The organism is Pseudomonas sp. NPDC007930, assembly GCF_042958985.1.
Lineage (GTDB): Bacteria > Pseudomonadota > Gammaproteobacteria > Pseudomonadales > Pseudomonadaceae > Aquipseudomonas.
Window position 1 is genome coordinate 1 of the sequence record NZ_JBIBKC010000005.1, and the last position, 55,115, is coordinate 55,115.

Genomic DNA, 55,115 nt, shown 5'->3' on the forward strand with positions numbered 1-55,115 from the left:
TTCACGGCTTTACGGAAGAGATCAATCTGTGAGCTCTGCTGATTTTGTGCATGAGCTTCAGGGCCCATCGCCCGGCACAGCCGGCCTCCCACCAGATTTGTGTTAGTGCTTGATTTACAAGGCAACACAGAACCCGTGGGAGGCCGGCTGTGCCGGGCGATGGGCCCTCAATACCGCCGTGGCAAATCCGGCCAGGCATCGGGCACCACGAACAGCCGCTCGCACTCACTGCCATCTTCACCCAGGCGCACCACCATCTGCGCTTGCATCATCGGCTCCAGCGCCAGCAACGCCAGGTACATCTGCTCGCCACTCAAGCCCGGCTGGGCCGCGGCTGGGGCCAGCCAGCGGGCGCGGGGCAGGGCGGCCCAGCGCGCGCCCGGCAGGCTTTGCGCCAGCGCCGGGCAGGCCTGGCGGTGCAGCCAGGCGCCGCGGCCGTGGGCCGGGTGCGCGCCGGCCGGGCCGGTGCAGCCCTGGGGCCAGGGGTAGAACAGGTAGCCGCCCAGCCACAGGCTCGGGCGGGTGTGCCGCGCGCCCACTTCGGCGAGGATCGCGGCGGCGCCGGGGTGTTCGGCCAGGCGCAGTTGTTGTTCGCCCAAGTGCGCCAGCTTGCGGTCGAGGCGGTCATGGGCGCCGGGGCCCAGCCACTGCGCGGGGCTGTGGCCGCCGCCGGCGGGCGGGCCGAGGTAGTACTTCAGCGCCAGCTCCAAATGGTGCTCGCCCTCAGCGTCGCGCAGCAGCAGGTCGAATTCACCCAGCGTACGGCCGCCGTCACGCACCGGCAGGTTGGCCGCGAGCAGGGTGACCCCGGGCGCGGCCGCCAGGGCAAACTGCCACAGGCGCTCGTAATACAGGCCCAGGCGGCGCACCGAGCTTTGCGCCAAGAACGCCAGTAGCGGCGCCGGTTCTGCGCTCAACTGCCGCAGCCAGGCCTCCAGCGCCGCCGGCGCGCGCGCCCAGTCGCTGCCTTGCAACGGGTGGCGCTGGTACCACGGCGCCGCGCTCAGCAGCGGCGGGCTGGTGAGCGCCCAGGCCAGGTCACGCACACAGTCGGGGCGCAACTGATAGGTGAGGGGCGCGAGGTGGCTGAACGGGTTCATGGCGGGCATTGAACCATTGCCGCTGGGTGTTGGCTATGGTGATACGGCACTGCCGCACAGCGCGGGAACAGCCCCACCCTTGACGCTGTTATAATCCCTCGCAAACGCCAGCCCAGTAGTCGCGGGAGCCCCATGGAGCAATTTCGCAATATCGGTATCATCGGCCGCCTCGGCAGCACCCAGGTGGTCGACACCATACGCCGGCTCAAGCGCTTCCTGCTCGAACGCCACTTGCACGTGATCCTCGACGACAGCATCGCCGAGGTGCTGCCCGGCCACGGGCTGCAGGTCAGCGCGCGCAAGTTGCTCGGCGAAGTCTGCGACCTGGTGATCGTGGTCGGCGGCGACGGCAGCCTGCTCGGCGCCGCCCGCGCGCTGGCGCGCCATCACACCCCGGTGCTGGGCATCAACCGCGGCAGCCTGGGCTTTCTCACCGACATCCGCCCCGACGAGCTCGAAGAAAAGGTCGGCCAGGTGCTCGACGGCCATTACCTGGTCGAAAACCGCTTTTTGCTCGAAGCCGAAGTGCGCCGCCACGGCGAGGCCATCGGCCAGGGCGACGCGCTCAACGACGTGGTGCTGCACCCGGGTAAATCCACGCGGATGATCGAGTTCGAAATCTGGATCGACGGCCAGTTCGTCTGCAGCCAGAAGGCCGACGGCCTGATCATCGCCACCCCCACCGGCTCTACCGCCTACGCGCTGTCGGCCGGCGGGCCGATCATGCACCCCAAGCTCGACGCCGTGGTGATCGTGCCGATGTACCCGCATACGCTGTCGGGCCGGCCGATCGTGGTCGACGGCAACAGCGAGCTGAAGATCGTCGTGGCCAAAGACATGACCATCTACCCGCAGGTGTCGTGCGATGGCCAGAACCATTTCACCTGTGCCCCCGGCGACACCATCACGGTGAAGAAAAAACCGCAGAAGCTGCGCTTGATCCACCCGCTGGACCATAACTATTACGAAGTCTGCCGGACCAAGCTCGGCTGGGGCAGCCGCCTGGGCGGCGGCGGAGGCGACTGATGCTCGACCCTGCGCGAAGTTACGACCTGATCGGCGATGTACACGGTTGCGCGAACACCCTGGAACACCTGCTCGACGTGCTCGGCTACCGCCGCCAGGGCGGGGTTTGGCGCCACCCGCGGCGCCAGGCGCTGTTTCTCGGCGACATCATCGACCGTGGCCCGCGGATCCGCGAGGCCCTGCACACGGTGCACGACATGGTCGACGCCGGCGAGGCGTTCTGCATCATGGGCAACCATGAGTACAACGCCATCGGCTGGAACACCCCGGCCCCGGCCGGCAGCGGCAAGGCCTGGGTGCGTGAGCACACCCCGCGCCACGAACGCCTGCTGGGGGCGACGCTGGAGCAGTTCGCCCATCACCCGGGAGACTGGCAGGCCTTTCAGGGCTGGTTCCTTGAGCTGCCGCTGTTCATCGACGCCGGGCGCTTTCGCGTGGTCCACGCCTGCTGGGACCACGGCCTGATCGGCCCCTTGCGCGAGCGCTTCGCTGAGGGCTGCGTTGACCGCGCCTTCATTCAAGCGTCCGCGTTGCCGGGCAGCTTCGCCTGCCAGGTGTTCGACCGGCTGCTGCGCGGCACCGACATGCGCCTGCCCGGTGGCCTCACGCTCACCGGCGGCGACGGCCTGACCCGGGCGTTCTTCCGCACCAAGTTCTGGGAAGAAGACCCGCAAACCTACGGAGACATCGTGTTCCAGCCCGACGCCCTGCCCGAGGAAGTGGCCAGCCAACGCCTGAGCCAGGACCAGAAACAGGCCCTGCTGCGCTACGGCGCCGATGAGCCACTGCTGTTCGTGGGCCATTACTGGCGCAACGGCCACCCCGCGCCGCTGCGGCCTAACCTTGCCTGCCTGGACTACAGCGCGGTGCTGTACGGCAAGCTGGTGGCCTACCGCCTTGACGGCGAAGCGCAGATCGACCCGCGCAAGTTCGTCTGGGTCGATGTGAAACGCCCGGAGTTGGCGCCATGAGCGCGGTGATCGCGATGCGCCGGCCACTGGCCGACAACCTCGGCGGTTTCGTCGCCCTGCTGCGGCGCCTGCGGGTGCCGCACCGGGTCAGTGAAGAAGGCGGCGAACAGGTGCTGTGGGCCGGCGATGAGCACCAGGCCGAGCAGATCCGCGCGCTGTACGCGCGCTTCGTCGAGGGCGAACTGGACGTCGCTGCGCTGCAGGCGCAGGTGCCGGCGGTCAGCCGCCCGGGCTTCGGCCAGCAGCTCAAGGCCAGCCCGGTCACCGCCATCCTGTTGCTGCTGTGCTTCGCGGTAGGCGGCTACAGCCTGTTGGGCGAGCGCATCGAGCCCTTGCACTGGCTGACCTTCCTCGACTTCCGCGCCCAGGGCGAGATGGCCTACTTCCGCCCCTGGGCCGACTCCATGGCCGCTGGCCAGGTGTGGCGGCTGATCACGCCGATGTTCATCCACTTCGGCATCCTCCACCTGGCGATGAACAGCCTGTGGTTCTGGGAGCTGGGCCGGCGCATCGAATGGCGCCAGGGCAGCGCGCAACTGCTTGGCCTGGTGCTGGGGTTCAGCGCGGTATCGAACGTGATCCAGTACCTGTGGAGCGGGCCGAGCCTGTTCGGCGGGCTGAGCGGGGTGCTGTATGGCCTGCTCGGGCACATCTGGCTGTACCAGTGGCGCGCCCCGGCGCCGCTGTACTACCTGCCGCGCGGGGTGCTGGTGATGATGCTCGTCTGGCTGGGGCTGTGCCTGTCGGGGCTGGTCTCGCTGCTCGGCTTTGGCGAAATCGCCAACGGCGCGCACGTGGGCGGTTTGTTGGTCGGTTGTGCCACCGGGCTGTTGGGCGGCACGCTGGCACGGCGTAAACTAGCCTGAATTAACTTTTTACATGCCCTGGACTCGCCGATGAGCACGTTTACCCAGTTGATCGAAAACATCACCCCGGAAATCTACGAAAGCCTGAAGCTCGCCGTGGAAATCGGCAAATGGTCCGATGGCCGCAAGCTCACCCAGGAACAAAAAGAGCTGTCGCTGCAGGCGGTGATCGCCTGGGAGCTGCAAAACCTCCCCGAAGAGCAGCGCACCGGCTACATGGGCCCGCAGGAGTGCAGCTCGAAGAGCGCGCCGGTGGCGAACATCCTCTTCAAGTCGGACGCCATCCATTGATCGAATTGGGGCGTGGTTCCGTCCGTAAAATGGCCGTGCGCCTGCAGGCGCCGGTGGTGCAATACGGCCTGGGGCTGGGTGACACCACGGTCGAGCTCAACCCGCTGATCGGCCAGCGCCTGCGCCTGGAGTACCTGGGGCAGATCCACTGCGTGAACTGTGGCCGGCGCACCAAGACCAGCTTCAGCCAAGGCTACTGCTACCCGTGCATGCAAAAACTCGCCGCCTGCGACGTGTGCATCATGGCCCCGGAAAAATGCCACTACGAGCACGGCACCTGCCGCGAGCCGGCATGGGGCGAGCAGTTCTGCATGACCGACCACATCGTTTACCTGGCCAACTCCTCGGGCGTGAAGGTGGGCATCACCCGCGCCAGCCAGTTGCCCACCCGCTGGCTCGACCAGGGCGCCAGCCAGGCGCTGCCGATCTTGCGCGTGGCCACCCGCCAGCAATCCGGGCTGGTCGAAGACATTCTCCGCGCCCACGTGCCCGACCGCACCAACTGGCGCGCGCTGCTCAAGGGTGATGCGCCGCCGGTCGACCTGGTCGAGGTGCGCGAGATGCTCTTCGATCGCTGCGCCGAGGGCCTGACGGCACTGCACGCGCGCTTTGGCCTGCAGGCGATCCAGCCGCTGCCGGAGGCCGACGTGGTGAGCATGGTGTACCCGGTGCAGGCCTACCCGGCCAAGATCGCCAGCTTCAACCTTGATAAACAGCCCGTGGCCGAAGGCACGCTGATGGGCATCAAGGGTCAATACCTGATATTCGACACTGGCGTGATCAACATTCGCAAATACACGGCCTACCAGCTCGCCGTGCATCAGTAAGGACAAGGCCCATGCGTACCGAACAGCCGAAGACGATCTACCTGAAGGACTACCAGGCGCCCGATTACCTGATCGACGAAACGCACCTGAGCTTCGAACTGCACGACGACCACACGCTGGTCCACGCGCAACTGGTGATGCGCCGCAACCCCGCCGCCGGCGGCGGCTTGCCGCTGCTGGTGCTCGACGGCCAGCAGCTCGAACTGCTCTCGCTCAAGCTCGATGACGCCGAGCTCGGCGCCAGCGACTACTCGCTGACCGACAGCCACCTGACCCTGCAACCGCGGGCGCAGCAGTTCACCCTCGACAGCACGGTGCGCATCCACCCGGAAACCAACACCGCGCTGGAAGGCCTGTACAAATCCAGCGGTATGTTCTGCACCCAGTGCGAGGCCGAGGGTTTTCGCAAGATCACCTATTACCTCGACCGCCCCGACGTGATGAGTTCGTTCACCACCTCGTTGTCGGCCAACAAGCAGCAGTACCCGATTCTGCTCTCCAACGGTAACCCGATCGCCAGCGGCGAAGACGAAGACGGCCGCCACTGGGCGACCTGGGAAGACCCGTTCAAAAAGCCCGCCTACCTGTTCGCGCTGGTGGCCGGTGACCTCTGGTGCGTCGAAGACACCTTCACCCGCGGCTCGGGCCGCGACGTGACCCTGCGTATCTACGTAGAGCCGGAGAACATCGACAAGTGCCAGCACGCCATGGACAGCCTGAAGAAGTCCATGCGCTGGGACGAAGAGGTCTACGGCCGTGAGTATGACCTCGACATCTTCATGATCGTGGCGGTCAACGACTTCAACATGGGCGCCATGGAAAACAAGGGCCTGAACATCTTCAACTCCAGTTGCGTGCTGGCCCGCGCCGAGACCGCCACCGACGCCGCCCACCAGCGGGTCGAGGCGGTGGTCGCCCACGAGTACTTCCACAACTGGTCGGGCAACCGCGTGACCTGCCGCGACTGGTTCCAACTGTCGCTCAAGGAAGGCTTCACGGTGTTCCGTGACGCGGAGTTTTCCGCCGACGTGAACTCGCGCACCGTCAAGCGGGTGGAGGATGTCGCGTTCTTGCGCACCCACCAGTTCGCCGAAGACGCCGGCCCCATGGCCCACCCGGTGCGCCCGGCGAGCTTTATGGAAATCTCCAACTTCTACACCTTGACCGTGTACGAAAAGGGCTCGGAAGTGGTGCGGATGATCCGCACCCTGCTCGGCGCCGAGGGCTTCCGTAAAGGCAGCGACCTGTACTTCGAGCGCCACGACGGCCAGGCGGTGACCTGCGATGACTTCGTGCAGGCCATGGAAGACGCCAACGGCGCCGACCTCACCCAGTTCAAGCGTTGGTACAGCCAGGCCGGTACGCCGCGGCTGGTGGTCAGCGAGCAGTACGATGAGGCCGCCCACCGCTACACGCTGACCTTCCGCCAGAGCTGCCCGGCCACCCCGGAAAGCGCCGAGAAGCAACCGTTCGTGATCCCGGTGGAGCTGGGCCTGCTCGATGGCCAGGGCCGCGACCTGCCGCTGCGGCTGGACGGCGAGGCCACCGCCCAGGGCAGCACCCGCGTGCTGGCGGTGACCGAAGCCGAGCAGAGCTTTACCTTCCTCGACGTGCCGGCCAAGCCGCTGCCGTCGTTGCTGCGCGGCTTCAGCGCGCCGGTGAAGCTGAGCTTCCCGTACGACCGTGACCAACTGATGTTCCTGATGCAGCACGACAGCGACGGTTTCAACCGCTGGGAAGCCTGCCAGCAGTTGGCGGTGCAGGTGCTCAAGGAAATGATCGGCCAGTACCAGGCTGGCCAGCCGCTGGTGGCCGACGCGCGCCTGATCAAAGCCTTCGAGGCGCTGCTGGCCGACGCCAGCCTCGACCCAGCCATGGTCGCTGAAATGCTCTCGCTGCCGGGCGAGGCTTACCTCACTGAAATCAGCGAGGTGGCCGATGTAGACGCCATCCACGCCGCCCGCGACGTGGCCCGCAAGCAACTCGCGCAGCACCTGCACGCACCGCTGTGGCAGCGCTATTCGGCCAACCGCGAAGCGTCCCGCGCCACGCCGTACCTGGCCAGCGCCGAGCACTTCGCCCGCCGCGCGCTGCAGAACATCACCTTGAGCTACCTGATGCTCAGCGAACAGCCCGAAGTGCTCGCCGCCGCGCAAGAGCAGTTCGAGCAAGCCGACAACATGACCGAACGCCTGACCGCCCTGGCGGTGCTGGTGAACTCGCCGTTCGAGGCCGAGAAAGCCAAGGCGCTGGCAACCTTCGCCGAAGAGTTCAAGGGCAACCCGCTGGTGATGGACCAGTGGTTCACCGTACAGGCCGGCAGCGGCTTGCCGGGCGGCCTGGCGCGGGTGAAGGCGCTGATGCAGCACCCGGCGTTCAACGTGCGTAACCCGAACAAGGTGCGCGCGTTGATTGGCGCGTTCGCCAGCCAGAACCTGGTCAACTTCCACGCCGCCGACGGCAGTGGCTACCGCTTCCTGGCAGACCTGGTGATCGAGCTCAACGGCTTCAACCCGCAGATCGCTTCGCGGCAACTGGCGCCGCTGACCCGCTGGCGCAAATACGACAGCGCCCGCCAGGCGCTGATGAAGGCCGAGCTGGAGCGGATCAAGGCGTCTGGGGAGTTGTCTAGCGATGTGTTTGAGGTGGTGAGCAAGAGCCTGGCCTAGTGGCCAGGCGCTTGAAGAGGCAAGCTAGAAGCAGCAAGGGAAGCCCCAGGCGTTAAGCCTGGGGTTTTTTCTTGCGGGGTACGCCCTGCCGCTTGCGCCCACTGCCGCCCTTGCGCCAGGGCGGCTTCACCCCCACCGGCGGCCCGCTCACGCTGAACTGCAAGCCCCGGCAGCGCTCGACCAGCCGGCCCATCCAGGCCGACTGCTTGGCCACGAATTCCTCCAGTGGCATTTCGCCGCTTTGCACCATGTCTAGCGCCTGCTCCCAGATCGCCGTGGTGCCAGGGTCGGTAATCGCCTTGGGCACCGCGTCGATCAGGCTGAAGGCCGCCGGCGTGGCCGCCAGCGCCTTGCCTTGTTTGGTCAGGTAACCGCGGTCGAGCAGGCCCTGGATGATGCTGGCGCGGGTGGCCTCGGTGCCGATGCCGGTGGTGTCCTTGAGCTTCTGCTTGAGCAGAGGGTCGTCCACCAGTTTGGCGACGTTCTTCATCGCGCTGATCAGGTCGCCTTCGGTAAACGGCTTGGGCGGCTGGGTGAGCAGGCTTTTCAGCGCCACCTTGCCCACCTCGCAGCGTTGGCCCTGGGCCAGCGGCGGCAGCACCTGCGCCGGCGCCGGGCCGTTCGGCGTGGCCAGCGCTTCGGGCAGCGCGCGCTTCCAGCCCGGCTCGGTGACCACCTTGCCGGTGGCCAGCAGGCGCTGGCGGCCGCAGTCGAACTCGGCACGGGTGCGGTCGAAGCTGTGATCAGGCAGAAACTGCGCCAGGTACCGCGCCCGCACCAGGCTGTACACCGCCCGGTGCTTGCCGGGCAGGCGCTGCACCGCGGCGGCCGCCGCGGTGGGGATGATGCCGTGGTGGGCGCTGACCTTGGCGTCGTTCCACGCCCGCGAGCGGCGCGTGGGCAGCAGGTGCGGGGCAAGGGCCGCCAGGGCGGGGTCGGCCCGGGTGAGGGCGGCGAGAATCGCCGGCGCCTCGCCGTGCTGGCTCAGCGGCAGGTAGCCGCAATCGCTGCGTGGGTAGGTGATCAGCTTGTAGGTTTCATACAGCGCCTGGGCGATGTCGAGGGTTTCTTGCGCGCCCAGGCCGAGCTTCTTCGAGCACACCTGCTGCAGGGTGCCGAGGTCGAAGGGCAGGGGGGCGGTTTCCTTCACCTGCTCGAGCTTGACCCGGCGCACCTCGGCCTGCCCGGCGGCTTCGATGGCCTGGGCGGCGGCGTTGGCGGCGGCGGGGTCGAGGCAGCGGCCCTGGTCGTCGGAGAGCGCCGGCGGCGCCTGCCATTGCGCCAGGAAGCGGCCCTCGGCAGTGGCCAGGGGTACGTCTATCGCCCAGAACGGCACCGGCACGAAGGCGGCGATGGCGCGGTCGCGGTCGACCACCAGGCGCAGCGTGGGGGTTTGCACCCGGCCGACGCTGAGCACGCCCTGGTAGCCACCCTGGCGGCCGAGCAGGGTGAACAGCCGGCTCATGTTCATGCCGATCAGCCAGTCGGCGCGCGAGCGCCCGAGTGCCGAGTGATAGAGGTTGAACGTTGCTGCCCCGGGCTTGAGCGCGGCCAGCGCCTTGCGGATCGAGGCGTCGTCCAGCGCCGACAACCACAGCCGCTGCACCGGGCCGCGGTAGCGGCAATGCTCGAGCAGTTCGCGGGCGATCATCTCGCCCTCGCGGTCGGCGTCGGTGGCGATCACCAGTTCGCCGGCCTCGCCGAGCAGGCGCTTGACCACCTTGTACTGCGCCGCGGTTTTGCGCTTGACCTGCATCTTCCATTGGCCCGGGACGATCGGCAGGTCGGCCAGGGCCCATTTTTTGTAGCGGGCGTCGTAGGCATCCGGCGGGGCGGTTTCGAGCAGGTGGCCGATGCACCAGGTGACGCTCAGGCCATCGCCCAGCCAGCAGCCGTCGCCCTTGCGGCGGGCGCCGAGCACCTGGGCGATGTCTTTGGCTTGGGAGGGTTTTTCACACAGGAACAGGCGCATGGGCAGGTTACGCGGCGCGGTTGAACAGGCCGCCAGCATGGGCCAGCGAGGCGGGCGAGGCAAGCTAAAATTGTACGGATATACAGTGTTACCAGGGCGGGCTTTGCAGGGGCCGGGCTTCTCTGGCTAAATGCCCAGCCCTGAGTGAAACGGACCTTCCCCATGGCCACTGCGTCCTCACCCGGCAAACCGCTGGGCGTGTTGAGCTTCTTCCCGCTGTTCACCGTGGTCATCTGGTCCGGCAATACCCTGGTGACCAAGCTCTCGGCCGGGCTGATCGGCCCGGCGTCGATCACCTTCTACCGCTGGCTGCTGGCCTTCGTGCTGCTGCTGCCGTTCACCGCCGCCGGGCTGTGGCGGGCCCGCGCCCAAGTTCGCGAGCACTGGCCGAAGCTGGCCGCGCTGGGCGTGCTCGGCATGGTCATTTACCAAGGCTTGGCGTATTACGCCGCCCATAGCACCAGCGCAACCAACATGGGCATCCTGCTGGCGTTGTCGCCGCTGTGCTCGGCGCTGCTCAGCAGTGTACTGGCCAACGAGCGCCTGACCTGGGGCGCGCTGCTTGGCGGGGTGGTGTCGCTGCTGGGGGTGCTGTGGCTGATCAGCCAGGGCAGCCTGGCCAACATCGCCCATCTGCAACTGGGGGGCGGTGACGCGCTGATGCTGGTGGCGGTATTGGCCAACGCCCTCTACGGCGTGTTGCTGCGGCGCTGGCACCTGCCGTTGAACAGTTGGGCCCAGCTCACCGTGCAGGTCGGCTGCGCGCTGGTGTTCCTGTTGCCGTGGTACCTGGCCGGCGAGCGCTCGCCACTGACCGCGCAAAACCTGCCGCTGGTGCTCTACGCCGGCACCCTGGCCTCGGTGTTGGCGCCGTTCCTGTGGATCAGCGGCGTGCAGGCGGTGGGGCCGAGCCGGGCCAGCCTGTTCCTCAACCTGATCCCGCTGCTGGTGGCGCTGGCAGCGGTGCTGTGGCTGGGCGAGCAGTTGGGCAGCTATCACCTGGTGGGCGGCGCGCTGGCCCTGGCGGGGGTGTGGCTGGGGCAAGCGGTGCGGCGGCCGTTAAGGCGTTAACGCAGCGAGGTTAGCCAAGCGCGAAGGCGGGTTTTTGGTTAACCTTGCGCTTCCCATGGGTTGGCCTTGGCTGGCACGCAAACTGCTGTTGCCAGCCTGCCGCGTGGGCGGTTTAAAAATATTGAGGGGTGTTCAAGCATGAAGGGTTTGTTTTCCTGGGCCGTGCGGGCCGACAACTGCGGGGTGGTGGCCCCCGAAGAGCGCCTGCCGTGGCCACAAACCATCGCCATGGGCATCCAGCACGTGTTCGCCATGTTCGGCTCGACCTTGCTCGCGCCCCTGCTGATGGGCTTCGACACCAACGTGGCGGTGCTGATGAGCGGCATCGGCACGCTGATCTTCTTCATCGTCACCCGCGGCAAGGTGCCCAGTTACCTGGGCTCGAGCTTTGCCTTCATTGGCGTGGTGGCCGCGGCCACCGCCTACGCCGGCAGCGGCCCGAACCCGAACATCCCGTTGGCGCTGGGCGGCATCGTGCTCTGCGGGTTGGTGTACATCGCCGTGGGGCTGGCGGTGCAGGTGGTGGGCTTCCGCTGGATCGAGCGGCTGATGCCGCCGGTGGTCACCGGCACGGTGGTGGCGGCCATTGGCCTGAACCTGGCGGCGATCCCGGTGAAGAACATGGCCGCGTCGAACTTCGACGCCTGGATGCAGCTGGTCACGTTCGTGTGTGTGGCGATGATCGCCGTGTTCGCCCGCGGCCTGCTGCAGCGCATGCTGTTGCTCGCCGGGCTGGTGCTGGCCACGTTGATCTACTTCGTGCTGAGCAACGGCGCCGGGCTGGGCAAGCCGATCGATTTTGCCCAGGTGGCCAGCGCGCCGTGGTTCGGCTTGCCGCACTTTCAGGCGCCCACGTTCTCGCTCAACGCGGCGATGCTGATCGTGCCGGTGGTGGTCATCCTGATTGCCGAGAACCTCGGCCACCTGAAGGCCATCGCCTCGATCGCCAAGCGCGACATGGACGCCTCCATTGGCCGCGCGTTCATCGGTGACGGCATCGCCACGGTGGTCAGCGGCGGCGTGGGCGGCACCGGGGTGACCACCTACGCCGAGAACATCGGGGTGATGGCTGCCACCAAGGTCTATTCCACGGCGCTGTTCATCGTCGCGGCGCTGGTGGCCATCCTGCTGGGCTTCTCGCCCAAGTTCGGCGCCATGGTGCAGGTGATCCCGGTGCCGGTGATGGGCGGGGTGTCGATCGTGGTGTTCGGCTTGATCGCCATCGCCGGGGCGAAAATCTGGGTCGAGAACAAAGTCGATTTCGGCGACAGCCGCAACCTGTTCATCGCGGCCATTCCGATCGTGCTGGGCACCGGTGACTTCACCCTGCACTTCGGTGGCTTTGCCCTGAACGGCCTGGGCACCGCCACCTTCGGTGCGATCCTGCTGAACCTGCTGCTGGGCGCGCGCCACGTGCCCCAACCCGGAGCAAGCGCCCACTAAGGGTGCTTTTTCTCGACCGTTCGGTCGGGTTTTCAGCGGTGGGCGCTGCCTAACCGTTTGAAGGCCCGGCCGTTTTCATTTGTGGCATGGCCTATGCTGCGGCTATTTCCGAGCGTGCCCCGAAAGGGGTCGATGCGAGCGGAGATGCCTATGAAAATTGGAATTTTCATCCCTATCGGCAACAACGGCTGGTTGCTGTCCGAAAACGCCCCGCAGTACCAACCCACTTTCGAACTCAACAAAACCATCACCCAGCGCGCCGAGCACTATGGCGTCGACTTCGTGCTGTCGATGATCAAGTTGCGTGGCTTCGGCGGCAAAACCGAATTCTGGGACCATAACCTGGAATCCTTCACGCTGATGGCGGGCCTGGCGGCGGTGACCAGCAAGATCAAGCTGTTCGCCACCGCCGCTTCGCTGGTGATGCCGCCGGCCATCGTCGCGCGCATGGCCTCGACCATCGATTCGATCTCCGGCGGGCGTTTTGGGGTGAACCTGGTCACCGGCTGGCAACGCCCGGAGTATTCGCAAATGGGCCTGTGGCCAGGGGATGAGTTCTTTGCCACGCGCTACCAGTACCTGGCCGAGTACATCCAGGTGCTGCGCCAGCTGTGGGGCAGCGGCCATTCCGATTTCAAGGGCGAGCACTTCTGCATGGACGATTGCCGCCTCAGCCCGCGCCCGCAGGCGCCGGTCAAGGTGATCTGCGCCGGGCAGAGCGACGCCGGCATGGCGTTTTCCGCGCAGTACGCCGACTACAACTTCTGCTTCGGCAAAGGCGTGAACACCCCCACGGCGTTTGCCCCGGCCGCCGCCAAGCTGATCGCCGCCACCGCCCAAACCGGCCGGCAGGTGAGCACCTACGTGTTGATGATGGTCATCGCCGACGAAACCGACGCCGCTGCCCGGGCCAAATGGGAGCACTACAAGGCGGGCGTCGACGAAGAGGCCGTGGCCTGGCTGGGCGTGCAAAGCCAGGTGGACCAGAAATCCGGTGCCGACACCAACGTGCGGCAGATGGCCGACCCCACCTCGGCGGTGAACATCAACATGGGCACCCTGGTGGGCAGTTATGCCACGGTGGCGCGGCTGCTCGATGAGGTCGCCGAGGTGCCTGGCACCGAGGGCGTGCTGCTGACCTTCGACGACTTTGTGCTGGGGGTGGAGGCCTTCGGCACGCGCATCCAACCGTTGATGCGCAGCCGTGCCGCGGCGGATTCGCCGGTGGCGACCCAGTGGGCCGGCGCGGCCGTGGCGGAGGGCTGAACCATGGCCATCGGGCACAGCGTTACGCTCGCTTCCACCACCCCGGTGGGCATCGCCCAGGTGCCCGGCGGCGCGCCCTGGGTGTTGCCGGCGCGGCCAGAGCCGGTGTTCGTGCACCCGTCGAACACCGCCCTGGTGGTGGTCGACATGCAGAACGCCTACGCCAGCGAAGGCGGTTACGTGCACACCGCCGGCTTTGACATCAGCGGCGCCCAGGGGGTCATTGGCCGCATTGGCCAGGCGCTGGCGGCGGCGCGGCGGGCCGGCATCGTGGTGGTGTACCTGCAAAACGGCTGGGACGCCGCCTATGTAGAGGCCGGCGGCCCGGCTTCGCCGAACTGGTACAAGTCCAACGCGCTGAAAACCATGCGCCAGCGCCCAGAACTGCAGGGGCAGTTCCTCGCCAAGGGCGGCTGGGACTACCAACTGGTCGATGCCCTGCAGCCCCAACCCGGGGACCTGGTGGTGGCGAAAACACGCTACAGCGGGTTCTTCAACAGCGCCTTGGACAGCACCTTGCGCGCCCGCGGCATCCGCAACCTGGTGTTCACCGGCATCGCCACCAACGTGTGCGTGGAGGCCACCCTGCGCGATGGTTTTCACCTGGAGTACTTCGGCATCGTGCTCGAAGACGCCACCCATGAACTGGGCGGCGCGGCCATCCAGGCCGGCGCGCTGTACAACATCGAAACCTTTTTTGGCTGGGTGAGCACGGTCGAGGCGTTCTGCGCCACTACCGCGGCCCAGCCGGTCTTGACCACCTGAGGGAACAGCATGCCTAAACACGCCATCATCCCCGCCGGCACCGGCACCCCGATCGGCCCGTTCGTGCCTGGCACCACCGCCGACGGTATCGTCTACGTGGCCGGCACGCTGCCGTTCGACGCCGACAACAACGTGGTGCACGTGGGCGACGCCGCGGCGCAAACCCGCCATGTACTGAACATTATCCAGGGCGTGATCGAAACCGCCGGTGGCACCATGGACGACGTGACGTTCAACCACGTGTTTCTGAAGAACTGGGAAGACTACCCGGCGATCAACGCGGTGTACGCCGAGTTTTTCCCCGGGGTGAAGCCGGCGCGTTATTGCGTGCAGGTGGGGTTGGTCAAGCCCGAGGCCCTGGTGGAAATCGCTTCGGTGGCCCACCTGGGCAAGGGGGCCTGAGCATGGCGTTGTATCGCGAATGGCATGGCCCGGAGCAGGGGCCGGTGGTGCTGCTCAGCTCAGGCCTGGGTGGCGCTGCCGGCTACTGGGCTGGGCAAATCCCGGCGCTGGTGGCTGCCGGCTACCGGGTGCTGGCCTATGACCAGCGCGGCACCGGCCGCAGCCGCGAGGCGCTGCCGGCGGGCTACAGCATCGCCCACATGGCGATGGACGTTAAGCAGTTGCTCGACGCCGAAGGCGTGAGCCGCTGCCACTTCATCGGCCATGCTTTGGGCGGCCTGGTGGGCCTGCAATTGGCGCTGGAGCAACCACGGGCGGTGGCCAGCCTGGTGCTGATCAACGCCTGGGCCGCGCCCAACCCACACTCGGCGCGGTGCTTCGAGGCGCGCCTGGCCTTGCTCGACCATGTGGGGGCCAAGGCCTACGTGGAGGCCCAGCCGATCTTTCTGTACCCGGCCAGTTGGGCGGCGGCCCACGCCGAGCGGGTGCAGGCCGAGGTGGACCACGCCCTGGCCCACTTCCCCGGGGCCGAGACGATGCACGCGCGCATCAACGCGCTGCGCCAGTTCGACGTGGCCGCGCAGTTGGGGCGGATCGAGGTGCCCACGCTGCTGTCGGTGGCCAAGGACGACGCCCTGGTGCCCTACACCTGCTCCGACCGGTTGCGGGTGGGCATCGCCGGCGCGGTGCAGCACACCCTGGCCCATGGCGGGCATGCTCATAACGTGACCGAAGCCGAGCTGTTCAACGAAGTGTTGCTGGGTTTCCTGGGGCGCTGATGAGGCGGTAGGGCGCCAGGGCGCATGCCCGGCGCAGCGGGCAACCGGGTAAACACCACTAAACCCATGAACTGGCCAGGGGCGGGCCGCTAGCGCTCGACCTGCGACCGCCACGGCTCTTGGTCCACTTCGATGATCCGCCGCGCATAACCGCGCAGTTCGGCGGAAATACTGCTTTGCGTGCCCACCAGGTAGAGGTCGACGTTCTCCCCCTCGACCAGGCTTTGCACTGGCTCGTGAAAATCCCCATCGCCGGCGCACAGCACCAGCTTGCCCCATTTGCGCTGGTAGTAAGAGCGCACCATATGGAACGCCAGGCCCACATCCACGGCTTTTTGTTGGGTCAGCTCGTAATGCACGTTCGGGTCATCGGGGTGCAGCACCGGTTGCCCGCCGAGCTTATAGGGCCAGTACAGCCGGCGTTTCGACAGCCAGTAGATTTTGGTGCGCAGGCCCGGCCCGAGGGGCGGGTGCTGGGACAGGTAATGGTTGAATTTGGTGGAGCGCGGCGGGTCGTCGTCGGAGTTGAAGTAGTAGCCCTCGTCGATGTGGTCGTTGAGCTCCGCTTCGATGCAGTAGCGCAGCTTGGTGTAGTCGAGTTGCCGCGGGTAGCACTTGTACAGGAATGCCCCGTCGATGAACCAACCGATGGCCATGGCCGAACCCCTTGGCGCGGCTGCGCGCAGGCTGAAAGGCCGGCGAGTATGGAACGCGGCCATACCCTCGGCAATGCCTCGCAGGCCGCTTGGGCCGGGGCTTACGGTGATTGCAGGGTTTTCCTACAAGGGCGTCCCGCAGTGTGGGAAGCTCACACCTCAGCCCCTGAAGGCGCGCACATGTTCCACCAGCGCCCGTAGCTTGGGCGCGAGGTTATGCCGGCTGGGGTAGTACAGGTAAAAGCCGGGGAACGCTGGCAGGAATTCATCGAGCAGGGTGACCAGTTCGCCGCGGGCCAGGTAGGGCGCAAAGGTCGCCTCGATGCCGAAGGTGATGCCGCCGCCGGCCAGCGCCGTGCGCACCATCAGCAGCATGTCGTTGCTGGTCACCTGGGGTTGCACGGCCACGTCGAAGGCTTGCCCGTGCTCGCTGAACTCCCAGCGATAGGGCGCCACCTCCGGCGCCGGGCGCCAGCCGATGCAGCGGTGCCGCACCAGCTCGCGCGGGTGCCGCGGCTGGCCGTGGCGGGCCAGGTAAGCGGGGGTAGCCACCGCCACCTGGCGCTGCTCGCCGGTCAGTGGCACGGCGACCATGTCTTGCTCGATCACCTCGCCCAGGCGCACGCCGGCGTCGAAGCCGCGGGCGACGATGTCGAACTCTTCGTCGGTCACAGTCACGTCGAGGGTGACCCCGGGGTAGGCCTCGGCGAAGCGGGCTATTAATGGGCCGTCGAGAAACTGCTCGGCGATCGACGTCACCGCCACCCGCAGCAGCCCCTGTGGCGGCCCCTGGTCGGTGGCGTTGGCCAGGGCCCCAAGCAACCCGGCCAAGTGCCCGCTGGCCTGGGCGTACAGGCGCTCGCCGGCCTCGGTCAGGCGCACGTGGCGGGTGCTGCGCAGTACCAGGCTGATGCCCAGACTGTCTTCAAGGCGGCGGATGCCTTGGCTCACCGCCGAGCGGGTGACCCCCAGGCGCTCGGCGGCGGCGCGGAAGCTGTGCGCCTGGGCGACGGCCACGAACATCTTCAGCAGGTTCAGGTCGGTGAGCATAGGTAAGCGTTGCTAACCAGTTCGGTAAGGAGAAGGGGAGTTCTCTGAACAATGCCCCGGGGGTACCGTGGCGTCAACACCCCGCCTCTTTATCAGGAGCCTTGCATGCCTCTCGACAAAGTTATCCTCATCACTGGCGCCTCCAGCGGCATTGGCGAAGGTATCGCCCGTGAACTGGCCGCCGCTGGCGCGACCCTGCTGCTGGGCGCGCGCCGTACCGAGCGCTTGCGGGCGCTGGCCGCCGAGCTCGACCCCAGCGCCACCCGGGTGGCCTGGCAGCCGCTGGATGTGACCGACAGCGCCGCGGTCAAGGCCTTTGCCCAGTACGCTCGCGAGCGCTGGGGGCGGGTGGATGTGATCATCAACAACGCCGGGATCATGCCGCTGTCGCCGCTGGCGGCGATGAAAACCGAAGAATGGGACCGCATGGTCGATGTGAACATCAAGGGCGTGCTGCATGGCATCGCCGCGGTGCTGCCGGAGTTCACCAGCCGCGGCAGCGGGCATGTGATCAACATCGCCTCGGTGGGCGCGCTGAGCGTGTCGCCCACCGCGGCGGTGTACTGCGCCACCAAGTACGCGGTGCGGGCGATTTCCGATGGCCTGCGCCAAGAGCGCGCCGACCTGCGGGTGACCTGCATTCACCCGGGGGTGGTCGAGAGCGAGCTGGCCTCGACCATCACCGACCCCACCGCCCAGGCGGCGATGAGCACGTACCGCGCCATCGCCCTGCAGCCCGATGCCATCGGCCGGGCGGTGCGCTATGCGATCGAGCAGCCTGAGGAGGTGGACGTCAATGAGCTGGTGGTACGGCCAACCCGGGCGTTTCATTGATCAGGCCTTGGCCCACTCCACCGCGTCGGCCCCGGCCGGCAGGCGCATCGGGCTGGTAGGGTCGGTGGCGGCTTGCCATACCGCTTGGGCGACGTCTTCGGCGTAGGTGACCGGGCCGCCGTCGCTGATGCTGGCGATCATCTGTTCCAGCAGCGCTGCGTAGGGCTCGGGCGCGCCGGCCATGCGCGTGCGGGCGTTTTCGCCGAAGCGGGTGCTCGGCGCCCGCCCGGGCAGCACCAGCCGCACGCGCACGCCAAAGCTGGCCAGCTCCAGCGCCAGCACCTCGGTGAAGGCATTCACCGCTGCCTTGCTGGCGGTGTACACGGCCAGCAGCGGCAGCGCGACCAGTGTCACGGTGGAGGTCACGTTGACGATCACCCCGGCCTTGCGCTGGCGAAATTGCGGCAGCAGCGCCTGGGTCAGGGCGATGGTGCCGAGGGTGTTGGTTTCGAACACCTCGCGCACCGTGGCCATCGGGATGGCTTCCAGCGGGTTGAGCACGCCGATGCCGGCGTTGTTCACCAGCACGTCGATGTCGCCGGCCTGCTCAACCGCCTGGGCGATGCTGGCCGCGTCGGTGACGTCCAGCGCCAGCACCCGCAGGCGGCTGGAGGCCGGCAGCAGGCCGGGTTGCGGGGTGCGCAGGGTGGCGATCACGTTCCAGCCTTGTTCGAGAAAGTGCAGGGCGATGGCGTGGCCGAAGCCGGACGAGCAGCCGGTGATGAGTACGGTTGGCATGGGATACCTCGTGGTGGGGCGGTGGGGTTGCAACCACCATAGGCGGGCAGGGTTGGACTGGCTATCATTGAGCGTCCAGTATGTATGTTCGAGCGTCCATTCCAGGTGGCTGCCGCTGGCGGCCTCCTGTGAGTTCAGCTCACTCCCACACACCCAGAGCCCAGCCCATGACCGACCCCCTCGCCGAAGTCGTCGCCCTGCTACAGCCCACCGCCTGCTACACCAAGCACGTGTTCCAGGCCGGCCGCTGGCGGGTCAGCCGCAGCGAGGTGTGCGAGCCGTTCTACTGCGCGGTGCTCGAAGGCCGGGCCTGGCTGCGGGTCAGCGGCCAGCCGCCGCTGTTGCTGGAGGCCGACGACTTCGTGCTGGTACCCGCCGCCTACGAGTTCTGCATGACCAGCTTCGAGCCGCCGCCAGAGGGGGAAAACAGCCTGCCCGTGGAACTGGGCAATGCCACCTTTCGGGTGGGCGAGCAGGCGGGCCCCGCCGAGGGCCAGGCGTTGATCGGCCACTGTGTGTTCGCTTCGCCCGATGCCGGCCTGCTGGTGCAGTTGCTGCCCCGGGTGATGCGCGTGCGCCAGGAAAAACGCCTGGCCACCCTGGTGCAACTGGTGCGCGATGAATTCCAGGCCGGGCGCCCGGCACGCGAGGTGGTGCTGGCGCGGCTGCTGGAGGTGGTGTTCATCGAGGCCCTGCGTGCCTCGGCGCCCAGCGCGGCGCCTGGGTTGATCCGCGGGCTGGCCGACCCTCGGCTGGCGGTGGCGCTGCGCCACCTACACGAGCGCCCGGCCGAGCGCTGGACGGTGGCGCAACTGGCGCGCGCCGCGGCGTTGTCGCGCTCGGCGTTCTTCGAGCGCTTCAACCGCGAGGTCGGCATGGCGCCGATGGCTTACCTGCTGGCCTGGCGCATGGCCTTGGCCAAGCAGTACCTGCGCGAGCAGGCGAGCAACCTGGGGCAGATCGCCCAACGCCTGGGTTATGGCTCGGCGAGTGCCTTCAGCGTGGCCTTCAGCCGCCAGGTGGGGATGCCGCCGGCGCGCTTTGCCCAGGCCGCCCGGGGCGCCGCCGCCAGCCCCGGATAAGCCTTTGATTCGGCAAGGCTCTACCGTGCGTTGTGCCGGCCGGTAGGCGCGTATAGAATTCGCCATTCACGTTTTCAGGTAACGCCAGCGCGACCGCATGAAACAACCTGTCCAGCTGCCCTTGGGTGTGCGCCTGCGAGACGACGCCACCTTCGCCAACTACTACCCCGGCGCCAACGCCGCGGCGCTCGGCTATGTCGAGCGGTTGTGCGAGGCCGAGGCCGGCTGGACCGAAAGCCTTATCTACCTCTGGGGCAAGCAGGGCGTTGGCCGCTCCCACCTGCTGCAGGCGGCGTGCCTGCGCTTCGAGCAAACCGGGCAGTCGGCGGTGTACCTGCCGCTGGCGCAACTGCTCGACCGCGGCACCGAACTGCTCGATTACCTGGCCCAGTACGACCTGGTGTGCCTCGATGACCTGCACGTGATCGCCGGCAAGCCCGACTGGGAAGAGGCCATGTTCCACCTGTTCAACCGCCTGCGCGACAGTGGCCGGCGCCTGCTGATCGCCGCTTCGGCGTCGCCGCGGGAGCTGCCGATCAAGCTGGCGGACCTCAAGTCGCGGCTGACCCTGGCGCTGATCTTCCAGATGCGCCCGCTGTCGGACGAAGACAAACTCCGCGCCCTGCAACTGCGCGCGTCGCGGCGCGGGCTGCAGCTCAACGATGAAGTCGGGCATTTTATTCTCACCCGCGGCAGCCGCAGCATGAGCTCGCTGTTCGACACCCTCGAGCGCCTTGACCAAGCCTCATTGCAGGCCCAGCGCAAGCTGACCATCCCCTTCCTCAAAGAAACCCTGGGTTGGTGAACCCGGCCCTGCAACCGGCGATCCACGCCCTGCGCCAGGCGCGGCGGGTGCTGGTGATCACCGGGGCGGGCTTGTCGGCGGATTCCGGGCTGCCCACTTACCGTGGCATCGGCGGCCTGTACAACGGCAACACCGCCGACGGGGTGCCAATCGAGCAGGCGCTCTCCGGGCCGATGCTGCGTCAAAATCCTGCCCTGTGCTGGCGGTATCTTGCCGAATTAGGGCGCGCCTGCCTGGGCGCGCACCCAAATGCAGCCCATTTTGCTATCGCGCGCTGGCAGCAGGCCCGCGACGGGGTGTGGGTGCTGACGCAAAATATCGACGGTTATCACCGTGCCGCAGGTAGCCCGCCAGAGCGCCTGATTGAAATCCACGGGCAGCTCTCACCGTTGTTTTGCCAAAGTTGTGGCGCCGAAAGCCCGGAGTTGGCCGCGCATTTGCATAGGCCTTTACCACCACGGTGCAGCCACTGTGAAGGTGTACTTCGGCCGCCTGTGGTGCTTTTCGAGGAGCGTTTGCCGGAAGCGGCCATACACGCACTCTATGAAGAGCTGGCCATCGGCTATGACGCCGTGGTCACCCTGGGGACTACCGCCAGTTTTGCGTACATCGCCGAGCCTGTTCTGCGGGCCCAGGCGCGGGGCGGTTTTACCTTGGATATCAACCCCATGCCGGCCTCGCTCGGGTTTGGCGTGGATTGCCAGTTGGCGATGAGCGCGTTAGATGCAATCCCGGAAATCGTGAGTCACATTTTGTTCGATTGAATTTGCAAATAGTCACGATTGAAGGCATAGTCGCCACTTCATTATTTCTAAATGTCACGGTCGTGCCCATGCTTATTCGCTTAGCACCCCTCGTGCCCCTCGCACTCCTTACCCTGCTGGTTGGTTGCGCCGCCAATTCACCGGTGTCGCAGCAGCAGGAATACACCCAGGCCAGCGCCCCGCGCTCGCAGCCGGCACCGCTCAAGCTGCGCCCGCACGCCAGTGCCTCGCCGTTCGAAAACCTCGACAGCGATTCGGCCAGCGACGACGACGCCATGGCCGCCTTCAGCGGCGACAAGGGCTACCAGTTGCCCATGCTGGCAGACAGCATCCTGGAACGCGGCAAATCCCTGATCGGCACCCGCTACCGCTTTGGTGGCACCACCGAAGCCGGGTTCGATTGCAGTGGTTTCGTCAACTTCCTGTTCCGCGAAGAAGCCGGCATGACCCTGCCGCGCTCCAGCCGCGAACTGATCAACATGCAGGCCCCCGTGGTGGCCCGCAGCAACCTGAAACCGGGCGATGTGCTGTTCTTCGGCACCCGCGGCCGCGGCCGGGTCAGCCACACCGGCATCTACCTGGGCGATGACCAGTTCATCCACTCCAGCAGCCGCCGCAGCGGTGGTGTGCGCATCGACAGCCTCGATGACAGCTACTGGGCCAAGACCTATATCGAGGCCAAGCGCCTGCTGGCCATGGCACCGAGCACCAGCGTTTCAACCAAGTAATCTGCAACAGCTGAAAACACCCCGGCGACGAACGGCAGTTCTTTGCCGGGGTTTTTCATGGAAAACAGGGTCTTAAGAGCTAGTCTTCATCGGCAGTCTAAAGTGAGTATTCTGTCATGGCATTATTTCAAGCTCGGCTAGCGCTGGCCGCCTGCGCGGCGGCCCTGCTGGCAGCCTGTGCCACGCCGCCGCCGCCCCCCGTGGTCGAGGCCCCGGCGCCGCGCCCGTTCGCGGCTGCCCCGGCGGATTTTTCCTCGGCCAAGGCCGATGATGTGCTGTTCCGCGCCATCGGCCTGGTCGGCACGCCCTATCGTTGGGGCGGTAACACGCCGGCCTCGGGCTTCGATTGCAGTGGCTTGATCGACTTCGTCTACCGGGACGCCGCGGGCATCGCCTTGCCGCGCACCACCAACGAGATGATCAACATGCGCGCGCAAAGCATCGACCGCGCCAACCTGCGCTCAGGCGACCTGGTGTTTTTCTCCACCCAGGGCGGCCGGCAGGTCAGCCATGCGGGCATCTATGTGGGCGAAGGGCGCTTTGTGCACGCCCCGCGCACCGGCGGCACGGTGCGCCTCGAATACCTCGACAAACCCTATTGGCAAAAGGCCTACCTGGACGCCAAGCGGGTGATCGAGCCGCAGAGCCTCGCCAACAACCCCTAGCCGTTACAGGCCCACCCGCGGCTGCCCGTTCGAAGCGTGCAGGCCGCCGTCCACCGGCAGGTTCACGCCGTTGACGAAGCGCGCATCGGGGCTGGCCAAAAAGGCAATGACGTCGGCGACTTCTTCGGGTTCGGCGCCGCGGCCCAGGGGGATGCGCTCGGCGAACTGGCTCATCAGCGCGGCGTTGTCGGCCAGGCCGGCGGTCATCTCGCTCATGGTCAGCGCCGGGCACACGGCATTCACACGCACGCCCTGGCCGCCGTATTCCAGCGCCAAGGCGCGGGTGAAGTTGCTCACCGCGCCCTTGGCGGCATTGTAGAAGCTCATGCCCCAGTCGCCGCCCAGGCCCGACACCGAAGACACATTGACAATACAGCCACCGCGCGCCAGCAAGTGCGGCATGGCCGCGCGGCAGCCGTACACCACGCCGTTCACGTCGATGTTCATCACCTTGTGCCATTCTTCCAGCGAAGTGCCGGTCAGGCTGCCCATCACCGCCACCCCGGCGTTGTTCACCAGCACATCGATGCCGCCAAACTGGGCCACGGTCTTATCGATCAGGGCGCGCACCTGGTCCCAGTCGCTGACGTCGGTAGGCACCACCAGGGTGTGGCCACCTTGGCAGCGCGCGGCAACCTCCTCGAGCTTGTTGGCGCGGCGCCCGGCCAGTACCACGCTGGCGCCTTCGGCGGCGAACCGCAGCGCGGTGGCGGCGCCCATGCCAGAGCCTGCGCCGGTGACAATCACAACTTTGCCGTCGAAACGATTCATCTAGAGCCTCCAGAGGGAACGGGTGCGGATGAGTTTTGGAAGCGGCGCGGTGCCGCAAGGTTCAGTCAAACTGCGCCGAGCGCCCCGTACATACCTGATTGCGACGCGCGCCTAGCTTTTTGCCATTATTGCGACGCGCTGCGCTTGCCCGGGCTAAAGCCTGGCCGCAACCTTTCGATACGGTGGTATTGAAGGTTCGGGGGAGATGGGCTGATGAGTACGACCCATGGCGGGCTGCTGAGCAATTGGGGCATGGCCAAGAAGCTCGGAACGGGTTTTTTCCTGGTGCTGTTGCTGACCGCCTGCGTGGCGGCGTTGGGCGTGTGGTCGTTGAGCACGATCGGCAAGCGCTTCGACGGCCTGCAGCAGATGAGCGAGTTCAACAGCCGGCTGCTGAGCCTGCGCCAGGTGGAAAAAGACTACGCCCTGCACGGCAAGAGCGACGAAGCCGATGCCCTTCGCAAGGGCCTGGACGCCTTGCTGGCCAGCTCTGCCCAACTGCGCGCGCTGTCGCCGGCCAACGATGCGCCGATGCAGGCGGTAGACCAAGCGCTGAAGGCCTACCGCCAGGCCTTCGACCAGTTCGTTGACATCAACCAGTCGAAAGACCTCGCCCTGGAAATGGCCAGTTGGTCGGTGTCGAGCGTGGCGAATAACCTCGATGTGTTGCAGTCGGGGTTGTCCGACGACGGCGCCTATTACCTCAAGGACTCCAAAGGCGAGAACGGCGCGCAGTTCATCCAGCAAGCCGGCCAGGTGACCCAGGTGTCGCGCCTGATGCTGCAGGCCATGGAGCAGGCGCGGGTGCGCCTGGAGCAGGCCCGCAAAGGGGATGACGCCGCCGCCGGCGGGCGCATCGAAGAAGCCGCCCAGGCCTTGAAAACCGTGCGTGAACTGCGCGAGCAGGTACAGGACGCCGGCTACCAGACGGTGCTCGACGAGGTGATCAACCACATCAGTGCGTTCACCGACAAGCTCGGTGAGTACACCGACCTGCTGGCCAAGGAGCGCCAGGTGTACCAGCAGCTCAGTGACCGCGCCAGCCAGGCCATGGCCCTGGTAGACAAAGCCTACGCCGACCATTACAGCGCCATGCAGGCCGACATCCGCAACAACGTGGTGCTGATCATCGCCGCCTCGGCCCTGGCGCTGCTGGTGGGGGTGCTGGCCTCGTGGTTGATCACCCGGCTGGTGGTCGGCCCGCTGCGGCAAGTGATTGCCCGCGCCCAGGCCATCGCCCAGGGCGACCTCAGCAGTGGCGGCGCGGTGACCCGCCGCGACGAGATCGGCCAGTTGATGCAGGCCATGCAGCAGATGGGCACGGCGCTGGCGCAGATCGTCAGCGGCTTGCAGGCGGGTATCGTGCAGTTGGCGGGCAACGCCGAATCGCTCTCAACGGTGGCGGAGCAAACCCATCAGGAAGTCAACGTGGCCCAGGCCGAAACCGAGCAGGTGGCCACCGCGATGAACCAGATGGCCGCCACCGTGCATGACGTTGCGCGCAACGCCGAGCAGGCGGCGCAGGCCGCCGAGGCCGCCGACGCGCGGGTCGACAGCGGCCAGCAGGTGCTGCGCCAGAGCCTGGCGCGCATCGACCAGTTGGCCAATTCGTCCCAAGCCGCCAGCGATGGCATCCAGAGCCTGAGCGCGGAAATCCAGAACATCGGGCAAATGCTCGATGTGATCAAGAGCGTGGCCGAGCAAACCAACCTGCTGGCGCTCAACGCCGCCATCGAGGCAGCGCGGGCCGGTGAGCAGGGCCGCGGCTTTGCCGTGGTGGCCGATGAGGTGCGCGCGCTGGCCCGGCGCACCCAGCAATCGACCGAGGAAATCGAACGGTTGGTGGCGGCCTTGCGCCAAGCCGCCAACGCCTCGGTGCGGCAGATTCAGGGCAGTGGCGAGCTGGTGCGGCTGGCGGTGGGCGATGCCCGGCAAACCGAAACCGCCCTGGCCGGGATTGCCGAGGCGGTGTCGATGATCCAACAGATGAACCAGCAGATCGCCGCCGCGGCCCAGCAGCAAACCTCGGTGGCGGAAGAGATCAACCGCAGCGTCACCAGCATCCGCGCCAGCGCCGACCAGTCGGCCCAGGCCATGCAGGGCAACCTGGCCTCCAGCGTGGAGCTGGCGCAGTTGGGGGCTAATTTGAAGGGGATGGTCGGGCACTTCAGGGTCTAGGCGCGCGCCCGGCATTCGCTTAGGCAATCAGAGCGCTAGGTTGAGGGTGAAAAGCCCTGTTCTCTCCTGTGGTTTTACCGAGCGCATGGCCTGGCTGGCCCATCGCCCGGCACAGCCGGCCTCCCACTAGGTCTATGTTGTGCTTGATTCACGGGGCAACACAGAACACGTGGGAGGCCGGCTGTGCCGGGCGATGGGCCCTGAAGCTCAAGCACGGCAGCAGCAGCGCTCACAGATTGATCCGCTCCATGAATCCCTGAACAGCATCCGGCGCAGCCGTGTGTTAGCCCCGCTTGCTCAACAGCAGCGTCAGCAACCCCGCGATAATCCCCCAGAACGCCGACCCCACGGAAAACAGCGTCATCCCCGAGGCAGTGACCATGAAGGTCACCAGCGCCGCTTCGCGCTCGGCCGGCTGCGCCATGGCCAGGGTCAGCCCGTTGATGATCGAACCAAACAGCGCCAGCGCGGCGATCGACAGCACCAGCTCTTGCGGCAGCGCTGCGAACAGCCCGGCCAGGGTGGCGCCAAACAGCCCCGCCAGCGCGCACAGCAGGCCGTACACCAGCGCCGCCACATAGCGCTTGGCCGGGTTTTCGTGGGCGTTGGGGCCGGTGCAGATCGCCGCGCTGATAGCCGCCAGGTTGATCCCGTGGGCGCCAAACGGCGCCAGCAGCAGCGAGGCGATACCGGTGGCGCTGACCAGCGGGCTGGCCGCGGTGGTGTAGCCATCGGCCCGCAACACGGCCACCCCGGGCATGTTCTGCGAGGCCATCGCCACCACGAACAGCGGGATGCCGATGCTGATGGTCGCGCCCAGCGAGAAGCTCGGGGTGGTCCACTGCGGCAGGGCCAGTTCCAGCGCAAAGCCCTGGAAGTTCAGCAAGCCCAGGCCGCCGGCCACGGCGCTGCCGACCAGCAGCGCGGCCAGCACGGCGTAGCGCGGCGCGGCGCGTTTGACCAGCAGGTAGGCCAGGAACATCGCCAGCACCAGCCCCAGCCGATGTTGCGCGGCGATGAAAATCTCGCTGCCGATGCGGAACAGAATACCCGCCAGCAAGGCCGCCGCCAGCGAGGCGGGCAGGCGCTTGAGGAGTTTCTCGAAGCTGCCGGTCAGCCCGCACAGGGCCACCAGGGCCGAGCAGGTGATGAACGCGCCGATCGCCTCGGGGTAGCTCACCTGCGGCAGGCTGGTGATCAACAGCGCCGCGCCTGGGGTCGACCAGGCAATGGTGATCGGCGCCCGGTAGCGCAGCGACAGGCCAATGCTGCACACCGCCATGCCGATCGACAGCGCCCAGATCCACGAGCTGATCTGCCCGTCGGCCAACCCTGCCGCCTTGCCGGCCTGGAAGATCAGCACCAGCGAGCTGGTGTAGGCCGTGAGCATGGCGATAAAGCCAGCCACCACGGCACTGGGGGCGGCGTCGGCCAGGGGGCGCAGTGGCGCCTGGGCGGAGGAGGGCATCGGGGCGGTCCTAACGGGGTGAGCAGGGGGCGCAAGGGTAAACCGCCTGTGCATCAGGATGCTATCGCTGCGGCGTAAACATTTGGCAATATGTTCCCTTGGCCGCCGCTATCGGTGGCCCCGCTCCGGGAGGGTGATGCGATGTACACGGTCTATGGTGATGTGCGTTCGGGCAACTGCTACAAAATCCAGCTGATGCTGCACCTGCTGGGGCAGCCGTACCGCTGGGTGCCGGTAGACATTCTCGCCGGTGACACCCAGACCGACGCCTTCCTGGCCAAGAACCCCAACGGCAAGATCCCGGTGCTGGAGCTCGAAGACGGCAATTGCCTGTGGGAGTCCAACGCGATTCTCAATTTTCTCGCCGAGGGCACCGCGTTGCTGCCCAGCGAGCCGCGCCTGCGCACCCAGGTGCTGCAGTGGCAGTTCTTCGAGCAGTACAGCCACGAGCCGTACGTGGCGGTGGCGCGGTTTATCCAGTACTACCAGGACCTGCCCGCCGAGCGCCTGGCCGAATACCACCGCTGCCACAAGGGCGGCTACAAGGCCCTGCGGGTGATGGAGCGGCAGTTGCTGGTCACGCCGTTCCTGGTCGGGGAGGCGTTTTCGATCGCGGACATCGCGCTGTACGCCTACACCCACGTGGCCCACGAAGGCGGCTTCGACCTGGAGCCGTTCCCGGCGGTGCGGGCGTGGCTGGCGCGGGTGGCGGCGCAGCGGGGGTACGTGCCGCTGGGGCGGCAGTTGTAAGGGGCAAGCTGAAAGCGGCAAGTTAGGAGCGGGTTGCGGGTGCTTCGGCTTGAGGCTGAACGCCTGTGGCTTTTGCTTGCCGCTTGCCGCTTGCGACTTGCCCCTTGCCACCACCTATTTGATTAGGCTGAGAAACTCACTGCGCGTCGCGGCGTTCTCGCGGAACTCGCCGAGCATCACCGAGGTGATCATCGAGCTGTTCTGCTTCTCGACGCCGCGCATCATCATGCACATGTGCTGGGCTTCGATGACCACGGCCACGCCAAGGGCGCCGGTCACGCTCTGGATCGCCTCGGCGATTTCGCGGCTGAGGTTTTCCTGGATCTGCAAGCGGCGGGCATACATGTCGACGATGCGCGCGACCTTCGACAGGCCCAATACCTTGCCCGCCGGAATGTAGGCCACATGGGCCTTGCCAATGAACGGCAGCATGTGGTGCTCGCACATCGAGTACAGCTCGATGTTCTTGACCATGACCATTTCACTGTTGTCGGAGCTGAACAGCGCGCCGTTGGTGACTTCCTCGAGGGTTTGCTGGTAGCCGCGGCACAGGTACTGCATGGCCTTGGCGGCGCGTTTGGGCGTGTCGAGCAAGCCTTCGCGGGAAACGTCTTCGCCCAGTTGGCCAAGAATCGCGGTGTAGTGCTGTTCCAGGGACATGGATCTACCTGTAGGGAAATTTTAAGCAGGCGCGTAGGTTAAGGCCGCGCCCGCGCCCGGGCAAGTGACTATTCATCGCGGCCTTCGAGCATGGTGCGCTTGAGCAGCACATACAGCGCGCCGGTGCCACCGTGCTTGGCCAGGCAGGAGGTAAAGCCCAGCACCTGCGGGTGCTGGCGCAGCCAGGTGTTCACGTGGCTCTTGATCATCGGCCGCTTGCCATCGGTGCGCGCCGCCTTGCCGTGGGTCACGCGTACGCAGCGCACTTCGTACTTGGCCGCTTCGGCAAAGAACGCCCAGAGGGTTTCGCGGGCTTTTTCCACGCTCATGCCATGCAGGTCGAGGCTGCCCTCGAAGCTCACCTGGCCTAGCTTGAGCTTGCGCATCTGGCCGTCTTGCACGCCATCGCGGGCCCAGTACAGTTCGTCTTCGGCGCCCACGTCGATGATGAACTGGTCAGACAGCCCATCGACGGTGGTTTCGTTCTGGCGCACGGTGGCCGCCTGGCGCAGGGCATCGATGCGCGCGCGGTCGGCCTTGGGTTTGCCCACCTCGGCACGGTCGTGCCGCAGCGGCTTAACGCCCTGTACCTGGCTTTTGAACAGGGAAAAATCGTCGTCTTGCATGGGGGCCTCCACCGGGGAGGGGCAGTTTACGCGAACTAATCGTGTTTTTTCATCAAGCCCGGCGCCATCGCCAGCTCGGCGCTGCGGCGCATGCGCCGGCGGCAGCGGCGCCACAAGGCCACGCCCAGGTACAGCACCACCAGGCCCACGGCCAACAGGATGGCGCCACCGGTGGTGGTGGTGTCGAGCCCCTCGAGGGCCGGTGGGTGGCCGAGCAGGTTGGCGGCGCCGGCCATGCTCAGCAGTACCCCGAGCGTTGCCAGTACGGCGGCCAGGGCCGCGCCAAAGCGCATGCCCCAGTGCTTGGAACCCTTGGGGCGAAGACGGCGCGCGTCGAAACCGTCATCCGATAGCTTCATTCTGTTGTCCGATTTCCGTAGTTAGATATCGGCCCTTCGACCCGCCTGGGCCGGCTGGGTTCCAGCCTGGGGCAACGAAACACCCAGGCCGCGCCGTGCAACGGATGAGCGGTCAGATCACTTCGGCGGTTTGCGCCACGGCGGCGAAGTTGTCGGCCATGGTGGCCATGCCGACCTGCTTGACCTGCTCGGCGCTGAGCACGCCACCCTTGTAGGGTAGGTCACGGGTGGCGCAGGCGTCTTCGACCAGGGTGCAACGGTAGCCGTAGTCTTTGGAGGCGCGCACGGTGGTGCTGATGCTGGAGTGGGTCATGAAGCCGCAGACGATCAGGTCGACCCCGCCCAGGCCTTGCAGTACATCGTGCAGGCCGGTGTTGTTGAAGGCGTTGGGCATGCGCTTCTCGATGATGTACTCACCTTCGAGCGGCGCGGCTTTCTCGATGAACTGGCCACGTTCGCCCTGGGGGTCGAACAGCCCGCCCACCGTGCCCAGGTGCTTGACGTGAACCACCGGCCGGTTGGCCTTGCGCGCGGCGGCCAGGAGCAGGGCGATATTGTCGATGGCTTCGTCAATGCCAGACAGTTGCAGAGGGCCGCTGAGGTATTCCTTCTGCGCGTCAATGATCAGCAGGGTGGCATTGCTCAGCGTAAAGGGCGTGTAACCACGGCCGCTGAGTTGAAACATCGTCTTTACATCGGACATCGGGGGCTCCTTGGCAGGGGGCTTTTCGGCTATTGTCCCACTGCCAGGGCCTTCCTGTGAATCTCCTTGATGAAAAGGGTAGACTTGCCCCTCGTTTTTCCCGGAGCTAGCCCGTGATCCATACCCGCCTGCGCACCCTGCGCGACCATATCCGCTGGGCCGTCAGCCGTTTCAACGCTGAAGGCCTGTATTTCGGCCATGGCACCGACAATGCCTGGGACGAGGCCCGCCAGTTGGTGCTCGGCGCCCTGCACTTGCCGTGGGAGATCGCCGACAGCTACCTCGACTGCGCCCTGGAAGACGACGAACTCAGCCACCTGCAGCACCTGCTGCGGCGGCGCATCAAGGAGCGCATCCCGGCCGCCTACCTGCTGGGCGAGGCCTGGTTCTGCGGGCTGCCGTTCATTGTCGATGAACGCGTGCTGGTGCCGCGCTCGCCGATCGCCGAGTTGATCCAGGGCCGTTTCGAGCCTTGGCTGGCGGCGCCGCCGGCGCGCATTCTCGACCTTTGCACCGGCTCCGGCTGCATCGGCATTGCGTGCGCCGAGGCCTTCGACAACGCCGAGGTGGTGCTGGCCGACCTCTCCTTCGACGCGCTGGAAGTGGCCAACCGCAACATCGAGCGCTTCGAGCTTGAAGAACGCGTGTACACCGTGCAGGGCGATGGCTTCGAAGGCCTGCCGGGGCAGCGCTTCGACCTGATCGTGTCGAACCCGCCCTATGTCGACGCCGAAGACTTCGCCGACATGCCCGCCGAGTACCACCACGAGCCGGCCATGGGCCTGGCCTGCGGCGACGACGGCCTCGACCTGGTACGGCGCATGCTCGCCGAGGCGGCGGACCACCTCAGCGAGAAGGGCTTGTTGATCGTCGAGGTGGGCAACAGCCAGGTGCACGTCGAGGCGCTGTACCCGGAGGTAGACTTCTTCTGGCTCGATTTCGAGCAGGGCGGGCATGGGGTGTTCATGCTGTCGGCGGAGCAGTGCCGGCAGCACCAGGGGCTGTTCAAGCAGGTGGTGGGGGGCTGAGGGCCCTTCGCCCGGCACAGCCGGAGTGCCGGACCACAGCCTCCCACCAGATTTGTGTAAGTATTTGATTTACGGGGTAACGCAGAACCCGTGGGAGGCCGGCTGTGCCGGGCGATGGGCGCCTCAGCGCTCACTCAAGCCAAACGCCGTCAGGCACAGCACTGGCACCCCCAATTGGCGCAAGCGGTCGGCGCCGCCCAATTCGGGCAGGTCGATGATCGCCGCCGCCTCTTGCACATGGGCACCCATGCGCCGGGCCAGGTTGGTGGCGGCGATCAGCGTGCCGCCGGTGGCGATCAGGTCATCGAACAGCACCAGCGAATCGCCCTCGCACAGGCTGTCGTTGTGCACCTCCAGAAAGGCCTCGCCGTACTCGGTCTGATAGCCCTCGCTGAGCACATCGGCGGGCAGCTTGCCCTGCTTGCGGAACAGGATCAGCGGCTTGTTCAGCTCATGGGCGACCACCGCGCCAATCAGGAAGCCACGGGCGTCCATGGCACCGATGTGGGTCACCGGGCTTTCGAGGTAGCGCTCAACGAACGCATCGACCACCGTGCGCATGGCCTTGGGCGACTGGAACAGCGGGGTAATGTCGCGAAACACCACGCCCGGCTTGGGGAAGTCCACAACCGGGCGGATCAGGGCTTTGCAACTGGCTTCATCGAAAGGCATCAGCACGTCTCGGGCTTGGGTTTGGCCCGAAATTATAACGGCTAATCAGCTTTGCATCGCGCCGCCGGCCAGTGCGCACAGCTCGATCGGGTCGAGAATGCGCACTTCCTTGCCCTCGGCCTCGATCAGCCCGCTTTGCTGAAAGCGGGTGAACACCCGCGACACGGTTTCCACCGCCAGCCCCAGGTAGTTGCCGATTTCATTGCGCGACATGCTCAAACGAAACTGGTTGGCCGAAAACCCGCGGGCGCGGAAGCGCGCCGACAGGTTGACCAAAAAGGTGGCGATGCGCTCGTCGGCGGTTTTTTTCGACAGCAGCAGCATCATTTGTTGGTCGTCGCGGATTTCCCGGCTCATCACCCGCATCAACTGGCGGCGCAGCTGTGGCAGTTGCACGGCCAGTTCGTCGAGGCGCTCGAAGGGGATCTCGCACACCGAGGTGGTTTCCTGGGCCTGGGCCGACACCGGGTAGCTTTCGGTGTCCATCCCCGACAGCCCCACCAGTTCGCTGGGCAGGTGGAAGCCGGTGATCTGCTCCTGGCCGCCGTCGCTCAGGCTAAAGGTTTTCAGCGCGCCAGAGCGCACCGCGTAGACCGAGCCGAAGCGGTCACCCTGGCGGAACAGGAACTCGCCCTTTTTCATCGGGCGGCCACGCTTGACGATGTCGTCGAGGGCGTCCATGTCTTCGAGGTTGAGCGACAGCGGCAGGCACAACGGGGCCAGGCTGCAGTCCTTGCAGTGCGCCTGGTGCTGGGTGCGCTTGAGGGGCTCGGACATTTCTAGTTTCCTTGAGGAATTCACACACTGTTTCAAAGGTTAACCGAAGGACGAACCCGCGGCCATCGGCTTTAGGATCAGATCACCTTCGAGTACCGCGGCTGTTCGTGCTGGCCACCCAGGTAGGCATCGAACTGCATGCACACTGCCCGCACCAGCAGGCGCCCGGCCGGCAACACGCGCAGGCTGGTGGGGGTGAGCTGCAGCAGGCCGTCGGCGGCCATGCGTTCAAGGGTAGGCCAGGCGCTGGCGAAGTAGGCGTGAAAATCTATGTTCCAGGCCCGCTCGATCGGCCCGAAATCCAGCTGGAAGTGGCAGATGATCTGCTGGATCACCGCCCGCCGCAGGCGGTCGTCGTCGTGGCAGGCATAGCCCCGGCGGGTGGCCAGTTGCAGGTTGGCAAGGCTGTCCTGGTAGCGGGCCAGGTCGCTGTCGTTCTGGCACAGCAGATCACCCACCTGGCTGATCGCCGACACCCCCAGGCCAAGCAGGTCGCAGTGGCCGTGGGTGGTGTAGCCCTGGAAGTTGCGCTGCAGGGTGAACTCCTCCTGGGCGATGGCCAACTCGTCATGGGGCAGGGCGAAGTGGTCCATGCCGATGTAGCGGTAGCCGGCGCGGGTCAGGCGCTCGACGGTGCTTTGCAAAATATCCAGCTTCTGCGCCGGCGAGGGCAGCTCTGCCGCGGCAATGCGCCGCTGCGGCGGGAAGCGGTCCGGCAGGTGCGCGTAGTTGAACACCGAGAGGCGGTCGGGCTGCAGTGCGATCACCTCTTCCAGGGTGCGGGCGAAGCTCTCGGCGGTTTGCCGCGGCAGGCCGTAGATCAGGTCGATGTTGATCGAACGGTACTGCAGGGTGCGCGCCGCCTCGATGATCGCCACGGTTTCGTCCAGCGTCTGCAAGCGGTTCACCGCCCGCTGCACCTGCGGGTCGAGGTCTTGCACGCCGAGGCTGATGCGGTTGAAGCCCAGTTCGCGCAGCAGCCCCACGCTCGACCAGTCAGCCTCGCGCGGGTCGATCTCGATGCTGTAGTCACCCGAGTCGTCGCCGAGCAGGGTGAAGTGCTCGCGCAGTGCGGCCATCAGTTGGCGCAGTTCGCTGTGGTTGAGAAAGGTCGGCGTGCCGCCACCCAGGTGCAGTTGCTCGACCACCTGGCGGCGGTCGAGGTGGCAGGCCACCAGCTGGATTTCCTGGATCAGCCGCTGCAGGTAGGGCGCGGCGCGGCTGCGGTCCTTGGTGATCACCTTGTTGCACGCGCAGTAGTAGCAAATGTGCGCGCAGAACGGCAGGTGCACGTACAGCGACAACGGCCGCAACGCCCGGCGGCTGTCGCGCAGGGCGTGCAGCAGGTCGAACGCGCTCACCCCCGGCTCGAACTGCAGGGCGGTGGGGTAGGAGGTGTAGCGCGGCCCGGCCTGATCGTAGCGGCGGATCAGGTGGGGGTCCCAGCGTAAGGCGTCGTACATGGGGGTGTACCGGGGGAGGAAGGGGGTGGGGCTTGGGTGGGAGTTTACCCAGTGGGGGTGGGGCGGGATTGACCTGGGTCAATGGAGTTCGAGTGGCAGGGTGGGGTTGCAGGGTTGCAATAAACTAGATGTGGTAGCAAAATTTGATACTATGAATAATAAGCACCGAAGTACGCTCAAGGATCTTTTTGCCAGGCCAGTGCCCAAATCGTTGGAGTGGGTACGTATTGAGGCATTATTTGTCGCCTTGGGTGCCACCATCGTTGAAGGTAACGGCTCTCGCGTTCGCTTTGTGCTGGATGATGTAGTCGCTACTTTTCACCGCCCTCATCCAGACAAGGAAGCCAAGCCCTATCAGGTACGCGATGCTCGTACCTTCCTTGAGCAAGCAGGAGTGAAACCATGAGCACCATGAGCCATAGGGGCTATACAGCCCGAATCGACTATAGCGATGAAGACGGGCTCTTCGTCGGCCATATTGCCGGCATCCACGATGTAGTGGGGTTCCACGGTGAGTCGGTGAGTGAATTGAGGGCGGCCTTTGCCGAGGCTGTGGAGGATTACCTAGACACCTGCGCGAAGCTGGGGCGCGCGCCGCAAAAGCCCTATTCGGGCAAGCTGAGCCTGCGTTTGAAACCCGAGCTGCATGCCTCGGTGGCGGTGAAGGCCCAAGTGTCGGGCAAGAGCATCAACCAGTGGGTAGCAGACCTACTCAGCCGTGAAGCCTACGCCTGACACCTCAATGCCCCATCCCCCCCATCAACACATGCTGATGCGCCCCCGGCAGACTCCACAGCCCAAACCCCAACACCAGCAGCCCCGCCGCGACCCGCACCCGGCGCCGGCGCAGCAGCGCCAGCAGGCCTTGGCTGGCGGCGCCGGTGGCGAGCATCAGCGGCCAGGTGCCCAGGCCGAAGGCGAGCATCAGCGCCGCGCTTTTCAGCGCGTCGCCCTGGGCGGCGCTCCATAGCAGGGCGCTGTACACCAGCCCGCACGGCAGCCAGCCCCAGAGGGCGCCCAGTAGCAGCGCCTGGCCCGTGGTGCGCACCGGCAGCAGGGGCCGGCTGAGCGGTTGCAGGCGGCGCCAGAGGCCGCGGCCTAGCGCTTCGATGCGGGTCAGGCCGTGCCACCAGCCGGCCAGGTACAGGCCCATGGCAATCAGCAGCAGCGCGGCGAGGGTGCGCAGCACGTTCAGCGCGGGGGTATGGGCCACGGCCAGGCCGAGGCTGCCGAACAGCAGGCCGGCCAGCGCATAGCTGAGGATGCGCCCAAGGTTATAGCCCAGCAGCCGCGGCCAGCGGCGCGTGGCGTCGGCCGGCCCGGCCAGGCTTAGGGCGCCCATCAGGCCGCCGCACATGCCCAGGCAGTGGCCGCCGCCGAGCAGGCCGAGCAGCCAGGCACTGGCCAGGGCCGGCAGCCAGTCAGGGCTCATCATGGCGGCGCTCGGCGGGTTTGGCGGCGGCGTGGTGGGCCGGGTCGTCGTCGTCGAAGAGAATGCGCCGGGCGGGGCTGTCGAGGTCGTCGTACTGGCCGCTGCCGACCGCCCAGAAAAACAGCCACAGCGCCATGCCCACAATCAGCACGGCGGCGGGGATCAGCCAGTAGAGGGCTGCCATGCGGGCACCTCCGAGGGCGTGGCGCGCGGCGCGCGGGCCAGGCGCAGGGCGTTGAGCAGCACCAGTAGCGAGCTGCTGGCCATGCCCAGCGCGGCCCAGGCGGGGGTGATCAGGTCGAGTGCGGCGAAGGGCAGCACCAGGGCGTTGTAGGCGGCGGCCCAGGCCAGGTTTTGCAGCACGATACGCCGCCCGCGCGCGGCCAGGGCGAAGGCTTGCGGCAGGCTGGCGAGGTCGTTGTTCAGCAGCACCGCGTCGCTGCGGGCTTTTGACAGGTCAGTGCCGGCGCCCATGGCGATGCCAAGGTCCGCCGCGGCGAGCATCGGTGCGTCGTTGGCGCCGTCGCCCAGCACCAGGGTGCGCCGGCCCTCGCTGCGTAGCTGGGCCAACGCCTGCAGCTTGGCTTCGGGGCTGAGGCCGCCGCGGGCCTCCACGCCGAGCGCCTGGGCGATTTCGCCCAGCGCCGGCGAGGTGTCGCCGGAGAGCACCAGCACCCGCCAGCCGCGTGCGCGGGCGAAGGCCACCAGGGTGTGCGCCTGCGGCCGTAGGCGGTCGTGCAGGGCCAGCCAGGCAAGTGGGCCTTCGCTATCCGCCAGCAGCAGCCATTGCCCTTGATCGGACGGCAACCGCGGTGCCGCGTGCCCGGCCAGGGCGCTGGCGTACGCCGGCGTGCCCAAGCGCAGGCGCTGGCCGCCGACCTGGCCTTCAAGGCCCTGGCCGGGGCTGTGGCGCACGCCCTCGGCCAACAGCGGCGACGGCCCAAAGGCTCGCGCCAGGGGGTGGTCGATGCCTACCTGCAGGGCGCTGGCGAGGTCCAGCGCTTCGGCGGCGCTGAGCTCGCCCAGCGGCAGCACCTGCTGCAAGGCGGGGCGGCCTTCGCTGAGGGTGCCGGTTTTATCCAGCACCAGCGTGTCGATGCGGTTCAACCCTTCGAGCACATGCCCGCGCAGCACCAGCAGGCCCATGCGCTGGAGGCTGGCGGTGGCGGCGGTGAGCGCGGTGGGGATGGCCAGCGATAGCGCGCACGGGCAGGTGGCAACCAACAGCGCCAGCACCACCCAGAACGCCTGGCTGGCGTCCAGCCAGCACCACACCGCGCCGAACAGCGCCGCCAGCACCAGGCTCACGGCGAGAAACACTTGCGCGGCGCGGTCGGCCCAGCGCGCCAGCGGCGGTTTGTGCGCCTGGGCGTGGTCAAGCAAGCGCTGGATCGCCGACAGCCGCGTGGCGCTGCCGGTGGCGCGCACCTCCAGGCACAGCGCCGCGCCCACGTTGAGGGTGCCGGCGCTGACCGGCTCGCCGGGCCCGCGCGGCCGCGGGTGGGATTCACCGGTGAGCAGGGCTTCGTCTAGCAGCGCCTCACCGTGGCTGATCACCCCATCGGCCGGCACCTGGGCGCCACTGGGCACGCGCACCTGGTCACCGGGGCGCAGTTCGCTGAGCAGCACCCGTTGGTCTTCGCCGCCGGCGACGCAGCGCAACGCCGAGGCCGGCAGCATCCGCGCCAGGCCTTGGCTGCCCACCAGCATGCGCTCGCGGGCGCGGCGCTCGAGGTAGCGGCCGCCGAGCAGAAACAACGCAAACATGCCCACCGTGTCGAAGTACAGCTCGCCATGGCCGCTGCTGGCGGTGTATATGCCCGCGCCATAGGCCAGGCCGATCGCCAGCGCGGCCGGTACGTCCATGCTCAGGTGGCGCGCGCGCAACGTCCGCCAGGCCGCCTTGAACAAGGGCCCGCAACTGTAGAACACGATCGGCGTGGTGAGCAGGAACGCCACCCAGCCGAGGATGCGCTGCAGCGCGGGGGTGAGGTCGAGGTTGAATTCCGGCCAGGTGGCCATGGTCGCCATCATCACCTGGAACCACAGCAGCCCGGCCACCCCGAGCCGGCGCAGGGCGCCGCGGTTTTCATCGCTCAGTGCCTGGCTGGCGGCGCTGGCCTGCCAGGGCTCGGCGCGGTAGCCCAGCGCCTGCAGCGCGCCGACCAGGGTGCTGAGGGGCGCCTGCGCCGGGGCCCAGCGCAGGCTGAGCCGGTGGGTGGCCAGGTTAAGGCTGGCCTCGGGCGCGCCGGGCAGTTGCCCCAGGCGCTGTTCGATCAACCAGGCGCAGGCCGCGCAGGTAATGCCCCGCACCCGCAAGCTGGCCTCGCTGTGTTCACCGTCGGTGCGCACAAAGCTGGCCTGCACCTCGGGCCGGTCGAACAACGCCAGCGCCTCGGCGGCGCCGCCGGGCAGCTCGCGGGGGTTGGCCGAGGCGCCTTCGCGGTAGTGATAGAACTGCCCCAGGCCGGCGCTGCTGATCGCCTCGGTCACCGCCTGGCAACCGGGGCAGCAGCACTCGCGGGCCTCGCCCTGGGCCTGGGCGAGGTAGCGCCCCGGGTAGGGCACCGGCAACTGGCAGTGGTAGCAGTTGATCATGGCGCCTTCAGCTCGCCGGGCAGCGGCTCATCGCCCAACCGCGCGGGCTGGCCCGGGCGCAGCCATTCTTCTTCGAACAGCCGCCAGGGCTGGCCGTGTTGCTCGCCCAGCAGTTCGATAAAGCGCCGGCCGCTGACGGCGGCTTCCAGGTGCCCCAGGTAGTGCCCGGGCTGGCCGCTGAAGTGCAGCACCAGGTGCGCGTCGCGCTCGGGCTGGGTGGGGGAGAGCAGGTTCAGCGCCAGCTCGGTGGGCTGGCTGTTGCCGCGCAGTTGCAGGTCGACCTGGCCGGTCAGGGCGTCGAGCGTGAGCACCGCCTGCTGGCCCAGGGCGCGGGCGCGTTGTTCGCGTTCCAGGCTGCGGTCGATGCCCAGCCCGGCGGCGTAGTAGTGGTCGTTGACCAGGCCATCGGGCCGCTGCAACGAGATCATCACCATCAGCACAGTGGTGCCGATGCAGGCGGCCATCAAGCCGAAAATCAGCCACGGCCAGCGGTGCCGGTACCAGGCGCCGCTGTTCATTGGCCGGGCCCGGTAAAGCGGCTGGCGGCGCTGGCTTCAACCCCTTCGCCGCTGAGCATGAAGCGCACCGTGGCGGTGCTGCCGGGCCACTGCTGCGGGGCCAGCGACAGCGCCACCACCACGCTGGCCTGGCCACGCGCGGGCACCTCGAGGCGGGTGTTGCCCTGCAGGCGCAGGCCCGGCAGGCCGCTGGCGCTGAGCTGGTAGGTGTGGGCGCGGTCGGTTTTGTTCATGGCGGTTAAACGGTACACGTTTTCCAGGCGGCCTTCGGCGTTTTCACGGTAGAGCAGGCGGTCTTTGGCCACCTCCAGCACCAGCGGCGCGCGCAGCACCAGCGCCATGCCCAGGGCCAGCAGCATGGCCACCAGCATGGCGCCGTAGCCGAGCAGGCGGGGGCGCAGTGTAGAGGGTTTTTCTCCGGCCAGGGCGCGTTCGCTGGTGTAGCTGATCAGCCCTTTCGCATCGTTCATCTTCACCATTACCGCGTCGCAGGCATCGATGCAGGCGGCGCAGCTGATGCAGGCCACTTGCAGGCCGTCGCGGATGTCGATGCCGGTAGGGCACACCTGCACGCACAGGGTGCAGTCGATGCACGCGCCCAGCCCTTGCGCCGCCGCGTCGCTGCCAGGCTTGCGCGGGCCGCGGGGCTCGCCACGGCCGGGGTTGTAGGCCACGCTCAGGGTGTCGCGGTCGAGCATCACGCTTTGAAAGCGCGCGTAGGGGCACATGTGCACGCACACCTGCTCGCGCAGCCAGCCGGCGTTGAGGTAGGTGCCGGCCGCCACCAGCGCCACCCAGAAGTACGCCCAGCCGGCGGCTTGGCCGGCCAGCAGTTCAGCGGGCAGCGCGCGCATCGGGCTGAAGTAGCCCACGAACGCCAGCCCGGTGGCCAGCGCCAGCGCCAGCCACAACCCGTGCTTGGCCAGCCGCCGCAGCAGCTTGGCCGCCGACCAGGCCGCGGCGTCGAGGCGCAGGCGCTGGCGGCGCTCGCCTTCGGTGAGCTTCTCGCACCAGAGGAACAGCCAGGTCCATACGCTTTGCGGGCAGGCGTAGCCACACCACAGGCGGCCGGCGTACACGGTGGCGAAGAACAGGCCAAAGGCGGCGATGATCAGCAGCCCGGCCAGGAGGATGAAATCCTGCGGCCAGAAGGTGCTGCCCAGCACGTGAAACTGCCGCTGCGGCAGGTCGAACCACACGGCCTGGCGGCCGTTCAGGTTGAGCCAGGGCAGGCCGAAGAACAGCCCCAGCAGCACGCCACCCACCCCCATGCGCAGGCGCCGAAAGCGCCCCGGCGCGGCACGCGGCTGCACTTTGCGCCGCGCCGCGTACAGCGGCGCCGGCTCAACGGCCGGGATGCGCTCAGGGCTGGGTGGCGTCGCCATGGGCGAGGTTCCACACGTAGGCGGCCAGCACGTGCACGCGCTCATCGCCTTGCAGCAGTTGTTGCGCCGGCATTTGCCCCTGGCGGCCCTTGGTGATCGATTCGCTGATCTGCGCGAAGCTCGAACCGTAGATGAACGCACCGGGGTGAACCAGGCTGGGCGCGCCCATCAACGGGTTGCCCTGGCCGGTGGGGCCGTGGCATAGCGCGCAGGTTTGGCCGAATTGCGCCTGGCCGTTCTCGAGGTTGGCCCGCACCCCGTCGGGCAGCGGGCGCTGGCCCAGTTGCAGCACGTAGGCGGTCACATCGATCACGCCCTGGGCGCCGAGCACCTGGCCCCAGGGCGGCATCACGCCCATGCGGCCCTTGAGGATGCTGGTTTTGATCTGCTCCGGGCTGCCGCCCCAGCGCCAATCCTGGTCGGTGAGGTTGGGGAAGCCGAACGCGCCGCGGGCGTCGAGGCCATGGCACAGCGCGCAGTTGGAGGCGAACAGGCGCTCGCCCATCTGCATGGCCTGGCGGTCTTTGGCCAGTTGTTCGATGGGGGTGGCGGCGAAGCGTGCCAGCAGCGGGCCGTATTGCTGCTGGGCCTGGGCCTCTTCGCGTTCCCACTCGTGCACCGAGCTCCAGCCCTGCTTGCCGTTGGCGAACTCGAGGCGTTTGCTGGCGTCGAGGTAGTCATACCCCGGCAGCAGCCCCCGCCAGTTGCCCAGCCCGGGGTACAGCGCCAGGTAGCCCAGGGCGAACAGCAAGGTGGCGACGAACAACCACAGCCACCAGCGCGGCAGCGGCGCGTCGTACTCCTCGATGCCGTCCCAGCGGTGGCCGAGGGTGTGCTCGGGCTTGTTCTGTGGTTGGCCGCGGCGGGTGGCCCACAGCAGCCAGGCCATGGCCACCAGGGTGCCGAGGGTGAGCAGGGTGACGTACACGCTCCAGAAGCCGCTCATGGGCGTGGCTCCGGGTCGTCGTCGGCGAACGGCAGGCGCGCCGCTTCACCGAAGCTGGCCTTGCGCTTGCCGCTGTAGGCCCAGGCGAACAAGCCGATGAACGCCAGGAACACGATCAGGGTGCCGATACCGCGCAAGGTGCCGATGTCCATGGGTTCACCGTTTGCTCTTGATCAGGGTGCCGAGGCCTTGCAGGTAGGCGATCAGCGCGTCCATTTCGGTCTTGCCCCTGACCGCCGCCGCGGCGCCGGCGATGTCGGCGTCGGTGTAGGGCACGCCCAGCTCGCGCTGCACTTGCAGTTTGTAGGCGGTCTGGGTGTCGTCGATCAGGGTGTGTTCGAGAAAACCATAGGCCGGCATCACCGATTCCGGCACCAGCGCCCGCGGGTCACGCAGGTGCACCCGGTGCCAGTCGTTCGAATAGCGCCCCCCGACCCGGGCGAGGTCTGGCCCGGTACGCTTGGAGCCCCACAGGAAGGGGTGGTCCCAAACGCTTTCGCCGGCCACCGAGTAGTGCCCGTAGCGTTCGGTTTCGGCGCGCAGCGGGCGGATCATCTGCGAGTGGCAACCCACGCAGCCATTGGCGATGTACACGTCGCGGCCTTCGAGCTCGAGCGCGCTGCGCGGCTTCATGCCGATGATCGGCTGGGTGGTCACGTCCTGGAAGAACAGCGGCACGATCTGCGTCAGCCCGCCCACGCTGATCGCCAGCACCATCACCAGCACCAGCAGGCCCAGGTGTTTTTCCAGCGCTTCGTGCTTGATCATGCCTGTGCCTCCGGGCCGGGGATGCGCGCGGCCTGCTCGGCGCTGGCCAAGTCCGCGGCGCGCACGGTGCGCCAGGTGTTCCAGGCCATCACCAGCATGCCGCTGGCGAAGCAGCTACCGCCGAGCAGGCGCACTGCGTAGCCGGCATGGCTGGCCTGCACCGCCTCGACGAACGAGTACATCAGCGTGCCGTCGTCGTTCACCGCTCGCCACATCAGGCCCTGGATGAGGCCATTGACCCACATCGCGGTGATGTACAACACAGTGCCCACGGTGGCCAGCCAGAAGTGCAGGTTGATCGCTCGCATGCTGTGCATCTGCGCGCGGCCGAACACCCGCGGCAGCATGTGGTAGGTACTGCCGAGGGTGATCATCGCCACCCAGCCCAGCGCCCCGGAGTGCACATGGCCGATGGTCCAGTCGGTGTAGTGCGACAGCGCATTCACGGTTTTGATGGCCATCATCGGGCCTTCGAAGGTGCTCATGCCGTAGAACGCCAGGGCCACCACCAGAAAGCGCAGGATCGGGTCTGTGCGCAGCTTATGCCAGGCGCCGGAGAGGGTCATCATGCCGTTGATCATGCCACCCCAGCTCGGTACCAAGAGGATGATCGACATCACCATGCCCAGGCTCTGCGCCCAGTCGGGCAGGGCGGTGTAGTGCAGGTGGTGAGGGCCGGCCCAGATGTAAAGGGTGATCAGCGCCCAGAAGTGCACGATAGACAGCCGGTAGGAGTAGATCGGCCGCTCGGCCTGCTTGGGCACGAAGTAGTACATCATCCCCAAAAAGCCGGTGGTGAGGAAAAACCCCACCGCGTTGTGCCCGTACCACCACTGGATCATCGCGTCGGTGGCGCCGGCGTAGGCCGAATACGACTTGAACAACCCGGCCGGCAGCGACAGGTGGTTGACCACGTGGAGGATCAGCATGACCACGATGAACGCGCCATAGAACCAGTTGCCCACGTAGATGTGGCGCGTTTTGCGCCGGGCGATGGTGCCGAAGAACAGCCAGGCGTAGGCCACCCACACCACCGCCAGCAAGAGTGCGATAGGCCACTCGAGCTCGGCGTATTCCTTGCTGGTGGTGTAGCCCAGCGGCAGGCTGACCAGCGCCGACACCAGCACCGCCTGCCAGCCCCAGAACACGAACGCGGCCAGGCGGTCGGAAATCAACCGCGCCTGGCAGGTGCGCTGCACCACGTACAGCGAAGTGCCGAACAGCGCGCAGCCACCGAAAGCGAAGATCACCAGGTTGGTGTGCAGCGGGCGCAGGCGGCCGAAGCTGGTCCAGCCGAGGTCGAAGTTCAGTTGCGGCCACACCAGTTGGGCGGCGATGAACACCCCCACGGCCATCCCGAGGATGCCCCAGGCCACCGTCATCACGGCGAACTGGCGCACCACGGTGTAGTTGTAGGCCACGGGGCTACGGGGTGAAGGCATGGCACGGGTTCCACGGCGAGGGGACTGGAAACGGGCAGCAGTATGGGTAAAGCACCCCGGCGGCGCAACGCGGCGTAGGGCCACTGCGGGCAGGGGTTGGGTCCCGGCTGGGTTGTTATGAAGGGCCGTGGTGGTTGAAGTACCCGAGGCACGTGGCTGAACTGTAGAATTTCCTGATCGAGCGGTCAACAATTGATACAAAAAAAACTGGCCCGGTACCGCCACGGCGTGCACAGTGCCGGCTTTTACGTGGGGTGTGAGCATGGCCGAGCAGTGGCTTGAACGGGTACGCGAGAACGGCTGGCTGTGGGACAGCCCGCCTGGCCAGCCGGCGGGTGAAGCACGCAGTTGCCTGATATTGGCCCACGGTGCCGGCGCACCGATGGACAGCCCGTTCATGAACAGCATGGCCCGCCAGCTCGCGCAGTTGGGGGTGGAGGTGTTGCGCTTCGAGTTCGACTACATGGCCCAGCGCCGCCTCGATGGCGGCAAGCGCCCGCCCAACCCCCAGGCGCGGCTGCTGGAGAAGTGGCGCGAGGTGTATGCGCTGGTGCGCACCCAGGTCAGCGGTACCCTCGCCATCGGCGGCAAATCGATGGGCGGGCGCATGGCCAGCCTGCTCGCCGACGAGCTGGGCGCCGATGCGCTGGTGTGCCTGGGCTACCCGTTCTACGCCGCTGGCAAGCCGGAAAAACCGCGCGTCGCGCACTTGGCCGAGTTGCGCACGCGCAGCTTGATCATCCAGGGCGAGCGCGATGCGCTGGGCAATCGGGCGACGGTGGAGGGGTATGGGTTGTCTGGCGAGATCGAGGTGTACTGGTTGCCGGCGGCGGACCATGACTTGAAGCCCTTGAAGAGCTCGGGCTTCAGCCATGAAGACCACCTGCTGACGGCGGCGGATCGGATTGCGGCGTTTTTGTAGTTGAGGGCCCTTCGCCCGGCACAGCCGGAGTGCCGGACCACGGCCTCCCACCAGTTCTGTGTTGCCGCGTAAATCAAGCACTTACACAAATCTGGTGGGAGGCCGGCTGTGCCGGGCGATGGGCCCTGAAGCTCATGCACGAAATCAGCAGAGCTCACAGATTGCTCCCCTCCTTAAAGCCGCGAAATGGCTTAAGTGAACAGCATTACGGCTGTGCCGGGCGAGAGGCCCTTAGCGGTTGAACCGCTCCACCAGCGAATACTGGCTGTTGGCGGTGCCGGCCAGCTCCTCGCTGAGCAACGCCGAGCGCTGCGCCTGCCCGGTGGTTTCATCGGCCAGGCTGGCGATGGTCGCCACGTTGCGGCTCACCTCATCGGCCACCGCGCTTTGCTCTTCGGTGGCGGCGGCAATTTGCGTGGTCATTTCGGTGATGTTGGCCACCGCTTCGCTGATGCCCACCAGCGCCTCGTCGGCCTGCTGCACGCGGGCCACGCCTTCTTCGGCCTGGCGGCGGCCGTTGTCCATGGTCTGCACGGCGTCGTTGGCGGTTTGCTGCAAGCGCGCGATCAACCCGTGAATCTGCCCGGTGGACTCGGCCGTGCGCTGGGCCAGTTGGCGCACCTCGTCGGCCACCACCGCGAAGCCCCGGCCCATCTCGCCGGCGCGGGCGGCTTCGATGGCGGCGTTGAGCGCCAGCAGGTTGGTCTGGTCGGCGATGCCCTTGATCACGTCGACCACGCCGCCGATTTCATCGCTGTCCTTGGCCAGTTGGGTGACGGTCAAGCCGGTTTCGCCCACCGCCCGCGACAGGCGCTGGATCGCTTCGCGGGTTTCTCCGGCAATGCCGCGGCCTTCGCGGGTCAGGCGGTTGGCCTGCTGGGTGGCGTCGGCGGTGCGCTGCACATGGCGCGCCACCTCTTGGGTGGTGGCGGCCATCTGGTTGATCGCGGTGGCCACCTGGTCGGTCTCGGCCTTCTGCCGGTCCAGGCCGTCGGCGCTGGCGTGGGCCAGGTGGTCGCTCTGCCGGGCTTGGTCGGTGAGGCGCTCGGCGCTGTCCTGCAGGCGCGTCAGGCAGGTTTGCAGGCGCGCCTGCTGGCTCAGCATGGCCAGTTCCAGGCGGCCCTGGGCGCCGCGGCTGTCGGTGTACATCTGCGCGATCAGCGGGTCGCTGGTGCTTTGTTCGGCCAGTTGCAACAGGCGCTTCATGCCGCGCCGCTGCCAGCTCAGCCCGAGCAGGCCCAGTGGCACCGAGCACAGCGCCGCCAGGGCGAAGCCCCAGCCGCTGCCCAGGTAATAGCCGATCAAGAACGCCAGTTGGCTGACCACGATGAACGGCAGCCAGTCGAGCAGTACCGGCAGCCATTGGTCCCGCGCCGGCACCGCCGCCTTGCCGGCGTTCAGCCGCGCGTACAGCGCCTTGGCCCGCGCCACCTGCTCGGGGGTGGGCTTGACCCGCACCGATTCGTAGCCCACCACCCGCTCGCCTTCGAAGATCGGCGTCACGTAGGCATTGACCCAGTAGTGGTCGCCGTTCTTGCAGCGGTTCTTCACCACGCCCATCCACGGCGCGCCGCGTTTAAGGGTGTGCCACATGTGCTCGAACACCGCGGCGGGTACGTCGGGGTGGCGCACGGTGTTGTGTGGCGCGCCAATCAGCTCGCTCTCAGCGTAGCCGCTGATGTCGATGAAGGCCGCGTTGCAGTAGCTGATCACGCCGCGGTGGTCGGTGGTGGAGATCAACCGTTGCTGGGCGGGGAAGGTGCGTTCGCGATCGGTGACGGGCTGGTTGTTGCGCATGGCGGGTTCGCTTGTATGAGGCTTATGCGAGGCTATCGGCCGGCTGCCTCGAAACTGTAATAACGCTGGCGCGGTTATCACGGGGCGCCGCGCAACCGGTGGCGGTTTGCCCGGCGGTTTTGCCGCCTGGGCCCTTCAGCGGCCCCACAACGGCCTTGGTGGCAAAGTCAATAGGCAACCAAGGGGGATTGGGTGTAGGCCCTTGGCGGGCGCTGTGGTAAGATCCGGCGGTTTACAGTGGGGCCGTTGGCAACGGGCCTCGCTCGCGCTATTCGAGACGAAACCTTGCCGGTTTCACCAGAAAAAGGAATCAGGCTTCTCATGGGCGAACTGGCCAAAGAAATCCTGCCGGTCAATATCGAAGACGAGCTGCGGCAGTCCTACCTTGACTATGCGATGAGCGTGATCGTCGGCCGGGCACTGCCCGATGCCCGCGACGGCTTGAAGCCCGTGCACCGCCGGGTGCTCTACGCGATGAGCGAACTGGGCAACGACTGGAACAAACCCTACAAGAAATCGGCCCGTGTGGTCGGTGACGTGATCGGTAAATACCACCCGCACGGCGACACCGCGGTGTACGACACCATCGTGCGCATGGCCCAGCCGTTCTCCCTGCGTTACCTGCTGGTCGACGGCCAGGGCAACTTCGGTTCGGTCGACGGCGACAACGCCGCGGCGATGCGATACACCGAAGTGCGCATGACCAAGCTCGCCCACGAGCTGCTCGCCGACCTGCACAAGGAAACCGTCGACTGGGTGCCCAACTACGACGGCACCGAGCAAATCCCCGCGGTACTGCCGACCAAGGTGCCGAACCTGCTGGTCAACGGCTCCAGCGGCATCGCCGTGGGCATGGCCACCAACATCCCGCCGCACAACCTGGGCGAGGTGATCGACGGCTGCCTGGCGCTGATCGACAACGCCGACATCAGCATCGACGAGCTGATGCAGCACATTCCCGGCCCCGACTTCCCCACCGCCGGCCTGATCAACGGCCGCCAGGGCATCATCGAGGCCTACCGCACCGGCCGTGGCCGCATCTACATGCGCGCCCGCTCGATGGTCGAAGACATCGACAAGGGCGGCCGCCAGCAGATCGTCATCACCGAGCTGCCGTACCAGCTCAACAAGGCCCGGCTGATCGAGAAAATCGCCGAGCTGGTCAAGGAGAAGAAGCTCGAAGGCATCACCGAGCTGCGCGATGAGTCCGACAAAGACGGCATGCGCGTGGTCATCGAGCTGCGCCGTGGCGAAGTGCCGGAGGTGATCCTCAACAACCTCTACGCGCAAACCCAGCTGCAGAGCGTGTTCGGTATCAACATCGTGGCGCTGATCGACGGCCGCCCACGCCTGCTGAACCTCAAGGACCTGCTCGAAGCCTTCGTGCGCCACCGCCGCGAAGTGGTCACCCGGCGTACCGTGTTCGAACTGCGCAAGGCGCGTGAGCGCGGGCACATCCTCGAAGGCCAGGCCGTCGCCCTGTCGAACATCGACCCGGTGATCGCCCTGATCAAGGCGTCGCCAACGCCGTCCGAAGCGAAAGAAGCGCTCATCACCATGCCGTGGGAGTCCTCCGCGGTGCAGGTGATGGTCGAGCGCGCCGGCGCCGACGCCTGCCGCCCGGAAACCCTCGACCCGCAGTACGGCATGCGCGACGGCAAGTACTTCCTGTCGCCGGAACAGGCCCAGGCCATCCTCGACCTGCGCCTGCACCGCCTCACCGGCCTCGAGCACGAAAAACTGCTGGCCGAGTACCAGGAAATCCTCAACCAGATCGGCGAACTGATCCGCATCCTCGGCAGCGCCGAGCGGTTGATGGAAGTGATCCGCGAAGAACTCGAAGCGATCCGCGCCGAATACGGCGACGTGCGCCGCACCGAGATCATCGACGCGCGCCTTGACCTGACCCTGGGCGACATGATTCCCGAAGAAGACCGCGTGGTGACCATCTCCCACGGCGGCTACGCCAAGACCCAACCGCTGGCCGCCTACCAGGCCCAGCGCCGCGGTGGCCGTGGCAAGTCGGCCACTGGCGTGAAAGACGAAGACTACATTTCGCACCTGTTGGTGGCCAACAGCCACACCACCCTGTTGCTGTTCTCCAGCAAGGGCAAGGTGTACTGGCTGAAAACCTACGAAATCCCCGAAGCCTCGCGCGCCGCGCGCGGCCGGCCGCTGGTCAACCTGCTGCCGCTGGGCGAGGGCGAGTACATCACCACCATGTTGCCGGTGGAGGAGTACACCGAAGGCCACTTCATCTTCATGGCCACCGCCAACGGTACCGTGAAAAAAACCCCGCTCGAGCAATTCAGCCGCCAGCGCAGCGTGGGCCTGATCGCCCTCGAGCTCGACGAAGGCGATGTGCTGATCAGCGCCTCGATCACCGACGGCGCCCGTGAAGTGATGCTGTTCTCCGACGGTGGCAAGGTCACCCGCTTCAACGAAACCGACGTGCGCCCGATGGGCCGTACCGCCCGCGGCGTGCGCGGCATGCGCCTGGCCGAAGGGCAGAAGCTGATCTCCATGATCATCCCGGAAGAAGGCAGCCAGATCCTCACCGCCTCCGAGCGCGGCTACGGCAAGCGCACCGCGATCGCCGAGTTCCCGCAGTACAACCGTGGCGGCCAGGGCGTGATCGCCATGGTCAGCAACGAGCGTAACGGCCGCCTGGTCGGCGCCGTGCAGGTGCTCGAAGGCGAGGAGATCATGCTCATCTCCGACCAGGGCACGCTGGTGCGTACCCGCGTGGGTGAAGTGTCCAGCCTGGGCCGTAACACCCAGGGCGTGACGCTGATCAAGCTGGCCAGCGACGAGAAGCTGGTGGGCCTGGAGCGTGTGCAGGAGCCTTCGGAAGAAGAGCTGCTCGAGGCCGAGGCGCGGGCGCTGGAAGCGGGCGAGGGCGAACTGGCCGACGCCGCCGATGCGCTGGGCGACGACGCCGAGGGCGAACAGGCGCCTGACGACGGCGACACTCCGGCCTAAAATCAACCGGCGCCCCGCAACGCGGGGCGTCGTGTTTTTGTGTATGAATTTGTACCCAGTACCCGTACTTCTAGAGCGAGAGTGGATGTGAGCAACCGAGCCTTTAACTTCTGCGCGGGCCCTGCCGCGCTTCCTGAAGCCGTTCTCAAGCGCGCCCAGGCAGAAATGCTCGACTGGCGTGGCAAGGGCTTGTCCGTCATGGAAATGAGCCACCGCAGCGATGACTACACCGCCATCGCCGAAAAGGCCGAGCAGGACGTGCGCGACCTGTTGTCCATCCCCTCCCACTATAAAGTGCTGTTCCTGCAGGGCGGCGCCAGCCAGCAGTTCGCCGAAATCCCGCTGAACCTGTTGCCCGAAGGCGGCACCGCCGACTACGTCGACACCGGCATCTGGTCGCGCAAGGCCATCGACGAAGCGCGCCGCTACGGCAACGTGAACGTCGCCGCCAGTGGTAAGGCCCACGATTACCTGGCCATCCCCGCCGAGGCCGAGTGGAAGCTCACCCCGGGCGCGGCCTACCTGCACTACGCCAGCAACGAAACCATCGGCGGCCTGGAATTCGACTGGGTGCCGAAGGCCAACGCGCCGCTGGTGGTCGATATGTCCTCCGACATCCTCTCGCGGCCATTGGACGTGAGCCAGTTCGGCATGATCTACGCCGGCGCGCAGAAGAACATCGGCCCCAGCGGGCTGGTGCTGGTGATCATCCGCGAAGACCTCCTCGGCAAGGCCCGCGCGGTGTGCCCGACCATGCTCAACTACACCGTGGCCGCTGAAAACGGCTCGATGTACAACACCCCGGCCAGCTATTCCTGGTACCTGGCCGGCCTGGTGTTCGAGTGGCTCAAGGAGCAGGGCGGGGTGGCCGCGATGGAAGCGCGCAACCGCGCGAAAAAAGACCGCCTCTACGGCTTCATCGACGCCAGCAGCTTCTACCACAACCCGATCGCCCCGGCGGCGCGCTCGTGGATGAACGTGCCGTTCCGCCTGGCCGACGAAAAACTCGACAAGGCCTTCCTGGCCGGCGCCGACGCCCGCGGCCTGCTCAACCTCAAGGGCCACCGCAGCGTGGGCGGCATGCGCGCCTCGATCTACAACGCCCTGGGCCTGGACGCGATCGAAGCCCTGGTGGGCTACATGGCCGAATTCGAGAAGGAGCATGGCTAATGGCTGAGCAGGAGCTGAAGGCACTGCGGCTGCGCATCGACAGCCTCGACGAAAAAATCCTCGAACTGATCAGCGAGCGCGCGCGCTGCGCCGAAGAAGTGGCGCGGGTCAAGACCGCCGCCCTGCCAGTGGGCGAAGTGCCGGTGTTCTACCGGCCCGAGCGCGAAGCCCAGGTGCTCAAGCGGGTGATGGAGCGCAACCGCGGCCCGCTGCCCAACGAAGAAATGGCGCGGCTGTTCCGCGAGATCATGTCGTCGTGCCTGGCCCTGGAAAACCCCCTCAAGGTGGCTTACCTGGGCCCGGAAGGCACCTTCACCCAGGCCGCGGCGGTCAAGCACTTCGGCAACGCGGTGATCAGCCAGCCGATGGCGGCCATCGACGAGGTGTTCCGCGAGGTGGTCGCGGGCGCGGTGAATTTCGGCGTGGTCCCGGTGGAAAACTCCACCGAGGGCGCGGTGAACCACACCCTCGACAGCTTCCTCGAGCACGACATGGTGATCTGCGGCGAGGTGGAGCTGCGCATCCACCACCACCTGCTGATCGGCGAGAGCACCAAGACCGACTCGATCACCCGCATCTACTCCCATGCCCAGAGCCTGGCCCAGTGCCGCAAATGGCTCGACGCGCACTACCCGAACGTTGAGCGGGTGGCGGTCTCGAGCAACGCCGAGGCCGCCAAGCGGGTCAAGGGCGAGTGGAACAGCGCGGCGATCGCCGGCGACATGGCCGCCAGCCTCTACGGGCTGACCCGCCTGGCCGAGAAAATCGAAGACCGCCCAGACAACTCCACGCGCTTTTTGATCATCGGCAACCAGGAAGTCCCGCCCACCGGCGACGACAAAACCTCGATCATCGTCTCGATGCGCAACAAGCCCGGCGCCCTGCATGACCTGCTGATGCCGTTCCATGAGAACAACATCGACCTGACCCGCATCGAAACCCGCCCCTCGCGCAGCGGCAAGTGGACGTACGTGTTCTTCATCGACTTCGTCGGCCACCTGCGTGACCCGCTGATCAAGGCGGTGCTCGAGCGCATCAACCAGGACGCGGTGGCGCTGAAGGTCTTGGGGTCTTACCCCAAGGCTGTGCTCTGAAGCGGGCGCGCGCATGAGTGACTGCAAGCAAGCACCGGTGCTCGGCCGCCTGGTGGTGGTGGGGCTGGGCCTGATCGGCGGCTCGTTCGCCAAAGGCGTGCGCCAGAGTGGTCTGTGCCGTGAAGTGGTGGGTGTCGACCTCGACGCCTCGTCGCGCGAGCGCGCGGTCGCGCTGGGCGTGGTCGACCGCTGCGAGGCGGACCTCGCCGCGGCCTGCGTGGGCGCCGAGGTGATCCAACTGGCGGTGCCGATCCTCGGCATGGAAAAGGTTCTTGGCCTGCTGGCCGGGCTTGACCTGGGCGATGCGGTGATCACTGACGTCGGCAGCGCCAAGGGCAACATCGCCCGCGCCGCCCGCGCCGTGTTCGGCCCGGCGCGGCTGGCGCGGTTCGTGCCCGGCCACCCGATTGCCGGCTCGGAAAAAAGCGGCGTAGAGGCCGCCAACGCCGAGCTGTTCAACCGCCACAAGGTGATCCTCACCCCCTTCGAGGAAACCGAGCCCAGCGCCCTGGCGCTGGTCGACCGGCTGTGGCGCGCGCTGGGCGCGAGCGTCGAGCACATGAACATCGAGCGCCACGACGAGGTGCTCGCCGCCACCAGCCACCTGCCACACCTGCTGGCGTTCAACCTGGTGGATTCGCTGGCGCGGCGCAACGAAAACCTCGAAATCTTCCGCTACGCCGCCGGCGGCTTTCGCGACTTCACCCGCATCGCCGGCAGCGACCCGCTGATGTGGCATGACATCTTCCTGGCCAACCGCGAAGCGGTGCTGCGCCAGCTCGACGTATTCCGCGAAGACCTCGCCACCCTGCGCGACGCCGTCGCCGAGGGCGATGGCCATCACCTGCTGGGGGTGTTCACCCGCGCCCGCGCGGCCCGCGAACACTTCGGCAAGATCCTCGCCCGCCGGGCCTACGTAGAGCCGCCGCGGCGCGGTGAGGTCACCTACATCGGCCAGCCGGGCGGCCAGTTGCATGGCAGCGTGCGGGTGCCGGGAGACAAATCCATCTCCCACCGCGCGGTGATGCTCGGCTCCCTCGCCGAGGGCACCACCCACATCGACGGCTTTCTCGAAGGCGAGGACTCCCTGGCCACCCTGCAGGCCTTCCGAGACATGGGCGTGGTGATCGAAGGCCCGCAGCAGGGCCGGGTGACCCTCCATGGCGTGGGCTTGCGTGGCTTGCAGGCGCCGCCAGGCAGCCTGTACCTGGGCAACTCCGGCACCTCGATGCGCTTGCTCGCCGGGGTGCTGGCCGGGCAAGGCTTCAGCAGCGAACTCGAAGGCGACGCGTCGTTGTCGCGCCGGCCGATGGCCCGCGTGGCCGGGCCGCTGCAGCAGATGGGCGCGAAGGTGGCCACCGCCGACCAGGGCCGCCCGCCGCTGCGCCTGCAGGGCGGGCAGGCGCTGCACGGTATCGATTACACCCTGCCGGTGGCCAGTGCCCAGGTGAAGTCCGCGGTACTGCTGGCGGGGCTGTACGCCAGCGGCACCACCACGGTGCGCGAAACCGTGCCAACCCGCGACCACACCGAGCGCATGCTGCGCACCTTTGGCTACCCGCTGGCCGCCAGCGGCGACGGCGTGCTCAGCCTGGCGGGTGGCGGGCGCCTGCAAGGGGCCCGGGTACAGGTGCCCGGAGACCTTTCCAGCGCGGCGTTCCTGCTGGTGGCGGCGACCATCGCCGAAGGCTCCGACCTGCTGCTGCAGGGCGTGGGCGTGAACCCCACTCGCACCGGGGTGATCACCCTGCTCAAGCTGATGGGCGCCGACATCGAACTGCTCAACCCGCGCGAGCTGGGCAACGAGCCAGTGGCAGACATCCGCGTGCGCAGCGCTAAACTGACTGCCATCGACATCCCCGATGCCCTGGTGCCGCTGGCCATGGACGAATTCCCGGCGCTGTTCATCGCCGCCGCCTGCGCCGAAGGCCGCACCGTGTTGCGCGGTGCCCACGAGCTGCAGGTCAAGGAAACCGACCGCCTGCAGGCGATGGCCGAAGGCTTGCAAGCACTGGGCATCACCTGCCAGACACAACCCGGTGGCATCATCATCGACGGTGGCCTGTTGCAGGGCGGTGAAGTAAACAGCCAGGGCGACCACCGGGTGGCGATGGCGTTCTGCGTGGCCGCCCTGCGTGCGCAAGGCCCGGTGCGGGTGCGCGATTGCGCCAATGTGGCTACATCCTTTCCAAATTTCATCGGCCTGTGCACGCAGGCCGGTTTGCACGTGGTAGAAGAGGGACAGCTGTGAACTTTCATGCACCGGTCATCACCATCGACGGGCCCAGCGGCTCGGGTAAAGGCACTGTCGCCGGCAAGCTGGCCGAGAAACTGGGCTGGAACCTGCTCGACTCCGGCGCGCTGTATCGCCTGCTAGCCTTCAACGCGGGCAACCACGGCGTGGCGCTGGGCAACGAGGCCTCGCTGGTGCTGCTGGCCGAACACCTCGACGTGCAGTTCATCGCCGCGACCGCCCAGCAACTGGACCGCATCGTCCTTGAAGGGGAAGATGTGACCCAGCTGATCCGCAACGAGCGGGTCGGCGCCGGCGCTTCCCAGGTCGCCGCGCTGCCGGCGGTGCGCGAAGCACTGCTCAAGCGCCAGCGCGCCTTCCAGGAAAACCCGGGCCTGGTCGCCGACGGCCGCGACATGGGCACCGTGGTCTTCCCAGATGCGCCATTGAAGGTTTACCTCACCGCCAGCGCCGAGGAACGGGCACGCCGCCGTTACCTGCAGTTGAAGGCGAAGGGCGATGATGTTAATCTCGCGAGTCTACTCGATGAGATCCGTGCGCGTGACGAACGCGACATGCAACGCGCGGTGGCGCCGCTCAAGCCGGCCCCCGACGCGATCCAGCTCGACTCCACCGAGCTGTCCATCGAGCAGGTGCTTGATCGAATCATGAGCGAGGCCGAATTGCGCGGCCTGGCTTAACGCAAGAACGCCAGCGGGGGACCAGCCGAGGTAGCCAAGGCTACTGCCCCTCGCAGGCTTTCTTTTACTTGAACGAAACCCACGTTGGCTGGAACGTGGCGAATGGGTAACAGGTGGGGCGCATCCTGCATCTACGCCTGGCCCAACTACAGGAATCAAAATGAGCGAAAGCTTTGCAGAACTGTTTGAAGAAAGCCTGAAGACCCTCAACCTTCAGCCTGGCGCCATCATCACCGGTACCGTTGTCGACATCGACGGCGACTGGGTGACCGTTCACGCCGGCCTGAAATCCGAGGGCGTCATCCCGCTCGAGCAATTTTTCAACGAAGCGGGCGAGCTGACCATCAAGGTCGGTGACGAAGTTCACGTCGCGCTGGACGCTGTCGAAGACGGCTTTGGCGAAACCAAGCTGTCCCGTGAAAAAGCCAAGCGCGCCGAGTGCTGGATCGTTCTGGAAGCTGCCTTCGCTGCCGAAGAAGTGGTCAAGGGTGTTATCAACGGCAAGGTCAAAGGCGGTTTCACCGTCGACGTCAACGGCATCCGCGCGTTCCTGCCGGGTTCGCTGGTCGACGTTCGCCCTGTGCGCGACACCACTCACCTCGAAGGCAAAGAGCTCGAGTTCAAGGTCATCAAGCTGGACCAGAAGCGCAACAACGTTGTCGTTTCCCGCCGTTCCGTGCTCGAAGCCGAGAACAGCGCAGAGCGTGAAGCCCTGCTCGAGTCCCTGCAGGAAGGCCAGCAAGTCAAAGGTATCGTCAAGAACCTCACCGACTACGGTGCGTTCGTCGACCTGGGCGGCGTAGACGGCCTGCTGCACATCACCGACATGGCCTGGAAGCGCATCAAGCATCCTTCCGAGATCGTCAACGTTGGCGACGAGATCGACGTCAAGGTTCTGAAGT

Annotated in this window: 53 protein-coding genes and 2 pseudogenes (1 of these 55 running past the window's edge); 31 read left to right on the top strand and 24 right to left on the bottom strand. The window is 66.8% G+C overall.

All coding sequences use genetic code 11. The features are described 5' to 3' along the window. Window positions 1-167: 167 nt before the first annotated feature. A complete protein-coding gene (locus ACFZCE_RS12595; protein WP_390939346.1) occupies window positions 168-1,100 on the bottom strand; it encodes a DUF1853 family protein in 933 nt (310 codons plus the stop codon). Window positions 1,101-1,232: 132 nt separating this feature from the next. Between ACFZCE_RS12595 and ACFZCE_RS12600 the strand changes: the two genes are divergently transcribed. The 6 genes from ACFZCE_RS12600 to pepN are packed head-to-tail and all read left to right on the top strand — an operon-like array spanning window position 1,233 to window position 7,750. Further along, window positions 1,233-2,126, top strand: a complete 894-nt coding sequence (locus ACFZCE_RS12600; RefSeq protein ID WP_390939348.1) for an NAD(+) kinase — start codon at window positions 1,233-1,235, stop codon at window positions 2,124-2,126. After that, the gene (locus tag ACFZCE_RS12605; protein WP_390939350.1) at window positions 2,126-3,097 is read left to right on the top strand and encodes a metallophosphoesterase; all 972 of its coding nucleotides are present in this window, start codon (window positions 2,126-2,128) and stop codon (window positions 3,095-3,097) included. The genes ACFZCE_RS12600 and ACFZCE_RS12605 overlap by 1 nt, the downstream gene beginning before the upstream one ends. Then, window positions 3,094-3,963: a rhomboid family intramembrane serine protease gene (locus ACFZCE_RS12610; protein WP_390939352.1), complete on the top strand. Its 870-nt coding sequence runs from the start codon at window positions 3,094-3,096 to the stop codon at window positions 3,961-3,963. Before ACFZCE_RS12605 ends, ACFZCE_RS12610 begins: the two co-directional genes overlap by 4 nt. Window positions 3,964-3,993: 30 nt before the next feature. Further along, complete coding sequence (locus tag ACFZCE_RS12615; RefSeq protein ID WP_390939354.1) at window positions 3,994-4,254, top strand: DUF1315 family protein; 261 nt, start codon at window positions 3,994-3,996, stop codon at window positions 4,252-4,254. Beyond that, complete coding sequence (locus ACFZCE_RS12620; protein WP_390939356.1) at window positions 4,251-5,081, top strand: DUF2797 domain-containing protein; 831 nt, start codon at window positions 4,251-4,253, stop codon at window positions 5,079-5,081. The genes ACFZCE_RS12615 and ACFZCE_RS12620 overlap by 4 nt, the downstream gene beginning before the upstream one ends. An 11-nt stretch (window positions 5,082-5,092) precedes the next feature. Then, complete coding sequence (gene pepN, locus ACFZCE_RS12625) at window positions 5,093-7,750, top strand: aminopeptidase N (protein WP_390939358.1); 2,658 nt, start codon at window positions 5,093-5,095, stop codon at window positions 7,748-7,750. Between the two features lie 52 nt (window positions 7,751-7,802). Here the strand turns inward: pepN and ACFZCE_RS12630 are convergent, their stop codons facing one another. Further along, window positions 7,803-9,722, bottom strand: a complete 1,920-nt coding sequence (locus tag ACFZCE_RS12630; RefSeq protein WP_390939360.1) for a DNA topoisomerase 3 — start codon at window positions 9,720-9,722, stop codon at window positions 7,803-7,805. 162 nt (window positions 9,723-9,884) lie between these two features. Between ACFZCE_RS12630 and ACFZCE_RS12635 the strand changes: the two genes are divergently transcribed. The 6 genes from ACFZCE_RS12635 (at window position 9,885) to rutD (ending at window position 15,448) form a co-directional block, all read left to right on the top strand. After that, a complete protein-coding gene (locus tag ACFZCE_RS12635) occupies window positions 9,885-10,793 on the top strand; it encodes an EamA family transporter (RefSeq protein WP_390939362.1) in 909 nt (302 codons plus the stop codon). 138 nt (window positions 10,794-10,931) lie between these two features. Beyond that, window positions 10,932-12,236, top strand: coding sequence for a solute carrier family 23 protein (locus ACFZCE_RS12640; protein ID WP_390939364.1), 1,305 nt, complete (start codon window positions 10,932-10,934; stop codon window positions 12,234-12,236). A 150-nt stretch (window positions 12,237-12,386) separates the two neighbouring features. Further along, entirely contained in the window at window positions 12,387-13,502 is a 1,116-nt protein-coding gene (rutA, locus tag ACFZCE_RS12645) for a pyrimidine utilization protein A (protein WP_390939366.1), read from the top strand. A 3-nt stretch (window positions 13,503-13,505) separates the two neighbouring features. Continuing rightward, the gene (gene rutB / locus ACFZCE_RS12650) at window positions 13,506-14,267 is read left to right on the top strand and encodes a pyrimidine utilization protein B (protein ID WP_390939368.1); all 762 of its coding nucleotides are present in this window, start codon (window positions 13,506-13,508) and stop codon (window positions 14,265-14,267) included. Between the two features lie 9 nt (window positions 14,268-14,276). After that, complete coding sequence (gene rutC / locus ACFZCE_RS12655; protein WP_390939370.1) at window positions 14,277-14,669, top strand: pyrimidine utilization protein C; 393 nt, start codon at window positions 14,277-14,279, stop codon at window positions 14,667-14,669. Window positions 14,670-14,677: 8 nt separating this feature from the next. Continuing rightward, a complete protein-coding gene (rutD, locus tag ACFZCE_RS12660) occupies window positions 14,678-15,448 on the top strand; it encodes a pyrimidine utilization protein D (protein ID WP_390939964.1) in 771 nt (256 codons plus the stop codon). A gap of 89 nt (window positions 15,449-15,537) precedes the next feature. On the opposite strand, the gene ACFZCE_RS12665 is transcribed toward rutD, so the two are convergent. Both ACFZCE_RS12665 and ACFZCE_RS12670 read right to left on the bottom strand, forming a co-directional pair. Beyond that, entirely contained in the window at window positions 15,538-16,104 is a 567-nt protein-coding gene (locus tag ACFZCE_RS12665; protein WP_390939372.1) for an NYN domain-containing protein, read from the bottom strand. A 159-nt stretch (window positions 16,105-16,263) separates the two neighbouring features. Beyond that, window positions 16,264-17,154 carry a LysR substrate-binding domain-containing protein gene (locus ACFZCE_RS12670; protein WP_390939374.1) on the bottom strand — a complete coding sequence of 297 codons (891 nt, stop codon included), beginning with the start codon at window positions 17,152-17,154 and terminating at the stop codon, window positions 16,264-16,266. Between the two features lie 105 nt (window positions 17,155-17,259). Between ACFZCE_RS12670 and ACFZCE_RS12675 the strand changes: the two genes are divergently transcribed. Beyond that, on the top strand, window positions 17,260-17,988 hold the full coding sequence (locus tag ACFZCE_RS12675) for an SDR family NAD(P)-dependent oxidoreductase (protein ID WP_390939376.1): 729 nt from the start codon (window positions 17,260-17,262) through the stop codon (window positions 17,986-17,988). Here ACFZCE_RS12675 and ACFZCE_RS12680 read toward each other — a convergent pair whose 3' ends face one another. After that, window positions 17,989-18,726, bottom strand: coding sequence for an SDR family NAD(P)-dependent oxidoreductase (locus ACFZCE_RS12680; RefSeq protein ID WP_390939378.1), 738 nt, complete (start codon window positions 18,724-18,726; stop codon window positions 17,989-17,991). It lies immediately after the preceding gene. Between the two features lie 167 nt (window positions 18,727-18,893). On the opposite strand from ACFZCE_RS12680, the gene ACFZCE_RS12685 reads away from it, so the two are divergent. The 5 genes from ACFZCE_RS12685 (at window position 18,894) to ACFZCE_RS12705 (ending at window position 22,770) form a co-directional block, all read left to right on the top strand. Further along, window positions 18,894-19,808: a cupin domain-containing protein gene (locus ACFZCE_RS12685; RefSeq protein ID WP_390939380.1), complete on the top strand. Its 915-nt coding sequence runs from the start codon at window positions 18,894-18,896 to the stop codon at window positions 19,806-19,808. Between the two features lie 97 nt (window positions 19,809-19,905). Next, a complete protein-coding gene (hda, locus tag ACFZCE_RS12690; RefSeq protein WP_390939382.1) occupies window positions 19,906-20,613 on the top strand; it encodes a DnaA regulatory inactivator Hda in 708 nt (235 codons plus the stop codon). Next, window positions 20,607-21,377, top strand: coding sequence for an NAD-dependent protein deacylase (locus ACFZCE_RS12695; RefSeq protein WP_390939384.1), 771 nt, complete (start codon window positions 20,607-20,609; stop codon window positions 21,375-21,377). Before hda ends, ACFZCE_RS12695 begins: the two co-directional genes overlap by 7 nt. Before the next feature lie 68 nt (window positions 21,378-21,445). After that, window positions 21,446-22,105 (top strand): NlpC/P60 family protein, encoded by a 660-nt coding sequence (locus tag ACFZCE_RS12700; RefSeq protein WP_390939386.1) that lies wholly within the window; start codon window positions 21,446-21,448, stop codon window positions 22,103-22,105. Window positions 22,106-22,221: 116 nt separating this feature from the next. Beyond that, the gene (locus tag ACFZCE_RS12705; RefSeq protein ID WP_390939388.1) at window positions 22,222-22,770 is read left to right on the top strand and encodes an NlpC/P60 family protein; all 549 of its coding nucleotides are present in this window, start codon (window positions 22,222-22,224) and stop codon (window positions 22,768-22,770) included. A 3-nt stretch (window positions 22,771-22,773) separates the two neighbouring features. On the opposite strand, the gene ACFZCE_RS12710 is transcribed toward ACFZCE_RS12705, so the two are convergent. Beyond that, complete coding sequence (locus tag ACFZCE_RS12710; RefSeq protein ID WP_390939390.1) at window positions 22,774-23,541, bottom strand: glucose 1-dehydrogenase; 768 nt, start codon at window positions 23,539-23,541, stop codon at window positions 22,774-22,776. Window positions 23,542-23,910: 369 nt separating this feature from the next. Here ACFZCE_RS12710 and ACFZCE_RS12715 point away from each other — a divergent pair. Next, window positions 23,911-24,861: pseudogene (locus ACFZCE_RS12715) on the top strand (HAMP domain-containing protein); the annotation flags it as partial. 261 nt (window positions 24,862-25,122) lie between these two features. After that, a pseudogene (locus ACFZCE_RS12720) lies at window positions 25,123-25,719 on the top strand (methyl-accepting chemotaxis protein); the annotation flags it as partial. Between the two features lie 283 nt (window positions 25,720-26,002). Here ACFZCE_RS12720 and ACFZCE_RS12725 read toward each other — a convergent pair. Beyond that, window positions 26,003-27,187, bottom strand: a complete 1,185-nt coding sequence (locus ACFZCE_RS12725; protein ID WP_390939392.1) for a benzoate/H(+) symporter BenE family transporter — start codon at window positions 27,185-27,187, stop codon at window positions 26,003-26,005. A gap of 141 nt (window positions 27,188-27,328) precedes the next feature. On the opposite strand from ACFZCE_RS12725, the gene ACFZCE_RS12730 reads away from it, so the two are divergent. Next, window positions 27,329-27,937: a glutathione S-transferase N-terminal domain-containing protein gene (locus ACFZCE_RS12730; protein WP_390939394.1), complete on the top strand. Its 609-nt coding sequence runs from the start codon at window positions 27,329-27,331 to the stop codon at window positions 27,935-27,937. A gap of 114 nt (window positions 27,938-28,051) precedes the next feature. On the opposite strand, the gene folE is transcribed toward ACFZCE_RS12730, so the two are convergent. The 4 genes from folE to ACFZCE_RS12750 form a co-directional block, all read right to left on the bottom strand. Then, the gene (gene folE / locus ACFZCE_RS12735; RefSeq protein ID WP_390939396.1) at window positions 28,052-28,597 is read right to left on the bottom strand and encodes a GTP cyclohydrolase I FolE; all 546 of its coding nucleotides are present in this window, start codon (window positions 28,595-28,597) and stop codon (window positions 28,052-28,054) included. Window positions 28,598-28,665: 68 nt separating this feature from the next. Then, window positions 28,666-29,223, bottom strand: coding sequence for a Smr/MutS family protein (locus tag ACFZCE_RS12740; protein ID WP_390939398.1), 558 nt, complete (start codon window positions 29,221-29,223; stop codon window positions 28,666-28,668). Window positions 29,224-29,258: 35 nt separating this feature from the next. Continuing rightward, a complete protein-coding gene (locus ACFZCE_RS12745; RefSeq protein WP_390939400.1) occupies window positions 29,259-29,582 on the bottom strand; it encodes a hypothetical protein in 324 nt (107 codons plus the stop codon). Between the two features lie 112 nt (window positions 29,583-29,694). Continuing rightward, window positions 29,695-30,285 (bottom strand): isochorismatase family protein, encoded by a 591-nt coding sequence (locus tag ACFZCE_RS12750; RefSeq protein ID WP_390939402.1) that lies wholly within the window; start codon window positions 30,283-30,285, stop codon window positions 29,695-29,697. 113 nt (window positions 30,286-30,398) lie between these two features. Here ACFZCE_RS12750 and prmB point away from each other — a divergent pair, with 113 nt between their 5' ends. Continuing rightward, entirely contained in the window at window positions 30,399-31,313 is a 915-nt protein-coding gene (prmB, locus tag ACFZCE_RS12755; protein ID WP_390939404.1) for a 50S ribosomal protein L3 N(5)-glutamine methyltransferase, read from the top strand. A 123-nt stretch (window positions 31,314-31,436) separates the two neighbouring features. Here the strand turns inward: prmB and ACFZCE_RS12760 are convergent, their stop codons facing one another. From ACFZCE_RS12760 to hemN, 3 genes are all read right to left on the bottom strand, one after another. After that, window positions 31,437-31,985 carry an adenine phosphoribosyltransferase gene (locus ACFZCE_RS12760; RefSeq protein ID WP_390939406.1) on the bottom strand — a complete coding sequence of 183 codons (549 nt, stop codon included), beginning with the start codon at window positions 31,983-31,985 and terminating at the stop codon, window positions 31,437-31,439. 45 nt (window positions 31,986-32,030) lie between these two features. After that, window positions 32,031-32,762 (bottom strand): fumarate/nitrate reduction transcriptional regulator Fnr, encoded by a 732-nt coding sequence (gene fnr / locus ACFZCE_RS12765; RefSeq protein ID WP_390939408.1) that lies wholly within the window; start codon window positions 32,760-32,762, stop codon window positions 32,031-32,033. Between the two features lie 77 nt (window positions 32,763-32,839). After that, window positions 32,840-34,225, bottom strand: a complete 1,386-nt coding sequence (gene hemN, locus ACFZCE_RS12770) for an oxygen-independent coproporphyrinogen III oxidase (RefSeq protein ID WP_390939410.1) — start codon at window positions 34,223-34,225, stop codon at window positions 32,840-32,842. Between the two features lie 151 nt (window positions 34,226-34,376). Between hemN and ACFZCE_RS12775 the strand changes: the two genes are divergently transcribed. Both ACFZCE_RS12775 and ACFZCE_RS12780 read left to right on the top strand, forming a co-directional pair. Continuing rightward, complete coding sequence (locus tag ACFZCE_RS12775; RefSeq protein WP_390939412.1) at window positions 34,377-34,631, top strand: type II toxin-antitoxin system HicA family toxin; 255 nt, start codon at window positions 34,377-34,379, stop codon at window positions 34,629-34,631. Beyond that, complete coding sequence (locus ACFZCE_RS12780) at window positions 34,628-34,960, top strand: toxin-antitoxin system HicB family antitoxin (protein WP_390939414.1); 333 nt, start codon at window positions 34,628-34,630, stop codon at window positions 34,958-34,960. Before ACFZCE_RS12775 ends, ACFZCE_RS12780 begins: the two co-directional genes overlap by 4 nt. Before the next feature lie 4 nt (window positions 34,961-34,964). Here ACFZCE_RS12780 and ACFZCE_RS12785 read toward each other — a convergent pair whose 3' ends face one another. From ACFZCE_RS12785 to ccoN, 9 genes are read right to left on the bottom strand one after another with little or no spacing between them, the layout of a single operon-like run. Further along, the gene (locus ACFZCE_RS12785; protein WP_390939966.1) at window positions 34,965-35,657 is read right to left on the bottom strand and encodes a sulfite exporter TauE/SafE family protein; all 693 of its coding nucleotides are present in this window, start codon (window positions 35,655-35,657) and stop codon (window positions 34,965-34,967) included. Then, window positions 35,647-35,841, bottom strand: coding sequence for a cbb3-type cytochrome oxidase assembly protein CcoS (gene ccoS, locus ACFZCE_RS12790; protein ID WP_390939416.1), 195 nt, complete (start codon window positions 35,839-35,841; stop codon window positions 35,647-35,649). The genes ACFZCE_RS12785 and ccoS overlap by 11 nt, the downstream gene beginning before the upstream one ends. After that, on the bottom strand, window positions 35,820-38,255 hold the full coding sequence (locus ACFZCE_RS12795) for a heavy metal translocating P-type ATPase metal-binding domain-containing protein (RefSeq protein ID WP_390939418.1): 2,436 nt from the start codon (window positions 38,253-38,255) through the stop codon (window positions 35,820-35,822). Before ACFZCE_RS12795 ends, ccoS begins: the two co-directional genes overlap by 22 nt. Further along, window positions 38,252-38,773 carry a FixH family protein gene (locus ACFZCE_RS12800; protein WP_390939420.1) on the bottom strand — a complete coding sequence of 174 codons (522 nt, stop codon included), beginning with the start codon at window positions 38,771-38,773 and terminating at the stop codon, window positions 38,252-38,254. The genes ACFZCE_RS12795 and ACFZCE_RS12800 overlap by 4 nt, the downstream gene beginning before the upstream one ends. Then, window positions 38,770-40,158: a cytochrome c oxidase accessory protein CcoG gene (gene ccoG, locus ACFZCE_RS12805; RefSeq protein WP_390939422.1), complete on the bottom strand. Its 1,389-nt coding sequence runs from the start codon at window positions 40,156-40,158 to the stop codon at window positions 38,770-38,772. Before ccoG ends, ACFZCE_RS12800 begins: the two co-directional genes overlap by 4 nt. Further along, the gene (ccoP, locus tag ACFZCE_RS12810; protein ID WP_390939424.1) at window positions 40,136-41,104 is read right to left on the bottom strand and encodes a cytochrome-c oxidase, cbb3-type subunit III; all 969 of its coding nucleotides are present in this window, start codon (window positions 41,102-41,104) and stop codon (window positions 40,136-40,138) included. Before ccoP ends, ccoG begins: the two co-directional genes overlap by 23 nt. Further along, window positions 41,101-41,256, bottom strand: a complete 156-nt coding sequence (locus ACFZCE_RS12815; RefSeq protein WP_390939426.1) for a CcoQ/FixQ family Cbb3-type cytochrome c oxidase assembly chaperone — start codon at window positions 41,254-41,256, stop codon at window positions 41,101-41,103. The genes ccoP and ACFZCE_RS12815 overlap by 4 nt, the downstream gene beginning before the upstream one ends. 4 nt (window positions 41,257-41,260) lie before the next feature. Further along, window positions 41,261-41,872: a cytochrome-c oxidase, cbb3-type subunit II gene (ccoO, locus tag ACFZCE_RS12820; protein WP_390939428.1), complete on the bottom strand. Its 612-nt coding sequence runs from the start codon at window positions 41,870-41,872 to the stop codon at window positions 41,261-41,263. Further along, window positions 41,869-43,314: a cytochrome-c oxidase, cbb3-type subunit I gene (gene ccoN, locus ACFZCE_RS12825; RefSeq protein WP_390939430.1), complete on the bottom strand. Its 1,446-nt coding sequence runs from the start codon at window positions 43,312-43,314 to the stop codon at window positions 41,869-41,871. Before ccoN ends, ccoO begins: the two co-directional genes overlap by 4 nt. Before the next feature lie 262 nt (window positions 43,315-43,576). On the opposite strand from ccoN, the gene ACFZCE_RS12830 reads away from it, so the two are divergent. Further along, window positions 43,577-44,236 (top strand): alpha/beta family hydrolase, encoded by a 660-nt coding sequence (locus tag ACFZCE_RS12830; protein ID WP_390939432.1) that lies wholly within the window; start codon window positions 43,577-43,579, stop codon window positions 44,234-44,236. A 231-nt stretch (window positions 44,237-44,467) separates the two neighbouring features. Here the strand turns inward: ACFZCE_RS12830 and ACFZCE_RS12835 are convergent, their stop codons facing one another. Further along, a complete protein-coding gene (locus tag ACFZCE_RS12835; RefSeq protein ID WP_390939434.1) occupies window positions 44,468-46,033 on the bottom strand; it encodes a methyl-accepting chemotaxis protein in 1,566 nt (521 codons plus the stop codon). Window positions 46,034-46,354: 321 nt separating this feature from the next. On the opposite strand from ACFZCE_RS12835, the gene gyrA reads away from it, so the two are divergent. The 6 genes from gyrA to rpsA form a co-directional block, all read left to right on the top strand. Further along, on the top strand, window positions 46,355-49,015 hold the full coding sequence (gyrA, locus tag ACFZCE_RS12840; RefSeq protein WP_390939436.1) for a DNA gyrase subunit A: 2,661 nt from the start codon (window positions 46,355-46,357) through the stop codon (window positions 49,013-49,015). Between the two features lie 87 nt (window positions 49,016-49,102). Next, window positions 49,103-50,185 carry a 3-phosphoserine/phosphohydroxythreonine transaminase gene (gene serC, locus ACFZCE_RS12845; RefSeq protein ID WP_390939438.1) on the top strand — a complete coding sequence of 361 codons (1,083 nt, stop codon included), beginning with the start codon at window positions 49,103-49,105 and terminating at the stop codon, window positions 50,183-50,185. Then, complete coding sequence (gene pheA / locus ACFZCE_RS12850) at window positions 50,185-51,279, top strand: prephenate dehydratase (protein ID WP_390939440.1); 1,095 nt, start codon at window positions 50,185-50,187, stop codon at window positions 51,277-51,279. The genes serC and pheA overlap by 1 nt, the downstream gene beginning before the upstream one ends. A gap of 13 nt (window positions 51,280-51,292) precedes the next feature. After that, window positions 51,293-53,530: a bifunctional prephenate dehydrogenase/3-phosphoshikimate 1-carboxyvinyltransferase gene (locus ACFZCE_RS12855; RefSeq protein ID WP_390939442.1), complete on the top strand. Its 2,238-nt coding sequence runs from the start codon at window positions 51,293-51,295 to the stop codon at window positions 53,528-53,530. Next, window positions 53,527-54,213: a (d)CMP kinase gene (cmk, locus tag ACFZCE_RS12860; protein ID WP_390939444.1), complete on the top strand. Its 687-nt coding sequence runs from the start codon at window positions 53,527-53,529 to the stop codon at window positions 54,211-54,213. The genes ACFZCE_RS12855 and cmk overlap by 4 nt, the downstream gene beginning before the upstream one ends. Window positions 54,214-54,373: 160 nt before the next feature. Then, window positions 54,374-55,115, top strand: partial view of a 30S ribosomal protein S1 gene (gene rpsA / locus ACFZCE_RS12865; protein WP_390939446.1) — the 5' end (the start) only. Its footprint extends 941 nt past the window's final position; 742 of the gene's 1,683 nt are visible here — the first part of the coding sequence; the start codon lies at window positions 54,374-54,376; its stop codon lies beyond the right edge, outside the window.

Coding starts and splice junctions, on each gene's coding strand:
- ACFZCE_RS12800 (WP_390939420.1), bottom strand. CDS start 38,773: ATGAACAGCGGCGCCTGGTACCGGCACCGCTGGCCGTGGCTGATTTTC.
- folE (WP_390939396.1), bottom strand. CDS start 28,597: ATGTCCCTGGAACAGCACTACACCGCGATTCTTGGCCAACTGGGCGAA.
- rutC (WP_390939370.1), top strand. CDS start 14,277: ATGCCTAAACACGCCATCATCCCCGCCGGCACCGGCACCCCGATCGGC.
- pepN (WP_390939358.1), top strand. CDS start 5,093: ATGCGTACCGAACAGCCGAAGACGATCTACCTGAAGGACTACCAGGCG.
- ACFZCE_RS12665 (WP_390939372.1), bottom strand. CDS start 16,104: ATGGCCATCGGTTGGTTCATCGACGGGGCATTCCTGTACAAGTGCTAC.
- rutA (WP_390939366.1), top strand. CDS start 12,387: ATGAAAATTGGAATTTTCATCCCTATCGGCAACAACGGCTGGTTGCTG.
- ACFZCE_RS12785 (WP_390939966.1), bottom strand. CDS start 35,657: ATGAGCCCTGACTGGCTGCCGGCCCTGGCCAGTGCCTGGCTGCTCGGC.
- ACFZCE_RS12700 (WP_390939386.1), top strand. CDS start 21,446: ATGCTTATTCGCTTAGCACCCCTCGTGCCCCTCGCACTCCTTACCCTG.
- ACFZCE_RS12710 (WP_390939390.1), bottom strand. CDS start 23,541: ATGAATCGTTTCGACGGCAAAGTTGTGATTGTCACCGGCGCAGGCTCT.
- ACFZCE_RS12675 (WP_390939376.1), top strand. CDS start 17,260: ATGCCTCTCGACAAAGTTATCCTCATCACTGGCGCCTCCAGCGGCATT.
- ACFZCE_RS12775 (WP_390939412.1), top strand. CDS start 34,377: ATGAATAATAAGCACCGAAGTACGCTCAAGGATCTTTTTGCCAGGCCA.
- gyrA (WP_390939436.1), top strand. CDS start 46,355: ATGGGCGAACTGGCCAAAGAAATCCTGCCGGTCAATATCGAAGACGAG.
- ccoN (WP_390939430.1), bottom strand. CDS start 43,314: ATGCCTTCACCCCGTAGCCCCGTGGCCTACAACTACACCGTGGTGCGC.
- fnr (WP_390939408.1), bottom strand. CDS start 32,762: ATGTCCGAGCCCCTCAAGCGCACCCAGCACCAGGCGCACTGCAAGGAC.
- ACFZCE_RS12705 (WP_390939388.1), top strand. CDS start 22,222: ATGGCATTATTTCAAGCTCGGCTAGCGCTGGCCGCCTGCGCGGCGGCC.
- ACFZCE_RS12615 (WP_390939354.1), top strand. CDS start 3,994: ATGAGCACGTTTACCCAGTTGATCGAAAACATCACCCCGGAAATCTAC.
- ccoG (WP_390939422.1), bottom strand. CDS start 40,158: ATGGCGACGCCACCCAGCCCTGAGCGCATCCCGGCCGTTGAGCCGGCG.
- ACFZCE_RS12685 (WP_390939380.1), top strand. CDS start 18,894: ATGACCGACCCCCTCGCCGAAGTCGTCGCCCTGCTACAGCCCACCGCC.
- ACFZCE_RS12750 (WP_390939402.1), bottom strand. CDS start 30,285: ATGTCCGATGTAAAGACGATGTTTCAACTCAGCGGCCGTGGTTACACG.
- rutB (WP_390939368.1), top strand. CDS start 13,506: ATGGCCATCGGGCACAGCGTTACGCTCGCTTCCACCACCCCGGTGGGC.
- ACFZCE_RS12600 (WP_390939348.1), top strand. CDS start 1,233: ATGGAGCAATTTCGCAATATCGGTATCATCGGCCGCCTCGGCAGCACC.
- ACFZCE_RS12745 (WP_390939400.1), bottom strand. CDS start 29,582: ATGAAGCTATCGGATGACGGTTTCGACGCGCGCCGTCTTCGCCCCAAG.
- pheA (WP_390939440.1), top strand. CDS start 50,185: ATGGCTGAGCAGGAGCTGAAGGCACTGCGGCTGCGCATCGACAGCCTC.
- ccoP (WP_390939424.1), bottom strand. CDS start 41,104: ATGAGCGGCTTCTGGAGCGTGTACGTCACCCTGCTCACCCTCGGCACC.
- ACFZCE_RS12780 (WP_390939414.1), top strand. CDS start 34,628: ATGAGCACCATGAGCCATAGGGGCTATACAGCCCGAATCGACTATAGC.
- ACFZCE_RS12670 (WP_390939374.1), bottom strand. CDS start 17,154: ATGCTCACCGACCTGAACCTGCTGAAGATGTTCGTGGCCGTCGCCCAG.
- ACFZCE_RS12830 (WP_390939432.1), top strand. CDS start 43,577: ATGGCCGAGCAGTGGCTTGAACGGGTACGCGAGAACGGCTGGCTGTGG.
- ACFZCE_RS12835 (WP_390939434.1), bottom strand. CDS start 46,033: ATGCGCAACAACCAGCCCGTCACCGATCGCGAACGCACCTTCCCCGCC.
- hemN (WP_390939410.1), bottom strand. CDS start 34,225: ATGTACGACGCCTTACGCTGGGACCCCCACCTGATCCGCCGCTACGAT.
- ACFZCE_RS12640 (WP_390939364.1), top strand. CDS start 10,932: ATGAAGGGTTTGTTTTCCTGGGCCGTGCGGGCCGACAACTGCGGGGTG.
- ACFZCE_RS12630 (WP_390939360.1), bottom strand. CDS start 9,722: ATGCGCCTGTTCCTGTGTGAAAAACCCTCCCAAGCCAAAGACATCGCC.
- ACFZCE_RS12605 (WP_390939350.1), top strand. CDS start 2,126: ATGCTCGACCCTGCGCGAAGTTACGACCTGATCGGCGATGTACACGGT.
- ccoO (WP_390939428.1), bottom strand. CDS start 41,872: ATGATCAAGCACGAAGCGCTGGAAAAACACCTGGGCCTGCTGGTGCTG.
- ccoS (WP_390939416.1), bottom strand. CDS start 35,841: ATGGCAGCCCTCTACTGGCTGATCCCCGCCGCCGTGCTGATTGTGGGC.
- ACFZCE_RS12595 (WP_390939346.1), bottom strand. CDS start 1,100: ATGAACCCGTTCAGCCACCTCGCGCCCCTCACCTATCAGTTGCGCCCC.
- hda (WP_390939382.1), top strand. CDS start 19,906: ATGAAACAACCTGTCCAGCTGCCCTTGGGTGTGCGCCTGCGAGACGAC.
- ACFZCE_RS12610 (WP_390939352.1), top strand. CDS start 3,094: ATGAGCGCGGTGATCGCGATGCGCCGGCCACTGGCCGACAACCTCGGC.
- ACFZCE_RS12855 (WP_390939442.1), top strand. CDS start 51,293: ATGAGTGACTGCAAGCAAGCACCGGTGCTCGGCCGCCTGGTGGTGGTG.
- ACFZCE_RS12725 (WP_390939392.1), bottom strand. CDS start 27,187: ATGCCCTCCTCCGCCCAGGCGCCACTGCGCCCCCTGGCCGACGCCGCC.
- ACFZCE_RS12635 (WP_390939362.1), top strand. CDS start 9,885: ATGGCCACTGCGTCCTCACCCGGCAAACCGCTGGGCGTGTTGAGCTTC.
- ACFZCE_RS12680 (WP_390939378.1), bottom strand. CDS start 18,726: ATGCCAACCGTACTCATCACCGGCTGCTCGTCCGGCTTCGGCCACGCC.
- ACFZCE_RS12815 (WP_390939426.1), bottom strand. CDS start 41,256: ATGGACATCGGCACCTTGCGCGGTATCGGCACCCTGATCGTGTTCCTG.
- ACFZCE_RS12795 (WP_390939418.1), bottom strand. CDS start 38,255: ATGATCAACTGCTACCACTGCCAGTTGCCGGTGCCCTACCCGGGGCGC.
- ACFZCE_RS12730 (WP_390939394.1), top strand. CDS start 27,329: ATGTACACGGTCTATGGTGATGTGCGTTCGGGCAACTGCTACAAAATC.
- ACFZCE_RS12740 (WP_390939398.1), bottom strand. CDS start 29,223: ATGCAAGACGACGATTTTTCCCTGTTCAAAAGCCAGGTACAGGGCGTT.
- ACFZCE_RS12760 (WP_390939406.1), bottom strand. CDS start 31,985: ATGCCTTTCGATGAAGCCAGTTGCAAAGCCCTGATCCGCCCGGTTGTG.